The sequence below is a fragment of the Streptomyces sp. NPDC055013 genome, assembly GCF_053608645.1.
The window spans coordinates 1-40,765 of record NZ_JBSGVW010000034.1 but is presented as its reverse complement, the minus strand read 5'-3'; the positions used below and the strand labels follow the sequence as shown (position 1 = coordinate 40,765).

At 71.5% G+C, this 40,765-nt stretch carries 40 protein-coding genes; 17 read left to right on the top strand and 23 right to left on the bottom strand.

What is annotated here, in order from left to right:
- Window positions 1-267: 267 nt before the first annotated feature.
- Together ACWGDB_RS32600 and ACWGDB_RS32595 are read right to left on the bottom strand one after the other, a co-directional pair.
- Entirely contained in the window at window positions 268-990 is a 723-nt protein-coding gene (locus tag ACWGDB_RS32600; protein ID WP_453825742.1) for an ArsR/SmtB family transcription factor, read from the bottom strand.
- Window positions 991-1,035: 45 nt separating this feature from the next.
- On the bottom strand, window positions 1,036-1,677 hold the full coding sequence (locus ACWGDB_RS32595) for a TetR/AcrR family transcriptional regulator (RefSeq protein WP_453825741.1): 642 nt from the start codon (window positions 1,675-1,677) through the stop codon (window positions 1,036-1,038).
- Window positions 1,678-1,781: 104 nt separating this feature from the next.
- On the opposite strand from ACWGDB_RS32595, the gene ACWGDB_RS32590 reads away from it, so the two are divergent.
- From ACWGDB_RS32590 to ACWGDB_RS32580, 3 genes are all read left to right on the top strand, one after another.
- On the top strand, window positions 1,782-2,933 hold the full coding sequence (locus tag ACWGDB_RS32590) for an acyl-CoA dehydrogenase family protein (RefSeq protein ID WP_453825740.1): 1,152 nt from the start codon (window positions 1,782-1,784) through the stop codon (window positions 2,931-2,933).
- A gap of 59 nt (window positions 2,934-2,992) precedes the next feature.
- Complete coding sequence (locus ACWGDB_RS32585) at window positions 2,993-3,280, top strand: YiaA/YiaB family inner membrane protein (RefSeq protein ID WP_369270047.1); 288 nt, start codon at window positions 2,993-2,995, stop codon at window positions 3,278-3,280.
- 133 nt (window positions 3,281-3,413) lie between these two features.
- Window positions 3,414-4,037: a TetR/AcrR family transcriptional regulator gene (locus ACWGDB_RS32580; RefSeq protein ID WP_453825739.1), complete on the top strand. Its 624-nt coding sequence runs from the start codon at window positions 3,414-3,416 to the stop codon at window positions 4,035-4,037.
- Between the two features lie 29 nt (window positions 4,038-4,066).
- Here ACWGDB_RS32580 and ACWGDB_RS32575 read toward each other — a convergent pair whose 3' ends face one another.
- Complete coding sequence (locus tag ACWGDB_RS32575) at window positions 4,067-4,528, bottom strand: MaoC family dehydratase (RefSeq protein ID WP_453825738.1); 462 nt, start codon at window positions 4,526-4,528, stop codon at window positions 4,067-4,069.
- Between the two features lie 116 nt (window positions 4,529-4,644).
- Between ACWGDB_RS32575 and soxR the strand changes: the two genes are divergently transcribed.
- A complete protein-coding gene (gene soxR / locus ACWGDB_RS32570; RefSeq protein ID WP_453825737.1) occupies window positions 4,645-5,145 on the top strand; it encodes a redox-sensitive transcriptional activator SoxR in 501 nt (166 codons plus the stop codon).
- 98 nt (window positions 5,146-5,243) lie between these two features.
- On the opposite strand, the gene ACWGDB_RS32565 is transcribed toward soxR, so the two are convergent.
- A complete protein-coding gene (locus ACWGDB_RS32565; protein WP_453825736.1) occupies window positions 5,244-6,311 on the bottom strand; it encodes an RNA ligase (ATP) in 1,068 nt (355 codons plus the stop codon).
- Between the two features lie 283 nt (window positions 6,312-6,594).
- Here ACWGDB_RS32565 and ACWGDB_RS32560 point away from each other — a divergent pair, with 283 nt between their 5' ends.
- A complete protein-coding gene (locus ACWGDB_RS32560) occupies window positions 6,595-6,924 on the top strand; it encodes a hypothetical protein (RefSeq protein ID WP_453825735.1) in 330 nt (109 codons plus the stop codon).
- A 63-nt stretch (window positions 6,925-6,987) separates the two neighbouring features.
- The gene (locus ACWGDB_RS32555) at window positions 6,988-7,197 is read left to right on the top strand and encodes a hypothetical protein (RefSeq protein ID WP_453825734.1); all 210 of its coding nucleotides are present in this window, start codon (window positions 6,988-6,990) and stop codon (window positions 7,195-7,197) included.
- On the opposite strand, the gene ACWGDB_RS32550 is transcribed toward ACWGDB_RS32555, so the two are convergent.
- Entirely contained in the window at window positions 7,143-7,871 is a 729-nt protein-coding gene (locus ACWGDB_RS32550) for a 3-keto-5-aminohexanoate cleavage protein (protein ID WP_453825733.1), read from the bottom strand. The genes ACWGDB_RS32555 and ACWGDB_RS32550 overlap by 55 nt on opposite strands.
- 65 nt (window positions 7,872-7,936) lie before the next feature.
- Window positions 7,937-8,542, bottom strand: coding sequence for a hypothetical protein (locus tag ACWGDB_RS32545; RefSeq protein ID WP_453825732.1), 606 nt, complete (start codon window positions 8,540-8,542; stop codon window positions 7,937-7,939).
- A gap of 266 nt (window positions 8,543-8,808) precedes the next feature.
- Here ACWGDB_RS32545 and ACWGDB_RS32540 point away from each other — a divergent pair, with 266 nt between their 5' ends.
- Window positions 8,809-11,592 carry a penicillin acylase family protein gene (locus ACWGDB_RS32540; RefSeq protein ID WP_453825731.1) on the top strand — a complete coding sequence of 928 codons (2,784 nt, stop codon included), beginning with the start codon at window positions 8,809-8,811 and terminating at the stop codon, window positions 11,590-11,592.
- Window positions 11,593-11,610: 18 nt separating this feature from the next.
- Here the strand turns inward: ACWGDB_RS32540 and ACWGDB_RS32535 are convergent, their stop codons facing one another.
- Window positions 11,611-12,927 (bottom strand): serine-threonine protein kinase, encoded by a 1,317-nt coding sequence (locus ACWGDB_RS32535; protein ID WP_453825730.1) that lies wholly within the window; start codon window positions 12,925-12,927, stop codon window positions 11,611-11,613.
- 109 nt (window positions 12,928-13,036) lie between these two features.
- Window positions 13,037-14,269, bottom strand: a complete 1,233-nt coding sequence (locus ACWGDB_RS32530; RefSeq protein ID WP_453825729.1) for an exo-beta-N-acetylmuramidase NamZ family protein — start codon at window positions 14,267-14,269, stop codon at window positions 13,037-13,039.
- A 130-nt stretch (window positions 14,270-14,399) separates the two neighbouring features.
- Between ACWGDB_RS32530 and ACWGDB_RS32525 the strand changes: the two genes are divergently transcribed.
- From ACWGDB_RS32525 to ACWGDB_RS32515, 3 genes are read left to right on the top strand one after another with little or no spacing between them, the layout of a single operon-like run.
- The gene (locus ACWGDB_RS32525; protein WP_453825728.1) at window positions 14,400-15,173 is read left to right on the top strand and encodes an SDR family oxidoreductase; all 774 of its coding nucleotides are present in this window, start codon (window positions 14,400-14,402) and stop codon (window positions 15,171-15,173) included.
- Window positions 15,170-16,834, top strand: coding sequence for a class I adenylate-forming enzyme family protein (locus ACWGDB_RS32520; RefSeq protein ID WP_453825727.1), 1,665 nt, complete (start codon window positions 15,170-15,172; stop codon window positions 16,832-16,834). Before ACWGDB_RS32525 ends, ACWGDB_RS32520 begins: the two co-directional genes overlap by 4 nt.
- 40 nt (window positions 16,835-16,874) lie before the next feature.
- Window positions 16,875-17,468 (top strand): TetR/AcrR family transcriptional regulator, encoded by a 594-nt coding sequence (locus ACWGDB_RS32515; RefSeq protein WP_427841821.1) that lies wholly within the window; start codon window positions 16,875-16,877, stop codon window positions 17,466-17,468.
- A 69-nt stretch (window positions 17,469-17,537) separates the two neighbouring features.
- Here the strand turns inward: ACWGDB_RS32515 and ACWGDB_RS32510 are convergent, their stop codons facing one another.
- From ACWGDB_RS32510 to ACWGDB_RS32500, 3 genes are all read right to left on the bottom strand, one after another.
- Window positions 17,538-18,752, bottom strand: coding sequence for an acyl-CoA dehydrogenase family protein (locus ACWGDB_RS32510; RefSeq protein ID WP_453825726.1), 1,215 nt, complete (start codon window positions 18,750-18,752; stop codon window positions 17,538-17,540).
- Window positions 18,753-18,757: 5 nt separating this feature from the next.
- Window positions 18,758-19,792: a phosphotransferase family protein gene (locus tag ACWGDB_RS32505; protein WP_453825725.1), complete on the bottom strand. Its 1,035-nt coding sequence runs from the start codon at window positions 19,790-19,792 to the stop codon at window positions 18,758-18,760.
- Between the two features lie 200 nt (window positions 19,793-19,992).
- A complete protein-coding gene (locus ACWGDB_RS32500; RefSeq protein WP_427841824.1) occupies window positions 19,993-20,289 on the bottom strand; it encodes a hypothetical protein in 297 nt (98 codons plus the stop codon).
- A 113-nt stretch (window positions 20,290-20,402) separates the two neighbouring features.
- Here ACWGDB_RS32500 and ACWGDB_RS32495 point away from each other — a divergent pair, with 113 nt between their 5' ends.
- Window positions 20,403-21,383, top strand: coding sequence for an NADP-dependent oxidoreductase (locus ACWGDB_RS32495; RefSeq protein WP_453825724.1), 981 nt, complete (start codon window positions 20,403-20,405; stop codon window positions 21,381-21,383).
- Between the two features lie 30 nt (window positions 21,384-21,413).
- On the opposite strand, the gene ACWGDB_RS32490 is transcribed toward ACWGDB_RS32495, so the two are convergent.
- Window positions 21,414-21,743, bottom strand: a complete 330-nt coding sequence (locus tag ACWGDB_RS32490; protein WP_453825723.1) for a DUF202 domain-containing protein — start codon at window positions 21,741-21,743, stop codon at window positions 21,414-21,416.
- On the bottom strand, window positions 21,740-22,132 hold the full coding sequence (locus ACWGDB_RS32485; RefSeq protein ID WP_453825722.1) for a YidH family protein: 393 nt from the start codon (window positions 22,130-22,132) through the stop codon (window positions 21,740-21,742). The genes ACWGDB_RS32490 and ACWGDB_RS32485 overlap by 4 nt, the downstream gene beginning before the upstream one ends.
- A gap of 65 nt (window positions 22,133-22,197) precedes the next feature.
- Here ACWGDB_RS32485 and ACWGDB_RS32480 point away from each other — a divergent pair, with 65 nt between their 5' ends.
- Complete coding sequence (locus tag ACWGDB_RS32480) at window positions 22,198-22,989, top strand: hypothetical protein (RefSeq protein ID WP_453825721.1); 792 nt, start codon at window positions 22,198-22,200, stop codon at window positions 22,987-22,989.
- Here ACWGDB_RS32480 and ACWGDB_RS32475 read toward each other — a convergent pair.
- Window positions 22,968-23,486: an NUDIX domain-containing protein gene (locus tag ACWGDB_RS32475; RefSeq protein ID WP_453825720.1), complete on the bottom strand. Its 519-nt coding sequence runs from the start codon at window positions 23,484-23,486 to the stop codon at window positions 22,968-22,970. The two genes, ACWGDB_RS32480 and ACWGDB_RS32475, sit on opposite strands and share 22 nt — an antisense overlap.
- 34 nt (window positions 23,487-23,520) lie before the next feature.
- Entirely contained in the window at window positions 23,521-24,420 is a 900-nt protein-coding gene (locus ACWGDB_RS32470) for a DMT family transporter (protein ID WP_453825719.1), read from the bottom strand.
- A gap of 320 nt (window positions 24,421-24,740) precedes the next feature.
- On the opposite strand from ACWGDB_RS32470, the gene ACWGDB_RS32465 reads away from it, so the two are divergent.
- From ACWGDB_RS32465 to ACWGDB_RS32450, 4 genes are all read left to right on the top strand, one after another.
- Window positions 24,741-25,691: a hypothetical protein gene (locus ACWGDB_RS32465; RefSeq protein ID WP_453825718.1), complete on the top strand. Its 951-nt coding sequence runs from the start codon at window positions 24,741-24,743 to the stop codon at window positions 25,689-25,691.
- Window positions 25,692-25,727: 36 nt separating this feature from the next.
- On the top strand, window positions 25,728-27,275 hold the full coding sequence (locus ACWGDB_RS32460) for an APC family permease (protein ID WP_453825717.1): 1,548 nt from the start codon (window positions 25,728-25,730) through the stop codon (window positions 27,273-27,275).
- A 102-nt stretch (window positions 27,276-27,377) separates the two neighbouring features.
- Window positions 27,378-28,139 carry a molybdopterin-dependent oxidoreductase gene (locus ACWGDB_RS32455; protein ID WP_453825716.1) on the top strand — a complete coding sequence of 254 codons (762 nt, stop codon included), beginning with the start codon at window positions 27,378-27,380 and terminating at the stop codon, window positions 28,137-28,139.
- Complete coding sequence (locus ACWGDB_RS32450) at window positions 28,123-28,746, top strand: cytochrome b/b6 domain-containing protein (protein WP_453825715.1); 624 nt, start codon at window positions 28,123-28,125, stop codon at window positions 28,744-28,746. The genes ACWGDB_RS32455 and ACWGDB_RS32450 overlap by 17 nt, the downstream gene beginning before the upstream one ends.
- Here the strand turns inward: ACWGDB_RS32450 and ACWGDB_RS32445 are convergent.
- The 5 genes from ACWGDB_RS32445 to ACWGDB_RS32425 form a co-directional block, all read right to left on the bottom strand.
- A complete protein-coding gene (locus tag ACWGDB_RS32445) occupies window positions 28,729-29,940 on the bottom strand; it encodes a hypothetical protein (protein WP_453825714.1) in 1,212 nt (403 codons plus the stop codon). The two genes, ACWGDB_RS32450 and ACWGDB_RS32445, sit on opposite strands and share 18 nt — an antisense overlap.
- A gap of 188 nt (window positions 29,941-30,128) precedes the next feature.
- Window positions 30,129-31,157, bottom strand: a complete 1,029-nt coding sequence (locus ACWGDB_RS32440) for an L-idonate 5-dehydrogenase (RefSeq protein WP_453825713.1) — start codon at window positions 31,155-31,157, stop codon at window positions 30,129-30,131.
- Between the two features lie 14 nt (window positions 31,158-31,171).
- Complete coding sequence (locus tag ACWGDB_RS32435; RefSeq protein ID WP_453825712.1) at window positions 31,172-31,945, bottom strand: SDR family oxidoreductase; 774 nt, start codon at window positions 31,943-31,945, stop codon at window positions 31,172-31,174.
- A gap of 10 nt (window positions 31,946-31,955) precedes the next feature.
- Entirely contained in the window at window positions 31,956-33,353 is a 1,398-nt protein-coding gene (locus ACWGDB_RS32430; protein WP_453825711.1) for a GntP family permease, read from the bottom strand.
- Window positions 33,354-33,400: 47 nt separating this feature from the next.
- Entirely contained in the window at window positions 33,401-33,919 is a 519-nt protein-coding gene (locus tag ACWGDB_RS32425) for a gluconokinase (protein WP_453825710.1), read from the bottom strand.
- Between the two features lie 137 nt (window positions 33,920-34,056).
- Here ACWGDB_RS32425 and ACWGDB_RS32420 point away from each other — a divergent pair, with 137 nt between their 5' ends.
- Complete coding sequence (locus ACWGDB_RS32420; RefSeq protein WP_453825709.1) at window positions 34,057-34,758, top strand: FadR/GntR family transcriptional regulator; 702 nt, start codon at window positions 34,057-34,059, stop codon at window positions 34,756-34,758.
- A gap of 5 nt (window positions 34,759-34,763) precedes the next feature.
- On the opposite strand, the gene ACWGDB_RS32415 is transcribed toward ACWGDB_RS32420, so the two are convergent.
- From ACWGDB_RS32415 to ACWGDB_RS32405, 3 genes are all read right to left on the bottom strand, one after another.
- Window positions 34,764-35,138: a YchJ family protein gene (locus tag ACWGDB_RS32415; RefSeq protein WP_453825708.1), complete on the bottom strand. Its 375-nt coding sequence runs from the start codon at window positions 35,136-35,138 to the stop codon at window positions 34,764-34,766.
- Between the two features lie 13 nt (window positions 35,139-35,151).
- Window positions 35,152-36,495, bottom strand: coding sequence for a M1 family metallopeptidase (locus tag ACWGDB_RS32410; RefSeq protein WP_453825707.1), 1,344 nt, complete (start codon window positions 36,493-36,495; stop codon window positions 35,152-35,154).
- A gap of 77 nt (window positions 36,496-36,572) precedes the next feature.
- The gene (locus tag ACWGDB_RS32405) at window positions 36,573-40,439 is read right to left on the bottom strand and encodes a Pls/PosA family non-ribosomal peptide synthetase (RefSeq protein ID WP_453825706.1); all 3,867 of its coding nucleotides are present in this window, start codon (window positions 40,437-40,439) and stop codon (window positions 36,573-36,575) included.
- Window positions 40,440-40,765 lie beyond the last annotated feature (326 nt).

Sequence of the window (40,765 nt, the reverse complement as noted above, 5' to 3'; positions counted from 1 at the left end):
CTCGTCCAACCAAGGGGCGCGGGGAACTGCGCGACCAGCCCCCACGCACCCGCACCCGGCGTCTGCGCAGCCACCGAGGCACAAGGGCGGCCCCCGCCAAACCGGCGTCCACTCGTCCAACCAAGGGGCGCGGGGAACTGCGCGACCAGCCCCCACACACCCGCCCCCGGCACACGACGCAGCACACCCCTCCACGCACCCGCCCCGGCACAGCACCTCCACGCACCCGCCCCCGGCACACGACACAGCACCCCACCGCCACCCGCCTCACCGCAACACCCCCGCATCCATTCCGAGCAGCTCCCCCAACGCCCGCTCACCCGACGGAGTCACCTTCACGGCCCGCTCCGACCCGATCCGCACACACCACCCCACCTCCAGCGCGTGCCGGCACAGTGCCGCGCCCGCGACTCCGGCCAGATGAGGGCGGCGTTCGGTCCAGTCCAGACAGGCCCGGGCCAGCGGCCGGCGGCCGGCACGATCGAGCGGAATACCCACGGCGTCGAACCAGCCCAGCCCCGCATCCGTCAGCGCGAACCCGGTGTCCTGCCGCAGCAGCCCGCGCGCGGTCAGCGCGTCGGTGACGGCGATGCCGAGCCGTCCGGCGAGATGGTCGTAGCAGGTGCGGCCGCGGGCCATGGCCGAGCCGGCGCTGGACTCCCGCAGGTTCCGGGGCCGACGGTCCGTCCCCGGGCCGACCTGCGCGGCGAGGTCCTCCACCAGCTGGGCAACCCGCGCGTCGGCCAGCCGCACGTACCGATGCCGTCCCTGCCGCTCCTCGGCGAGCAGCCCGCCCGCGACGAGCTTGCCCAGATGCTCGCTCAGCGTCGACGCGGCGACCCCGGCGTGCCGGGCCAGCTCACCGGCGGTCCACGCCCGCCCGTCGAGCAGCGCCAGCAGACAGGCCGCCCGGGTCTCGTCGGCGAGGAGTCCGGCGAGGCGGGCCAGCTGCGACGCCTGGGGGTCCCTGGTGGTCATGGGTCCCAGCATGCGACACGGACACTTCGGCGTGCGCCGAAGTGTCGGCAGGCGTGCCTACGTGGCCCGCCCGACCTGCTCGTACTGCCGCGCGAGGCCGTCCAGCAGCGCCGTCAGGCCCGTCTCGAAGGCGCGCTCGTCGATCTTCTCCTGCAGTTCGGCGAGGAGATGGGCCTGCCCGAGGTGGGGGTAGTCGGCGGGGTCGTACGCGCTCGCGTCGTCCACGAAGCCCCCGGCGAACGAGCCGAGCGCCGAGCCCATGATGAAGTACCGCATCAGCGCACCGATGGACGTGGCCTGCGCCGGGGGCCAGCCCGCCTCGACCATCGCGCCGTAGACGGCGTCGGCGAGCCGCAGCGCGGCCGGGCGGCGGCCGGGGCCGCGGGCGAGGACCGGGACGATGTTCGGGTGGTCGCGCAGGGCGGCCCGGTAGGAGACGGCCCAGTCGTGCAGCGCGGTGCGCCACTCCCGGCCGTCCTCGAACATCGACAGATCGACCTGCGCGCTGACCGAGTCGGCGACCGCCTCCAGGATCTCGTCCTTCGTACGGAAGTGGTTGTAGAGGGAGGGCCCGCTCACGCCCAGCTCGGCGGCGAGCCGACGCGTGGAGACGGCCGCGAGGCCCTCCGCGTCCACGAGTTCGCGGGCCGTCGCGACGATCCGGTCGTAGCTGAGGAGGGGCTTGCGCGGTCGGGCCATGGCGCACATAGTAGGGCTGCCGGACAGAAACTAGCAGTGCTAATTTAAATGTACGGCTTTCAATGTACGGCCGTCGAAGTCCGTTCTCTGTGGGGTGACTCGGCATGAATCTGGAGCTCAGCGACGAGCAGACCGCCGTCCGGCAACTCGCCCGCGACTTCGTGGACCGCGAGGTCGCCCCGCACGTCGTCGCGTGGGACCGGGCCGAGGAGGTGGACCGCGGAGTCGTCAAGAAGCTCGGCGAGGTCGGCTTCCTGGGCCTGACCATCGACGAGGAGTACGGCGGCTCGGGTGGCGACCACCTGGCGTACTGCCTGGTCACGGAGGAGCTGGGCCGGGGCGACTCCTCGGTGCGCGGGATCGTGTCGGTCTCCCTCGGCCTGGTCGCCAAGACCATCGCCGCCTGGGGGAGCGAGGAGCACAAGCACCGCTGGCTGCCCGGGCTCACCTCCGGTGAGCAGGTCGGCTGCTTCGGCCTCACCGAGCCGGACACCGGCTCCGACGCCGGCAACCTCGCCACGCGTGCGGTGCGCGACGGCGACGACTACGTCCTCAACGGCACCAAGATGTTCATCACGAACGGCACTTGGGCCGATGTCGTCCTGCTCTTCGCCCGCTCCACCGACGCGCCCGGCCACAAGGGCGTCTCCGCCTTCCTGGTCCCCACCGACACGCCCGGCCTGACCCGCCGCACCATTCACGGCAAGCTCGGCCTGCGCGGTCAGGCCACTGCCGAGCTGGTCCTCGAGGACGTACGGGTGCCCGCGGCGGCCATGCTGGGGGAGGAGGGCAAGGGCTTCTCGGTCGCGATGTCGGCGCTGGCCAAGGGGCGGATGTCGGTCGCCGCCGGGTGCGTGGGCATAGCCCAGGCCGCCCTGGACGCGGCCGTCCGTTACGCCGGCGAACGTGAGCAGTTCGGCAAGTCCATCGCCCGGCACCAACTGGTCCAGGAGCTGATCAGCGACATCGCCGTCGACGTGGACGCGGCGCGGCTGCTGACCTGGCGGGTCGCCGACCTGATCGACCGCGGGCTGCCCTTCGCCGTCGAGTCCTCCAAGGCCAAGCTGTTCGCCTCGGAGGCCGCGGTCCGTGCCGCCAACAACGCGCTTCAGGTCTTCGGCGGCTACGGCTACATCGACGAGTACCCGGCGGGCAAACTGCTGCGCGACGCCCGCGTGATGACCCTGTACGAGGGCACGAGTCAGATCCAGAAGCTGGTCATCGGGCGGGCGCTGACCGGGGTTTCGGCGTTCTGAGTACGTGGCTGAGTAGTTCAGCGGATGTGGCGCGGGGCACGTTCGCCGACCCTTGGCCCATGAGTGACACACCGGTCAAGCAGCAGAGTACGGCCGCCTTCCACGGTCAGGCCGTCGCTTCCTTCGCGGTCGCCATGGCCGCCACCGGCATCGGCATCTACCAGCTGAGCGCCGACGCCTGGGTGCGCGGCTTCCTCGCGATCGCGGTTCTCTACCTGGTGACCTCGGCGTTCACGCTCGCCAAGGTCATCCGGGACCGCCAGGAGGCCGGGCAGATCGTCAGCCGGGTCGACCAGGCCCGGCTTGAGAAGCTGCTCGCCGATCACGACCCCTTCGAGAAGATCTGAGCCCCGGCGCGCGGGACCGGCCGGGGTCCGGCTCGGTCCGGCTCGTTCAGGCCCCTCCGGGCCGCCTCACTAAGCGCTCGCTCAGTATCGGCGGTATGGTGGTGGCTCTGTCAGCGAGAGGGGCGAGTGAGCGATGAGTACGGCGGAGGACACGGCCGACGGCGAGACGTCGGCGTGGGGTGAGGTCACGCCCGACGCGGCCCGGCGGCTGCTGATCGCCGCCGTGGAGGCCTTCGCCGAGCGCGGCTACCACGCCACCACGACCCGTGACATCGCGGGCCGCGCCGGTATGAGCCCGGCCGCGCTCTACATCCACTACAAGACCAAGGAAGAGCTGCTCCACCGCATCAGCAGGATCGGCCACGAGAAGGCCCTGGAGATCCTGCGGACGGCGGCCCGCCGGGACGGCACGCCGAACGAGCGGCTGGCCGACGCGGTGAGCTCCTTCGTCCGCTGGCACGCCGGGGGACGTACGACCGCGCGGGTCGTGCAGTACGAGCTCGACTCGCTCGGTCCGGACGCCCGCGACGAGATCCTCGCGCTGCGCCGGCAGTGCGACGCCGAGGTCCGCGCGATCATCGAGGACGGTGTGGCCGCCGGTGCCTTCGACGTGCTGGACGTGAAGGGCACGACCCTCGCCGTCCTCTCGCTGTGCATCGACGTGGCCCGCTGGTTCAACGTCGACGGCCCGTGGACGCCCGACGAGGTCGGCGCGCTGTACGCCGACCTCGTGCTGCGGATGGTGGGCGCGAAGTAGCCCGCGCCGCGCTCAGCGGTGGGCGCGGCTCAGAAGTAGTAGCGGGCGACGGACTCGGCGACACACACCGGCTTGTCCCCGCCCTCGCGCTCCACGGTGAAGGCGACGGTCACCTGGACGCCGCCGGTGACGTCGTCGACGCCGGTGATGGTGGCGGTGGCGCGCAGTCGGGAGCCGACCGGTACCGGGGCGGGGAAGCGGACCTTGTTCGTCCCGTAGTTGACGCCCATCTTCACGCCCTCGACCGCGATGAGCCGGGGTCCGAAGAGGGGGAGCAGGGACAGGGTGAGGTACCCGTGGGCGATGGTGGTCCCGAAGGGCCCCGCGGCGGCCTTCTCGGGATCCACATGGATCCACTGGTGATCGCCGGTCGCCTCCGCGAACAGGTCGATCCGCTTCTGGTCGACCTCGACCCAGTCGGTGTACCCCAGCTGCTCACCCACTGCCGCCTTCAGGTCGTCGGCGCCCGTGAAGATCCTCGGCTCTGCCATGTCCCGGCCTCTCGCGTCGCGTGTCTCAAGCCATCTCTAAGCGACTGCTTAGCATGCTAGGTCGCGCAGCCCCTGTCAACGGATCGGGGCCGTGCCGCGGTAGGTAGGTTTGAGGGGTGCCCCAGATCCCCGAGAAGATCCACGAGCTCACGGTCGGCCAGCTCGCCGCCCGTAGCGGCGCCGCCGTCTCCGCCCTGCACTTCTACGAGTCCAAGGGCCTGATCAGCAGCCGCCGCACCTCCGGCAACCAGCGCCGCTACACCCGTGACACCCTCCGCCGGGTCGCCTTCGTCCGCGCCGCCCAACGCGTCGGCATCCCCCTGGCGACGATTCGCCACGCCCTCGCCGAACTCCCCGAGGAGCGCACCCCCACTCACGAGGACTGGGCACGCCTGTCGGAGGCCTGGCGCTCGGAACTGGACGAACGCATCAAGCAACTGAACCGCCTCCGTGACCACTTGACCGACTGCATCGGCTGCGGCTGCCTTTCCCTGGACACCTGCATCCTCTCCAACCCGAACGACGCCTTCGGTGAACGCCGGGCGGGTTCGCGCCTGATGGTGGAACAGGGGGGAGGCCGGGGGAACGGGAGGAATGGCGGGGGGTCCGGAAGGTAGGGGCAGGCAGGGCCAGGGGTAGGCGCCCCGCAGACGCAGGTGAGCGACCCGGCCCGGGCTCAGCCCGGCGCCGGGCGCCCACGAACCGGCGGCCCGAGTCACTCGTACTCGGTCCCGCCCTTCCGCGTCAGATACGCCGGACTGACCGCTTTCGCGATGGCGCGCCCGCCGGTCACCGCGCTGTACCGCTCGGCAACCGGACGTATCACCACGCCCTCCCGCAGATGCAGCCCCCGCCCGGACACGGTCTCCCGGCCGCCGGCGACCTCCAGCACCCCTTCGATGTCGAACGGACCCTCGAACAGCCGTGGCACCAAGGGCAGTTCGCCCTTCAGCACCTCCGCCGCGTCCAGCCACTGCACCCGGCCGTCGATCTCCGCGGACACGTCGAACACGGCGTACCCCAAGGTCTCCCGGCGCCCGTCGGCCCCGTACGTCAGGTCCTGCACCCCCGCGCCGTACACCTCGCCGAAGACACCCACCCGCCGCGCGCCCAACCGCTCGGCCACGCGAGCCGCGACCTCGGCGACGCCGTGCGCCTGCACCGCCCGCCAGTACAGGTTCCGTGGGTCCTCCTTCAGCGCCAGCGACTTCGACCCGAAGCCCTTGGAGGACACGTACACCCGCTCCTCGTCGGCGACATACGTCAGCAGGCACGCCGTCCCGTGCAGCTTCTCGGTCAGCACGACCGGCTCACCCGGTTCGAAGATGTCCGGATACCGCTGGATGTTCTCGATGTCGACCCACGGCAGCAGATCCGGCGCCGACTCCACGTCGCCGGACATCGTGGGCGGGATGGGCGGCACCCACTTGGTGATCCCGAGCCGCTCGGCGAAGTCGGCACCCTCGGCGGCCGCCCGCGCCAGATCGACGTCGGCCAGCGCGTGGGGTCGGCACACGATCCCCTGCGACAGCTCACCGCGCAGGCGCACCGCCTTGACCCGGTCGGCCTTGCTCCCCGCCAGCCGCCCGGTCAGCCCCAGCTCCTCGATCAGCCCGGCCGGCAGCACGGACTGCTCGGGGATGTACACGGCGGCATCACCCGTGCGGTACGCGCCCTTGGCGACGACGGCACGGTACAGACCCACCTGGGCCAGCTCCAGCGCGTCGGCGTTGGGATGTTCGTGGACGGTCAGCACTTCGGCGGTGACGCGCAGCGTCGACATTAGGGCTCCTCAGTGTTCCTCAGCTGTGTTTCATCGCCCTCAACTGTCCGGACGGGAAAGGGATGGAGCGACCGGATTACCGCCTGCTATCGTCGCGATCTTCGGTCGGCGGCCCGCTGCCGCGCACGGAGTCCTGACGGGACCGACCCATCATGTCCTCAGCCGCCCTTGACGCAGCCCTCGCCGAGATCGACCCCATCTTCGGTGGATTCACGAGCCCGACGAGACCGGCTGCGGCCACTGCCACGCGCCCGGGGAACTCGCGTATCTGCGGACGCCCGACGTGCGCATCCCCGAGGACGTGTGGTCGTACTTCCTCTTCGAGGTGCCCGACCATTTCGACGACCACACGGCCGTGACGCGGCGCTTGCTCCCGCAGGCGGCACGGGCGATGGCCGACGGCAGCCCGCACGCGATCGGTCACGGGGGTCATGGCCTGTCCCGGGTGGACTGGCGCCTGTGGCCGGCCGAGCAGGCCACAGCGATCGAGACGTTCCTGAACGCCTGGTGGCAGGCAGCCCTCAAGTCGCCCGAGCCGACTTACGGCATCGACCGCATCTTCGACAACTGCGCCACGATCGCCAAGACAGTGACCCCTCTCCTCGCGGGGTAGGGTCCCGGCCGGGTCGCCGACGCGCACCTCGCTCACTGCGCCGAGGTCTGGCTCTACGACCTGATGTACGACGACTCACCCTTCACGTGGTGGTACGACGACACCGCGGACGCCGGGCTCGCGGACCTGCGCGCCTGGCTGGCGGGCCCCGGCGCCGCACGCCTCCACCAGGCGGGCGAGCCCGACCTCGCGACCCGCGCCGAACTCCTCGCCCTGCCCTACGACGAGCGCTGGGCCCACCCGTACTGGACCAGCCCCTCGGCCACCAACTGAGCGTTGGAAGCCGCCCGTTCCCCGTCCGGCAGGACCAGCGTGTCCTCGAGGCCGATGCGCGTCCCCAGCCCCAGCCGCCCCGCCAGCCGCAGCACGGGCCAGGCGCCCCCGTCCTCCCCGTGCAGCAGCACCGGACGCTCGAACGCCGGGCCCAGGTCGGTCAGCAGGGCACGCGCAGTCTCCTCGGCCGTCCCGGCGGACGTGTCCGTCACCTCCGCCAGCACCCGCAGCACCCTCGGCCCCAGCGGCGAATCCGCGAACCGGGCCGCCCCGTCCGTGCCGGACCAGATGCCGGCCTCGACGCCCACGCCTCGCTCGATCAGCGCCGCGGCGATCTCCTCGGCGCCCTCCTCATGCCAGTTGACCGAGGCGTGGTCCGGCAGCACCGTCCAGCCGCGTACGCGCGCCAGCCGGGCCTCGGGGTCCGGTTCCGCCCACGCCCCCGTGGTCACCCCGACCGGCACCGACACCCGGGCCCGTATCGCCTCCAGCGTCGGCGCGAGCACACGCGGCGACAGACTGTCCTGTCCGCAGGGGGTCTTGGGGTGCACATGGATGTCCGTGGCCCCGGCCGCGACGGCATGGGCCGCAGCATCGGCCAACGCCTCCGGCGAGAGCGGCACCAGCCCACCGTCGCCGGCCCGTCGGGACCCGTTCAGACACACCTGGATCATGTCTCGATGGTGCCAGGCACCAGCGGCCATAGGGGGTGCGGCATCCCCGGCGCACCCCCGTCGTACTAGGCGGACACCAGCAACCGCCGCTCGCGCCGCGACGCCGCCAGCGCTTCGGGCGTGAGAACCGGACGCGGCACCACGATTCCGCAGTCCGTGCAGACCGGGCCCGACGACGGTTCATGGGCCAGGTCGTACTGCCAGATCAGTCGCTCCCCGCCGCACACCGGGCACTCGCAATCCGGATCGCGCTCCAGCGCGGAGATCAGTCGGCGCAGCACCTCGGCCAGCGGTTCATCGGGGTGGACCCGGGGGTTGTCGCACCAGGCGACTCCGAAACCGCCCCAGGTCAGCCGGTGCCAGTCGTCCACACTGCCCGGCCTGCGCAGTCCGTCGTGCTTTTCCTTGCGGCGTCGCTCGGCGAACTCGACCTCGTAGGCCAGCCAGACCGAACGCGCTTCCTCCAGCTCGTCCAACGCGGCCACGAGCCGCGCCGGATCGGGGGACCGGTCCTCCGGACCGAACCCTGCCCGGGAGCACAAGTGGTCCCAGGTCGCCCTGTGCCCGTAAGGAGCGAAACGCTCAAGGCACTTACGCAGCGAGTAGCGCCGAAGCGCCAGATCGCACCGCGGGTCGCGCACCTGTCTCGCCAGACTCCGGAAACCGGCCATCGCCCTGCACCTCCGTCACACCTGCACCTGTACTTCGGTCACTTCGGCGTCGTCGCACGGACTTCGTGCGACGTTGACGAATAGACGTATCGACAAGCGATTCGGCTCCATCCCCACTCCATCCGATTTCGGATGATCTCCATGGCGCTCCCTCTTGTTGCCTCCATCGCGTTCCCTGGCGACTCCCAAACATGACGCATGTTCATCTTCAATCCCGGGGATACCGCCGGTAACATCCCGGCTCACCCTCGTCGGTAGGAGCGGCCATGCCACGGCGTACCCCACGCAACGCCCTCGTCGGACTGAGAACTCCCGGCAGATTCCACGGGTTCCTGAAGACCGCATCCATATGCGCTCTGATCGCCGGTCTTTTATCGCCACTTTCCCCGGCGGTCGCCGCGCCCGAGGCGACGGCGGCGGCCGACCACTGCGGGAACCAGTGCTCCGACATCCTGCCGCCGGGCCAGAACGGCAACGCGACCCTCGCCCAGATCCTGCTCAACCAGGCCTTCGGCACGATGCCCGAACACGCCTCCGACCAGCTGGGTCCCTATGCCGGCCTGGCCAAGGGCCACTCCGGCCTCACCAACGCGACGATCAACAACTTCTTCAACGACGCCTCGTTCGGCGTCCCGTCCGATCAAGTCGCCTCCACCGTGAATCCCGCCGGGCGCGGCGACGTGACGATCGTCCGTGACAAGAAGACGGGTGTGCCGCACATCACCGGTACCACCAGATACGGCACGGAGTTCGGCGCCGGCTATGCGGCCGCCCAGGACAGACTGTGGCTGATGGACGTCTTCCGGCACGTCGGACGCGGGCAGCTGACCTCCTTCGCGGGCGGCGCGCCCTCCAACCAGGGTCTGGAGCAGCAGTTCTGGCGCCACGCGCCGTACACCGAGGCCGATCTCCAGGCGCAGATCGACAACGCCGTCGCGTCGAACGGCGAACGCGGGCAGCTGGCCCTCGCCGACGCCAAGGCCTATCTCGACGGCATCAACGCCTACATCGACGCCTCCGACAGCGGCCGCTACTTCCCCGGCGAGTACGTCCTGACCGGTCACAAGGACTCCGTCACCAACGCCGGCACGATCGAGCACTTCAAGCTCACCGACATGGTCGCGCTGGGCTCGGTCATCGGTGCCCTGTTCGGCTCCGGGGGCGGCGGCGAGGTCACCAACGCGATCTCTCTGCTGGCCGCCCAGGAGAAGCACGGCGTGGCCGACGGCACCAAGCTCTGGGAGTCGTTCCGCGAGCGCAACGACCCCGAGGCCGTCGTCACCGTCCACGACAAGAGCTTCCCGTACGCCACCAAGCCCGAGAACCCACAGGGCGAGGCCCTGCCCGACCCCGGCTCGGTCGCCGAGGAACAGCTCGTGTACGACCGCACCGGCAGCGCGGCCGGCTCCGCCGCGACCGGCGCCTCCACCAAGGCCGCCGAGACCGCCGTGACCTCGGCGAAGCGGGGCATGTCCAACGCCCTGGTGGTGAGCGGCGAGCACACCGCGAGCGGCCACCCGGTCGCCGTCTTCGGCCCGCAGACCGGCTACTTCGCCCCCCAGCTCCTCCTGCTCCAGGAGATCCAGGGCCCCGGCATCAGCGCCCGCGGCGCCTCCTTCGCGGGCCTGAGCATGTACGTCGAGCTCGGCCGCGGCCAGGACTACGCGTGGAGCGCGACCACCTCCGGCCAGGACATCATCGACACCTACGCCGTCGAGCTCTGCCAGGACGACCACCACTACCTGTACCGCGGCACCTGCACGGCGATGGAGAAGATCGAGCAGAAGAACGCCTGGAAGCCGACGACCGCCGACAACACCCCCGCGGGCTCGTACACGATGCGGGTCTGGCGGACGAAGTACGGCCCCGTCACGCACCGGGCCACCGTCGGCGGCAAGAAGGTCGCCTACACCACACTGCGCTCGTCCTACCTGCACGAGGCCGACTCGATCATCGGCTTCCAGATGTTGAACGACCCCGACTACGTCAAGGGCCCGGAGGACTTCCAGAAGGCGGTGCAGCACATCAACTACACCTTCAACTGGTTCTACGCCGACTCCGAGCACACCGCCTACTACAACAGCGGCGACAACCCGGTGCGGGCGACCGGCGTCGACGCGGAGTTCCCGGTGTGGGCGCAGCCGGCGTACGAGTGGCGGAACTGGGACCCGGCGAAGAACACGGCGCAGTACACCCCGCCCTCGGCCCACCCCAATTCCATCGACCAGGACTACTACATCTCCTGGAACAACAAGCAGGCCAAGGACTACACGACCGCGTCCTGGGGCGACGGCTCGGTGCACCGCGGCAACCTGCTGGAGGACCGGGTGCGAGGGCTCGTCGACGCGGGGGGTGTGACCCGGGCCTCGCTGGTGAAGGCGATGGCCGACGCGGGCCTTGCCGACCTGCGGGCCGAGGACGTACTCCCGGACCTGCTCAAGGTCGTCACCAGTTCCCCGGTGACCGACTCGACGGCCGCGGCCGCGGTGAGCAAGCTGCGGACGTGGCTGGCGGCGGGCGGCAAGCGCACCGAGACGTCGGCCGGCTCGAAGAAGTACGCCGACGGGGACGCCATCCGCACCCTGGACGCGTGGTGGCCGCTGCTGGTGAAGGCCCAGTTCGAACCGGGCCTCGGCAGCGAGCTGTATGCCGCGATGACGGACAACCTGCCCATCGACGAGTCCCCGTCGGCCGCCCACGGCCCGACCGGCGCGCACGCCGGAAGCGCCTTCCAGTACGGCTGGTGGTCCTACGTCGACAAGGACATCCGTGCCGTGCTCGGTGAGTCGGTGCAGGGCCCGCTCGACCGCACCTACTGCGGGGCCGGCAGCCTCAGTGCCTGCCGGGACCTCCTGATCGGCACCCTGAAGGAGGCGGCCGGCAGGACCGCGGCCCAGGTCTACCCCGGCGACGACCAGTGCTCGGCGGGCGACCAGTGGTGTGCCGACTCGATTGTCCAGCGCACCCTGGGCGGCATCAAGCACGGCAGGATCAGCTGGCAGAACCGGCCGACGTACCAGCAGGTGGTGGAGTTCACGTCACACCGGTGACGGGAAGGCGGCGGCGGGTCACTTGATGCGGCCCGCCGCCAGCACCACCTGCGCCAGCTCCCGGTGCGCGATGTCGCTGTGCGCCCCCGCCGGCGGCCCCCCGCGCCTGACGACCGCGGCCGCGTCGATGTTCACGCACCCCGATGCGGGCAGCTTCGTCCTCAGCGCGGCGGCCAGCTCGAACGACCGTGTCCCCGGCACCGCCTGCACCCCGCCGTGTCCCATCGCCCCCCACTTGGCGCCCAGCACCCGGCCGACGTCGAGAGCCGCGACCCCGCGCTCGTCCCCCGCCATGCGGGAGGCCAGCGGATACATCGTCGACAGGGCCGAGTCGTGCCGCGAGTGGCAGCACACCAGCGGTCCGTCGATACGGTTGTGCTGGCCCTCCAACACCCCACCCGAGCGCGCGTCGTGCGGCAGCCGGGACGCGAACGCGTAGTGCGAGAAGGCGCCTTGGAGCAGCGTCACCGACTTCACCGTGCGTACGCCCTTCGGAAGCCCACGCAGCGCGAACGACACCAGCCGCGCTCCGAAGCTGTGCCCGACCAGATGCACCCGCACCTGCGGTGCCCGCGCGGCCAGCTGCCCCACCACCCGGCCGAGCCCACGCTCACCGACCGTCCCGGCGCGCCGCTTCATGGCGTAGTACGTGCCCTGCCGCAGCAGCTCGTGCGCGCCCTCCCAGGGGTTCGGCAGCGAGAACGAGGCCGCACCGTCCGACGCTTCGAGATGCGTCAGCGCCTGCGCGAACTCCTCGCACACCGCCGCCACCGACCCCGTGAGCATGTCCGGCGAGTCCTGCGGCACGCCCTCCGCCAGCGTGTCCGCCGCGAACAGCACCTGCGGCCCCGGCGGAACGACGTCCACCAGCATCCGCACCAGCCGCCCGAACTCCTCCAATTCGGCCTCCTCACGCGGCTGCTGGTCCAACAGCCGCGCGATCTGGTCGATCACCGTCGCCCGGCCGGGAAAGGTCTCCAGCAGCGCGTGCCGCGTGTCCTTGTCCAGCACCGGCCGCCGCGGAAGCTCGGCCGCCACCGCCCGCGGGAAGTCCGGGATCGGCTCGTCCGAGAACCTCATCGACGGCCAGACCACGCCCACGTAGCCGATCCTCGCCGCCGGGGCGAGCTGCGGGATCGGCGCGAAGAAGCGGTCGTAGAGCCGGGTCGCCACCGAGCGGTCGTTGTTCCAGCCGTGCGCGAAGACGATCAGTTCACGGACGTGGTGCCGTGCCGCCCCGGCCAGTAGCCGGTCCCGCTTCCGGGAGTCCGGATCGCCGTCCGCGTCGAAGGTCAGCTCCCAGTACGGAGTCACGCTCACTGCCGGTTCCGCCATGACGGGCCCCCTCGTCCCCCGAAGTGGTGCGATACGGGCGCATCGTCCTGCTACCGGGCGGGATTGGCCATACGTCGTCACCCATCCGTGTAACCCCGTTGCGGGGCGCTCACTTGTACAGGAGGTACTCCCGCCGCACCCGCCGGAACGCCGCCAGCTCCCCCTGCCAGCCCGCCACCACCTCGTCGGCGCTCGCGCCCGCGTCGATCATCGTGCGGACCTGTGTGGAGCCGGTGAGCTTGTCGATCCAGTTGTCCGCACGCCAACTGAAGCCGCTCCAGGTCCTCTTGGCGGTCACCAGAAGGGCGATGCCGGTGCGGACGGGGTCGTATGCGGCGCGGTCGTGGACGTGGATCTGTACGCCGCCGATCGTCTTGCCCTGGAACTTGGAGAACGTCGGCGCGAAGTAGGCCTCTCGGAAGCGCACCCCGGGGAGGCGGAGTTCGTTCGCGGCCGCCGCCCAGCGTCCGTCGATGCCTTCGGCGCCCAGCAGTTCGAAGGGGCGGGTGGTGCCGCGTCCCTCCGAGAGGTTCGTGCCCTCGAAGAGACATGTTCCCGAGTAGACGAGGGCGGTGTCCGGCGTCGGCATGTTCGGGCTCGGCGGCACCCACGGCAGGTCCCAGGCATCGTAGAACGCGGACCGCTTCCAGCCCGTCATCCGTACGGTCTCCAGCGGCACCGGTGTCGTGAGGAACTCCCCGTTGAACAGCCGCGCCAGCTCGGCGACCGTCATGCCGTGCGCCTGGGAGATGGGCCGGCGGCCGACGAAGGTGGCGAACTCCATGTGCAGGACGGGGCCTTGGGCCGCCCGCCCGGTCACCGGGTTCGGCCGGTCCAGCACGACGAAGCGCTTGCCGGCCAGCTGAGCCGACTCCATGCAGTCGTAGAGCGTCCAGATGTAGGTGTAGAAGCGGGCTCCGGCGTCCTGGATGTCGAAGACCACCGTGTCCACGCCGGACGCGGTGAAGATGTCGGCGAGGGGGCGGCCGCTCTTCAGGTACGTGTCGTACACCGGGAGGCCGGTCGCCGGGTCGTCGTAGCGGCCTTCGGAGCCGCCTGCCTGGGCGGTGCCGCGAAAGCCGTGCTCGGGGCCGAAGACGGCCGTCAGGTTCACCCTTTCGTCGGCGTGCATGACGTCTACGATGTGGCGGACGTCGCGGGTCACGCCGGTGGGGTTGGTGACGATTCCGACCTTCTGGCCTTCGAGGGCCGAGTAACCGTCGGCTGCGAGCCGCTCGAATCCGGTTCGCAAGGGTCTGTGGCGATCGGCCGCGGCCGCTGCCGAAGGTAGGGATGCTGCTGCCGTTGTCGCTGCGAGGAGAGCTCGTCTGGATAGGCGCATGAGGGGCACGGTATTGCTCCCGCAGGTTGCGGGGAAGGTGCCGGGGCCCGGGGCGTGGCAGTCGTCCTTCCCAGCGACATACCGACCGGTTAGTCTGGTCGTACAGCAGAGCCGCAGTCGAAGGAGACCGATGGTGGAAGCCGTTCAGGGTGCCGGAGTCGTCGTGACCGGGGCTGGGGGTGGCATCGGGGCCGCGCTGGCCCGGCGCTTTGCCGCCGAGGGGGCTCGTGTCGTCGTCAATGATCTGGACGCCGGGAAGGCCGAGGCGGTCGCCGACGAGATCGGCGGCATCGCGGTCGCCGGTGACGCGTCCGCCGTCGTCGCCGACGCCCGGGACGCGCTCGGCGGTGCGGTCGACGTCTACTGCGCCAATGCCGGTGTCGCGTTCGGGGGCGACGACCCTGGACAGCCGCTCGACGAAAAGGCCTGGTCGACGTCCTGGGACGTCAATGTCATGGCACACGTGCGGGCCGCCAATGAACTCCTCCCGGCCTGGCTGGAGCGCGGCAGCGGACGCTTCGTCTCCACCGTCTCCGCCGCCGGACTGCTCACCATGATCGGCGCCGCGCCCTACGCCGTCACCAAGCACGGCGCCTACGCCTTCGCCGAGTACCTGTCGCTGACGTACCGCCACCGCGGCGTCAAGGTGCATGCCATCTGCCCGCAGGGCGTGCGCACCGACATGCTGGACGCCACCGGCAGTGCGGGGGACCTGGTCCTCAAGCCCACCGCCATCGAGCCTCAGGACGTGGCGGACGCCCTGTTCAAGGGCATGGCGGAGGACCGCTTCCTGATCCTGCCGCACCCCGAGGTCGCCGGGTACCACCAGGCGCGGGCCGCCGAGCCGGACCGCTGGCTGACCAACATGAACCACCTCCAACAGAAGTGGGAGGAGACCCGGTGACCGACTCCCTTTACGCGGCCAAGCCCTGGGTGGCCCTGCTCTCCGACGCCCAGCGCGCCCCGATAGCACCGGCCGACTCGCTCGTGCACGCCCTGCGCCGGGCCGTCGCCGAGACCCCGGAGCGTGTCTTCCTCGCCTATTTCGACGGCTGCCTGACCTACCGCGAGGTCGACGAGCTCAGCGACTCCGTCGCCGGGCACCTCGCCGCCCGTGGCCTGGAGCGCGGCGACCGGGTGGCGATCCTGCTGCAGAACTCCCCGCACTTCGTGCTCGCCCTGCTCGGCGCCTGGAAGGCGGGGGCGGTCGTCGTGCCGGTCAACCCCATGTACAAGTCGGGGGAGGTCGGCCACGTCCTGCGGGACGGCGAGGTGGCCGCGCTGATCTGCTCCGACCGGGCCTGGGAGTCGTATCTGCGTGAGACGGCGGGCGACTCGCCGGTGCGGATCGTGCTCACCGGCTGTGAGCTGGACTTCCAGACGCGGGGCGACGCGCGCGTGCTGACCTTCGAACGACTGCCGGGGGCCGAGGACGCCGACGACCTGACGGCCGTAGCCCGCGCCGGCCACAAGGCGCCGCCCGGGCGTGACCTCGGGCCGTCCGACATCGCGCTGATCAGCTACACCTCGGGTACGAGCGGCACCCCCAAGGGCGCCACCAACACGCACGGCAACGTCATGTACAACGCCGAGCGGCAGCGGACGGGGCTCGGCCTGCCGGACGCGCCCGTGTACTACGCGCTGGCACCGCTGTTCCACATCACCGGGATGGTCTGCCAACTCGGCGCGAGCCTGAACAGCGCGGGCACGCTGGTGCTGACGTACCGCTTCGACGCGGGCGTCGTGCTGGACGCGTTCGCCGAGCACCGGCCGCACTACACGGTCGGCCCGTCGACGGCCTTCATGGCGCTGGCCGCCCACCCGGCCGTCACCCCGGAGCACTTCTCCTCCTTCGTGAACATCTCTTCGGGCGGCGCCCCCGTGCCGCCCGCCCTGGTGGAGAAGTTCCGGGCCGGCTTCGGGCCGTACATCCGCAACGGCTACGGCCTCACCGAGTGCACCGCCCCCTGTGCCTCCGTCCCGCCCGGCCTGGAGGCCCCCGTCGACCCGGCCTCGGGGACGCTGGCCGTGGGGCTGCCGGGCCCGGAGACGGTCGTACGGATCGTCGACGAGCAGGGCGGGGAGGTGCCGTTCGGCGAGCAGGGCGAGATCGTGGTGCGCGGGCCGCAGGTCGTCCCCGGCTACTGGCGGCGCCCCGACGCCACCGCCGAGACCTTCCCCGACGGCGAACTGCGCACCGGGGACATCGGCTTCATGGACGCCGAGGGCTGGCTGTACGTCGTCGACCGCAAGAAGGACATGATCAACGCGTCGGGCTTCAAGGTGTGGCCGCGCGAGGTCGAGGACGTGCTCTACACGCACCCGGCGGTGCGCGAGGCGGCCGTCGTGGGGGTGCCCGACGGGTACCGCGGGGAGACCGTCAAGGCGTACATCAGCCTCCGTCCGGGTGCGGAAACGGACCCCGACACACTCGCCGCTTACTGCAAGGAGAGACTGGCCGCCTACAAATATCCGCGGCAGGTGGAGATCCTGCCCGACTTGCCCAAGACGGCAAGTGGGAAGATCCTCCGTCGGGAACTTCGTTCCCGCGCGAACGACGGCTAGACGCAAGCAGGAAAATCTCGGAAGGGCAGGTGGCGGCACAGTGGCCAGGACGACGGACGGTGACGGTACGCCCGTCCCGCAGCGGCTGCTCGCCGCCGCCACCCGGCTCTTCGCGGAGCGGGGTTACGACCGCACCTCGGTGCAGGAGATCGTCGAGGCGGCCGGCGTCACCAAGGGGGCGCTGTACCACTACTTCGGCTCCAAGGACGACCTCCTGCACGAGGTGTACGCGCGCGTGCTGCGTGTGCAGCAGGAGCGGCTGGACGCCTTCGCGGGGGCCGACGAGCCCATCGAGAAGCGGCTGCGCGGGGCGGCGGCGGACGTCGTGGTGACGACCATCGAGAACCTCGACGACGCGATGATCTTCTTCCGGTCGATGCACCATCTCAGCCCGGAGAAGAACAAGCAGGTGCGCGCCGAGCGGCGGCGCTACCACGAGCGCTTCCGTGCGCTCGTCGAGGAGGGCCAGGAGGCGGGCGTCTTCTCCACGACGACCCCGGCGGACCTCGTCGTGGACTACCACTTCGGCTCCGTGCACCACCTGTCGACGTGGTACCGCCCCGACGGCCCGATGAGCCCCCAGGAGGTCGCGGACCACCTGGCGGACCTGCTGCTGCGGGCACTTCGGCCCTGAAGGAGCCTCGAACTACAACGCCGGAGGGGCTGGATTCCAGCCCCTCCGGCGTTTGCGGCCCCTACGGAGTCACAGGTACTTCTTCAACTCCCGCCGCGCCAGCGACCGCTGATGCACCTCGTCCGGCCCGTCGGCGATCATCAGGGTCCGCGCGGCGGCGTACAGCTCCGCGAGCGGGAAGTCCTGGCTGACGCCCCCCGCACCGTGCAACTGGATCGCCCGGTCGAGGATGTCGACGACCGCACGCGGCGTGGCGATCTTGATGGACTGGATCTCCGTGTGAGCACCCTTGTTGCCGACGGTGTCCATCAGCCAGGCAGTCTTGAGCACGAGAAGCCGCAGCTGCTCGACCGTCACCCGCGCGTCGGCGATCCAGTTGTGGACCACGCCCTGCTGGGCCAGCGCCTTGCCGAAGGCGTTCCGGGACACCGCCCGGCGGCACATCAGCTCGATCGCCCGCTCGGCCATGCCGATCAGCCGCATGCAGTGGTGGATACGGCCCGGACCGAGCCGCGCCTGGGCGATGGCGAAGCCGCCGCCCTCCTCGCCGATGAGGTTGGACACCGGCACGCGCGCGTGGTCGAAGATCACCTCGGCGTGGCCGCCGTGGGAGTGGTCCTCGTAGCCGAAGACCCGCATGGCGCGCTTGATCGTGACGCCCGGGGTGTCGCGGGGGACCAGGATCATGGACTGCTGACGCCGGATGTCCTCGCCCTCCGGGTCCGTCTTGCCCATCACGATGAGGATCTTGCAGTCCGGGTTCATCGCCCCGGAGATGTACCACTTGCGGCCGGTGATGACGTACTCGTCGCCGTCCCGCTCCATGTGCGTGGTGATGTTCGTGGCGTCCGAGGAGGCCACATCCGGCTCGGTCATCGCGAACGCCGAGCGGATCTCACCGGCCAGCAGCGGCTCCAGCCACTGCTTCTTCTGCTGCTCGTCGCCGAACTGGGACAGCACCTCCATGTTGCCGGTGTCGGGCGCCGCGCAGTTCGTGGCCGTCGGTGCCAGGTGCGGGGAGCGGCCGGTGATCTCGGCGAGCGGGGCGTACTGGAGGTTGGTCAGCCCGGCCCCGTACTCCTGGTCCGGCAGGAAGAGGTTCCACAGGCCCTGCCTGCGCGCCTCGGCCTTGAGCTCCTCCACCACGGCCGGCGTGTCCCACGGGGACGCCAGCGCGGCCCGCTGCTCCTCGGCCACCGCCTCGGCGGGATGGACGTACTCGTCCATGAAGGCGAGCAGCTTGGCGCGCAGTTCCTCGGTGCGCGCGTCGAACGCGAAGTCCATGTCCGTCAGCCCTCCTGGATTCCGTCTTGAAGAGTGCTCAGGCCGTGCTCGATGAAGACCGGGACCAGGTCGCCGATGCGGTCGAAGCCGCGGCCGACCGTCTGGCCCAGCGTGTAGCGGTAGTGGATGCCCTCCAGGATCACGGCGAGCTTGAACCAGGCGAACGCCGTGTACCAGGAGACCGCGGAGACGTCGCGCCCCGAGCGCGCGGCGTACCGCTCGATCAGTTCGGCCGGATCCGGGTGCCCCGGGGCCTGGGCGGTCGTGGAGACGGGGGAGTCGGGCATCTCCAGCGGCATGCTGTACATCACCAGCAGGCCCAGGTCGGTGAGCGGGTCGCCGAGCGTCGACATCTCCCAGTCGAGGATCGCCTTGATCTTGTCGTCGTCCCCGATGAGGACGTTGTCCAGCCGGTAGTCGCCGTGGACCACCGTCGCCGCGGGAGAGGTCGGCAGCCGGCGGCCGAGCGTCGCGTGCAGCTCGTCGATGCCGGCCAGCTCGCGGTTGCGGGAGGCGTCCAACTGCTTGCCCCAGCGGCGCAGTTGCCGGTCCAGGAAGCCCTCGGGCCGGCCGAAGTCCTCAAGACCCACCGACGCCGGCTCCACCGCGTGCAGCTCGACGAGGGTGTCCACCAGCGACAGCACCGCGCCCCGGGTGCGCTCCGCGCCGAGCGGGGCGAGCTGGTCGGCGGTGCGGTACGGGGTGCCCGCGACGAACTCCATGACGTAGAACGGCGATCCGAGCACCTCCTCGTCCTCGCACAGCAGCACCGGCCGCGGCACCGGCACGTCCGTCGGGTGCAGCGCGCTGATGACCCGGTGCTCGCGCTTCATGTCGTGCGCGGTGGCGAGGACGTGGCCGAGCGGGGGCCGCCGTACGACCCACTGCGAGGTGCCGTCGGAGACCATGTACGTGAGGTTGGACCGTCCGCCCTCGATCAGCCGGCCGGTCAGCGGGCCGCTCGCCAGACCGGGCCGCTCGCGCTCGAGCAGGCCGCGCAGCCGTTCGAGATCGAGTCCGGGCGGATGGTCGGGGCTCATACGGGGCTCCTAAAGGCAGGTTAACGAGACCTGACTCATGATGCCGACCAGTCGGTATGTCGTCCAGTGGGGGAGCCGAACGTGATCGGGGCCACGATAGGCCGACAGCTCCCCGCGCGGTGCGTCGGGGAGCTGTCGGGCGTGCGTTCTCGGCCAGTACGGGGCGGGTCGGACAAAGCCGCCCGGGGGCTCCCGTGGGCTCAGTGGTCGTCCCAGTGGCCTGCGTGGGCGGCGTGCCGGTGGCCGTCGTGCAGGTAGTCGACGTGGTCGCCGTGCAGGACGCTCTCGTGCCCGCAGTCGCCGCCGTGCTGATGGGTGTGGCCCTCGTGCGCGACGTGCCCGTCCGTCTCGCACTCGTCCCAGTGGCCGCCGTGCTCGCGGTGCAGGTGACCGTCGTGCGCGTAGTCGGTGTGGTCGCCGTGCGGCACCGCGGTGTGCCCGCAGTCCGGACCGTGGGTGTGCGTGTGGGAGGGGTGTTCCACGTGCATGGTGGTCATGGTGCTCACCTTCGAAGGTGCGGGTGGTGACGTCGGACAGGCTGCCACGCGAACGGCGCATATCGGGTTATTCGGGCTTGCGTGGCGCCCTCCCACCCCGGAGGGTCGAACCCATGAAGGGCATCAGCTACACACGCTACGGCGGGGCCGACGAGCTCGCATACGGTGATGTGCGCGATCCGCGCGTCGGCCCCGACTCCGTGCTGGTGAAGGTGCGGGCGGCAGCGGTCAACCCGGTCGACTGGAAGTGCCGCGAGGGCTACCTGGACCGGATGCTCGAGCCGGTCTTCCCGGTTGTCCCCGGGTGGGACGTCTCCGGTGTCGTCGTCCAGCCCGGTGTGTCCGTCACGGAGTTCGGCGTCGGTGACGAGGTCATCGGCTACGTACGCGAGGACGTCCTCGCGCGCGGCACCTTCGCCGAGTACGTCGCCGCGCCCGTCCGCACCCTCGCGCGCAAGCCCCGCAACCTCACCTGGGAGGAGGCGGCCGGTCTGCCGCTGGTGGGGCTGACGGCGTTCCAGGTGCTGACCAAGATCCTCCAGGTCAGGCGCGGTGAAACGGTCCTCGTGCACGCCGCGGCCGGCGGTGTGGGCTCGATCGCCGTCCAGCTCGCCCGCCACCTGGGTGCCCGGGTGATCGGCACGGCGAGCGCGCACAACCACGACTTCGTACGCGGCCTCGGCGGTGAGCCGGTCGAGTACGGCGACGGCCTGACCGAGCGGGTGCGGGGGCTGGCGCCCGAGGGGGTGGACGCGGCGTTCGACACGGTCGGCGGTGACGCGCTGAAGGCCTCGGCCAACCTGCTGGCCCCCGAGGGCCGCCTGGTGTCCATCGCCGACCCGGACGTCTTCGACTACGGGGGCCGTTACTACTTCGTCCGCCCCGACGCGGCGGATCTGCTGCGGCTGTCCGAGCTGGCGGAGGAGGGGGTGGTGTCCGTGCACGTCTCGGAGACGTTCCCGCTGGAGCGGGCGGCGGACGCGCACCGGCTCAACCAGGAGGGCCGTACCCGGGGCAAGATCGTGGTCACGGTGGACTGGGAGACGGAGGAGGAGCCGGTGGCGCCGGAGGGGTTGTGGCAGGGGGCGGAGTGATCGGCTCGTAGCCGCGAGCGGAATCAGATCTCAGAGGACCAGGGCGGCGCCGCAGACGGCCAGGGCCACGGTGAACAGGACCGTGGCCGTGGCATGCCGGGGCGCGAGGGCCGCCGGTTCGGCGGACGAGGCGAGGACGCCGATACGGCGGTGGGCGAGCGCCAGAAAGCCCAGCCACAGCGCGAAGCACAGGGCGCAGACGACGAGCCCGACCACGGAAACTCCGCCGTGCAGTGCGGTCTTCACGGCGAGTACGGCGGCCACGGTGCCGGACAGGGTCGTACGGCGCCACGCGAGGCGCGTCCGCTCGGGCTGCAGCCCAGGATCCCTGAGGGGCTCCGCGATCGCCCCGGGGCTCACCCTTCCCACCCCACGAGCACGACGACGACCATCGCGATGGCCACGACCGCGACCACCAGGCTCAGCACCGCCGGGAACCGCGACACCGGCAGGTCCTCGCCCCGCCGCATCGCCTGCTCGCAGCGCACCCAGTGATTGACGGCGCGCAAGGAGCACAGCACGCCGGCCGCGAGCAGCGCGAGCGCCAGCCCGACGCGCCAGCCCCAGCGCAGATCCGGCAGAAACTGGTCCACCGCGAAGCCGCCGCCGACGAGCGCGAGCGCGGTACGCAGCCAGGCCAGAAAGGTGCGCTCGTTGGCCAGCGAGAACCGGTAGTCGGGTGTCCCGCCCTCCCGCCGAACCTCCTGCGGCGCAAACCACAGCCGGACGTTACGTACGAACTCGATCACATGCACGACCCTAACCGGGCGGCGGTCAGGGGGCGCTGTCGGTGCCACCCGCTACGGTTCGGCGCATGGATGTTCCCACGTCACTGGCCGGGTACGCGATGCCCGGGCACGGCATGGCGCCCGCCGAGCAGCTGCTCGGGATGCCCGGGTTCTGGCCGGCGTTCTATCTCCCCGTCCGGGACGACTTCGCACAGGACCCCGAAGTCTTCGGTGCCGACTCGGCGGACGTCGACGAGGCGATCTCGGCGCTGCACGGGGCGGAGGAGATCTGGCCGGCGATCCGCATCCCCATGACGGGCGGGCACATGCTGTGGATCGTCCACCGGAACTTTCCGGACGACGCGGGCACCGACTATCTGATCACCCACCCCGACTGGGACCGGCACGCCTGCCTGGCCTCGCTCGACGGGCACTACAGCGGGCCGGGACTGTCCTGGCCCGAGCTGGTCGCCGTGGCCGGGTCCGCCCCGGCCGGTGCGGCGGGTGTCGTGGATCCCGGACTGCGGCTGCTCCTGCTGCTGCCGGCCTTCGGCGACGCGGACATGCCCGAGGCGGAGGCGGTGGCTCGGACATCCGGTGCGCTCAGGGCGGTGGGCGTGGCCGAGGACGCGGCGCCCGACGTGGCGGAGCAGCTCCTGGACCACCCGTTCTGGGACGGGCCCGGCTGGGCGGTGCGGGGTCGCAGCCCGCTCAGCGGAGCCACGGCCGAGCCGAGCAGCCCACTGGCGCTCTGTGACGGGCGGTACAGCCCGCGCACCCTCCCGGCCGGCCTGGGCATCACCGCCGATCAGGAGCGGGCTCTCGCCGACGCGCTCGCGGGCCGTCCCGAGGCGGGTCAGCCGGCCGCAGCCCGGTAAGCCCTGAGCCGCTCGTACGCCGCCAGCCCGTCCGGCACCCACGCCCACTCCGCCAGCCGCCGCTCGACCTCGGCCTCCGGCAGGAAGTCGTGCCAGGCGACCTCCTCCACCTGCGGGTTCACCGGCATCTCGCAGCGCACCTCGTACACCGCTGACCACCAGGTCTGCCCGGCGCCGTCGTCGTAGAGGAACTTGAAGAGGTAGGCGGGGCGGGGGAGGCCGCTCACGCCGAGTTCCTCCTCGGCCTCGCGCAGGGCGGCCTCGTCGTAGGACTCGCCCGCGCCGACGACGCCGCCGACGAACATGTCGTACCGCGAGGGAAAGACCAGCTTCGTGGGCGTGCGGCGATGTACGAAGAGGTGGCCCTCGGAGTCGCGGGTCTCGATGAAGACGCAGCGGTGGCGCAGCCCCTTGGCGTAGGCCTCGCCGCGCCGGGACCGTCCGACGACCCGGTCGTGCTCGTCGACGATGTCGAGGATCTCGTCAGCAGCGCTCATGGGGGCCATCCAACCAGGACGGCCGCTCGCACGGTCAGCGTGCCGGAACCGCCGCCACAGCAACCTGCCGCGGCTGCTTCACGCCGCTCGGCATCGCCGAATGCGTGCCGAGCATGATGATGCCGACCACGATCGCGGCGAGCCCCGCCGCCTCCCACGCCAGCGCGCCCGAGTCGGCGCGCAGCCGGTCGCCGAGGAAGCCGACGCCGCAGAGGATGCCGGCCAGCGGCTGGGCCGCGGTCAGGGCCGGCAGGGACATGCGCAGGGACGCCGTCTCGAAGGCGCTCTGCACGAGGATCAGCCCGGTGAGGCCGAGCGCCACGACGGCGTACGGCTGCCAGCTGGTCAGGATCTCCGCCATGCCGCCCTCGGCGAACCGCTGCCCGGTCACGCGGGTGAGGGCGTCCTGCACGCCGTACAGCAGACCGGCCGCCGTGGCCAGCAGCGCAGGGCCCGCGCTGAGCCGCGAGCGCTTGGCGTACGCGGTGAGCAGCAGGGCCGCGCCCACCATGACGCCGATGATCAGCCACTGCCTGAAGTCACCACTGGGCGCCGACCCGCCGTGTGGCTGTCCGGCGACGATGAAGGTTGTCACACCGCCCGCGAGCAGTGCGAGTCCCGTCCAGCCCTGGCGGCCCAGCGGCTGCTTGGTCTGGCGGCGGGAGAGCGCGAGCGCGAAGAGCAGGTTGGTCGCCAGCAGCGGTTCCACGAGGGAGATCTCGCCCTGGCCCAGCGCCATCGCGCCGAGCGCCATGCCGACCACCATCAGCCCGATGCCGCCCAGCCAGCGGGGCACCTTCATCAGGTCGAGGAGGATCCGGGGGGAGAGGAAGTCCTTCAGCGGCGCCTTCTGGGCCGCGTTCTGCTGCAGTACGAAGCCGAAGCCCAGGCAGCATGCGGCGCTCACGGCGAGTATCAGGATCTGAAGCGACACGCTGCGTACCTCGATCATCCTGCCGGGTGGGGGACGGGGTGCGTAGGGGCCGACTGTAGCGGCACCAGGCCCGGCATGCGCGTCCTGTCATCGTGCGATGCCTGCCCGGGCTACGCCATGACGTACGCCACACACTCTGAACAATTCCGACATTTAACGCAAGGTGCATGAGTGGTGAACGCATCAACTGTCCCACCAGTCACAGCAGTTGACGCGTGTAACGCCTCGGTGGCCCTTGACGCGAACCATTGGCTGCGGGTTTGCTGTGCGTGATCGCTCGATGACAGGCCACATTCTTCCCCCGGACAGAACCCAGAACGGTGTCCCCACCCCCGCCACCTCTCGGCCGCGGCCGCAAGCGCGCATCCCACACTTTCGACGCGGCCCTGGACGACGCCGAGCTCGCCGCCGCCCGCACCGCGCTGGCCCAGGGCCGATGGCAGACGGCCCGCTCGCTGCTCGCCCGGACCGGCGACGACTGGGACCGCAGAGGGCACCGCGTCACGGTCCTCGCCCAGGAGCCGTACTGCGCCCCCTGGACCCGCGACTGGCTGCTCGCCGAGCCCGACTCCGCCGACGCCGCCGTCCTGCTCGCCCTCGCCCAGGTCCAGCGCGCCCTGCGCGGCAAGGAGAAGCCGGTCCGCGCCCGCGAGTCCTGCCACGCCGCCGCCACGCTCGCGCCCGCCGACCCCACCCCCTGGCTCGGCCTGCTCATGCTGGAGAGCGCGCTGGGCGCCGAGGAGGCGGTGCGGCGCCTGTTCGCCGAGGTCGGCGCCCGGTACGCCGACCACCACCACGCCCACCACCTGATGGTCGCCCGGCTCGCCGAACGCCACACCGGCGCCGGTCCCGACCCGCTGCACGAGGTCTACGACTTCGCCAACGCGGCCGCCGAGCGGGCCCCCGCCGACTCCCCGCTCGCCGTCCTCCCGGTCATCGCCCACGCCGAGCGCTACCGCGTCCTCGCGGGAGCCGGGCGTGAGCAGCCCGACGCCGCCACCTCCGGGCACTGGGCCGGCCGCCGGGCCCGGCAGGTGATGCGGGCCGCCTTCGACTGGTGGCTGGAGTGGGAGCAGGAGGGCCACCCGCGCCGTCTGGTCGACCTGAACTACCTCGCCCACGCCAAGGTCTGCGAGGGCCGCGGCGCCGAGGCCGCCGCCCTGTTCCACCGCATCGGCGAGCACGCCACCCCGTCGCCGTGGTCGTACCCGGACCGCGAGCCCTATCCCGCCTTCCGCGCCGCACGCGACACCGCGCTCGGCACGGCGTAACGCCCCCAACCGCAGTCGACCCAAGGACGGTCCCCGATGACCACGGGCAGTTCCAGCACGAGCAGAGCCACCGCCGGCAGCGGCGGGATCAGTACGTTCAAGGGACAGGACCGGGCCCTGCGCGCGGACCGGCTGGGCACGACGGGCCTGCTGCTGTCCGTGCTCGCCGCGACGGCACCCCTCATGGTGGTCGCGGGTGTCATGCCCACGACCTTCGGGGTGATGGGTGTCGTCGGGCAGCCGCTGCTCTTCGTGATCCTCGGCCTCGTCCTCGCGCTCTTCAGCATCGGATACGCCGAGATGAGCCGGCACGTCCACAACGCCGGCGCCTTCTACGCCTACATCTCCCGCGGCCTCGGCGGCACCGCGGGCGCCGGCGCCGCGATGGTCGCGCTCGTCGCCTACAACGCCCTCCAGGTCGGCATCTACGGCATCTTCGGCTTCGAGGTCTCCGGGCTCTTCGCCACCTACCTCGACACGGAGGTCGCCTGGTGGATACCGGCGCTGGCGGCGGTCCTCCTGGTGGGCGGGCTCGGCTGGCTGAAGATCGACCTCAACGCGCGCGTGCTCGGCGTGCTGCTGATCATCGAGGTCGTCCTCGTGGTCATCTTCGACGTCGCCGCGATCGCCGACCCCGCCAAGGAGGGCCTGTCGCTGCACGCCTTCAACCCGGACACCCTCACCGGCGCCGGCATCGGCACCGCACTGTGCTTCTGCGTCGCCGCCTTCCTCGGCTTCGAGCAGGCGCCCGTCTACGCCGAGGAGACCAGCCGCCCGCACGTCCTCGTGCCCCGCGTGATGTTCCTGGCCATCGGCGGCATCGCCGTCTTCTACACGATCAGCTGCTGGGCGTACACCGTCGCCGCGGGGCCCTCCGCCATCGTCGGCACCGCACAGGAGCAGAGCGCCGGACTGCTGTTCTTCCTCACCGAGGACCTCCTCGGCGCCGGCTTCACCGACGTCCTGCACGTGCTGTTCGTGACCGGCATGTTCGCGGCGATGCTCAGCTTCCACAACGTCGTCGCCCGCTACGCCTTCGCCATGGGCCGCGAGGGCCTGCTGCCGTCCGCCTTCGGCCGCACCAGCGGCGCGAGCGGCGCCCCCGGCACGGGTTCGCTGCTGCAGACCGCGATCTCCCTCGTGGTCGTCGCCGTCTTCGCGCTCACCGACGACAAGCCGACCGGCGACCCGACCGCCCCGGTGCTGCACCTGTTCACCTGGATGGGCAACCTCGGCGCGCTGGGCGTGGCCGCGCTGATGGCCGCCGCGTCGGTCTCCGTCATCGCCTTCTTCGTCCGCCGCGGGGCCGTCGCCGCCCAGTTCTGGCGGCTGGCCGCGTCCGGGCTCTCGGTCGTGGGGCTGCTGTTCATCGTCGTCTACACCGTCAAGGACTTCGACGTCCTGATCGGCGCGGGCCCGGACTCGGCCCTGAACTGGGCGTTGCCCGCCGTCATCGTCCTCGCGCTGGCCGTGGGCGTGCTCCAGGGCCTGCTCCTGCGCTCCCGCGCGCCCGAGCGGCACGCCCGCATCGGGCTCGGCAACGAGGCGTTCCAGCTGGACAAGGCGGCGGCGGAGAAGCCGTAGCGGCAGGCGGTGCGCCGGTGCCGCGTAAGAAGTGATTACGGAACCCTGACGAGCACCCGCGATCCCTGGTCCGGCCGGGGCCGCGGGTGTTCGAATGAGTAGGTGAACCCCGAACAGCCCGAGCGCGAGGGCGGAGAACAGGACGAGGAACAGGGCGGGCACACGGGCAAGCCGATCGGCCGCCGCGTCCTGCTCGGCACCCTCGGTCTGGGCGCCCTCGGCGTGGTCACCGCGCCCGTCCTGCAGCGCGGGATGGAGTCCTTCCTCGCGAGCGCCTCCGACAAGGACCCCACCGGCCTGACCGACCTGTTGCCCAACGGTGGGGGCTTCCGCTACTACTCGGTGACCTCGTCCGTCCCCCGCAAGAACGCCACCACCTACCGCCTCACCGTCGACGGCCTGGTCGACCGCCCCAGGACCTACACGCTGGCCGACCTGCGCGCCCTGCCGCAGACCCGGCTGGTGCGCGACGTCCAGTGCGTCACCGGCTGGCGGGTTCCCGACACTCCCTTCGAGGGCGTGCGCCTGTCCCGGCTCCTCGACGCCGCGGGAGTGCGCAAGGGGGCCGGTGCGGTGCGCTTCACCTGCTTCGACGGCGCCTACAGCGAGAGCCTCACCCTCGACCAGGCCCGCCGCGCCGACGTCATGGTGGCCCTGCGCATGCAGGACAAGGACCTGAACCACGCCCACGGCGGACCGGTCCGCCTCTATGTGGCGCCCATGTACTTCTACAAGTCCGCCAAGTGGCTCTCCGGCATCACCGTCACCGAGGACGTGAAACCGGGCTACTGGGAGGAACGGGGCTACGACGTCGACGCCTGGGTCGGCCGCTCGAACGGACGCGACGATGAGCCTACGACTTGACGCCCCCGGCCGGTCCACGGGCGTGCGGCGCTTCGGCCCGGCGACCCGCTGGGTGCACCGCACGACGGCCGCGCTGATGGGCGTGTGCGTGGTGACGGCGGCCTGCCTGTACATCCCGCAGCTCGCCGAACTCGTCGGCCGCCGCGAGCTGGTGGTCCGTATCCACGAGTGGTCCGGCCTCGCCCTGCCCGTGCCGGTCCTGGCCGGCCTCGCCTCCCGCTTTTTCCGTGCCGACCTCGGCTTCCTCAACCGCTTCGGCCCGCACGACCGCGTCTGGCTGCGCGCCACCCTGCACCGCGACAAACGGCCCGAGTCCCGTCCGGCGGGCAAGTTCAACGCCGGGCAGAAGATCTACGCCGCGTGGATCGCCGGCGCGACGCTGGTGATGCTCGGCACCGGCCTCATCATGTGGTTCACCCACCTCACCCCCCTGCAGTGGCGCACCGGCGCGACCTTCGTCCACGACTGGCTGGCCCTCACCATCGGCATCGTCCTCGCCGGCCACATCGGCATGGCCCTGGGCGACCCGGAGGCCCGCCGCGGCATGCGGACGGGCTCGGTCAGCCGGGAGTGGGCGGAGCGGGAGCATTCACGGTGGCGGCCATGACGGGCTGTACGGCGACAGGCCGAAGGGCTCCGTGAGGGTTCCGAGGGCCGAGGTCGCCGGGCCGGGGCGCGCCGCCGATCCGCCGAGGTCCGGCACCTCCACGCCGAGCGAGGACAGCAGTCTGCCGGGATCCGGCACCGACGCCCCCGGTTCATCGGTGGGCCCCGTGCCCGGCTCCTCCACCGTGTCCGGGCCGGTGACCGTGAAGGCGGCCGGCAGCCGGACCTCGGTGCCCGCGTGCCGCACGGCGATCTCGGCCGGGCCCGGCTCCAGGGCCGGTACGGCAACGGACAGCACCAGACGGTCACCCGACTCGGACTTCAGGACGGGCACACCCGGAACCGCCGACCCGCCGATGCTCACGCTCGCGTCCCGCAGCAGCTCGGCATGGTCGAAGTAGGTGCCGGTCAGCTCGATGCCGATCGTGTCACCGGGCCGTGCCTCGCCGTCGCCGCCCGTGTCGACGCCCTCGATCCGGTAGCCGCACGCCGGCGTGCCGCCCGGTGCGGCCGCGAGCCGGACGGTGCCGCCCGGGTGCCGCCGGTGGAAGTCGAGCAGCCCGCCCAGCACGGCGTACGCGGCGCGCCCCTTGCAGGTGTCGACGCGTCCGGCGAGTTCGGCATGGGCCCCGGCCGCCGCGTCCCAGTCACCGCCGCCCCGGCCCTGTACGGCCAGACAGGCCGCGGACAGCCCGCGCAGCAGCTGCCACTCCGCCTGCGCCGCCCCCTGCGGGATCTTCCCGAGGGCGGACTCGCAGCGCTCCGGCGCGCGGAGCAGGTCGTACACGCTCGCCGGATCGGGTGTGCCGTCGGAGTCGGGCGAATTCGGGCCGGGCGGCAGCCAAGGCGGGGCCTGGAGGATCACGGTGCCCCTGCCGCTCGGGGACGGGGCGGTCGGCGAAGGGCTGGGACTCGTGCTCACCGACCCGCCCGGCAACCCGCCGGGGACAGCGGTCGGCCCGGACGCGTTCGCGCCCGCCCGGCCGTTGGGCGACTGCTGCGCCACCGGAGCCGAGCGATCCGCCGGTCCCGTCGGCCCCCCGCCGCCCTCGGACGGCCCGGCGGTCACGATGGTGCCCCCGCCGCCCCTGCCGTCCGCAGTGCCGCCCCCGTCACTCGTGAAAGCGGCGGCGGCCACCGCCACCGCCCCGACCACGAGCAGCCCCGAGATACGCATCCCGAGGGAAACCGCCATGACACCCCCCGATGTTCACGCCCCCGACGGCAGCGGCAGCCTCCGGAGGTCACCTCATCATCGGGCCCAGAACGCTCTCGGGGAAGTCGCTTCATGCGATCGTCAGGGCGAGTTCAGGTATCCGCGTGCCGTGATCCCGGAAAACGGAAGCAGGGTGGACCGTCGGCCGCCCAGTCCGCCCAGTCCGCTCAGGCCCCGAAGTCCAACAGCACCTTGCACGATCTGCTCCGGTCCGCCGCGAGCGTGAACCCCGCCTCGGCCTCCCGCACCGGCACCACCGTGCTGACCAGCCCGTCGAACGACGCCTCGGTAGCGAGCAGTTCCAGCGCCCCGTCGAACTCCGCATCGAAGCGGAACGCTCCCCGCAGCTCGATCTCCCGGCTCACGACGAGGTTCCCCGCGAACGCACTGCGCCCCGCCGGCAGCATCCCCAGCTGCACCACGACGCCACCGCGCCGCACCAGCCGCAGACACGTGTCCAGCCCCGCGGCGACCCCCGAGGCCTCGATCGCCACGTCCACCTCGGAGGGCCACCCGGCAGCGTCCGGATCATCCGCCCGTACGAGGGTGTCGGCGCCGGCGATCCGCGCGTACTCAAGTGCCGTCGGCAGCAGGTCCGTCACCGTGACCCGCCCCGCCCCGGCCGCCCTCGCCGCCGCGACCACCAGACAGCCGATGGGCCCGGCACCGGTCACGAGGACATGCCTCCCGGCCAGGTCACCGGCCCGCCGCACCGCGTGCAGCGCGACGGACAGCGGCTCGGCGAGCGCTGCCCGCCGCAGGCCGAGGCCGGCCGGGAGCGGCCTCAACTGGCCGGCCGGTACGACAACCTGTGCGGCGAACCCGCCCTGGACGTGCGGAAAGCGCGCCGCGCTGCCCAGGTAGCGGGTGTCCCGGCAGACGTTGCGCCGCCCGTCCACGCACTCGGGGCAGACTTCGCAGGGCGTGGCCGGATGCACGGCGACGGCCGTACCGACAGCGGGACCCGGGGTGCCCGGGGAGCCGTACGACACGACCGTCCCGACCACCTCGTGCCCGAGCACCATGGGCTCCCTCAGCCGGAAGTCCCCGACCCCGCCGTGGAGCCAGTAGTGCAGGTCGGAGCCGCAGACCTCGCCGTAGCGCACGGCCACCAGCGCCTGCCCGGGACCGGGGACCGGCACCGGCAGCTCCTCGACCCGCAGATCGCCCTGACCGTGGATCACACAACCGAGCATCTCCGAGGCCTCCTTCACAGCACACTCGTCATGCCGCCGTCGACGTACAGCACCTGCCCGCCGACGAAGTCCGCGGCCGGTGAGGCGAGGAACAGCACCCCGCCCACCAGGTCCTCGGTACGGCCCCAGCGTCCCGCCGGGGTCCGGCGCCGTACCCATGAGCTGAACTCCTCGTCCGCGACGAGGGGCTGGGTCAGCTCGGTCTCGATGTAGCCGGGACCGAGGCCGTTGACCTGCACGCCGTAGGGGCCCCAGTCGGCGCACATGCCCTTGGTGAGCATCTTCAGGGCGCCCTTGGTGGCGGCGTAGGGCGCGATGCCGGGGCGGACCACCTCGCTCTGCAGCGAGCAGATGTTGATGATCTTCCCGTGGCCGCGTTCCGTCATCCGCCGGGCGGCCTCCCGGCCCACCAGGAACGCGCTGGTGAGGTTGGTGTCCAGGATGCGGTGCCAGTCCGTGTCCGTGAACTCCAGCAGGGGTGCGCGCAGTTGCATGCCCGCGTTGTTGACCAGGATGTCGAGCGGGCCGACCCGCTCCTCGACGTCCGCGATCCCGGCGGCCACCGACGTACCGTCGGTCACGTCGAACGCGGCCGTGTGGATCCGGTCGCCGGGAAGTCCGGCGGCCAGTCCGGCGGCGGCCTCGCCGAGGCGTTCGCCGTTGCGTCCGTTGAGGACCACCGTGCAGCCGGCCTCCGCCAGGCCGCGGGCGAGCGCCAGGCCGATGCCCCGGCTGGAGCCCGTGACCAGGGCGGTGCGGCCGCTGATGTCGAAGAGCGGGTGGCTCATGCCCGTACCCCTAGATGATCAGTGAGAGCAGCAGGACGAGACCGCCGGCGACCACCGAGATGATCGTCTCCATGACGGACCAGGTCTTGATGGTCTGGCCGACGCTCAGGCCGAAGTACTCCTTCACCATCCAGAACCCGGCGTCGTTGACGTGGCTGAAGAACAGCGAGCCGGCGCCGATGGCGAGGACGAGCAGGGCGGTGTGGGTCGTCGACATGTCGGCCGCCAGCGGGGCGACCAGACCGGCCGCCGAGACCGTGGCCACCGTCGCCGAGCCCGTCGCCAGCCGTATCGCCACCGCGATCAGCCAGGCCAGCAACAGCGCGGGGATCGACCAGTCCTTGGAGATGTCGAGGACCATCTGGCCCACGCCGGTGTCGATCAGCGTCTGCTTGAAGCCGCCGCCGGCGCCCACGATCAGCAGGATGCCCGCGATGGGCGCGAGGCCCTTCTCGACGAGCGGCGACAGTCGCTCCTTGCCGAACCCGGCGGGCCTGAGCAGCGTGAAGATGCCCACGAGTACGGAGGCGAGGAGCGCGATCATCGGGGAGCCGATGACGTCGAACACGCGCTGGACGGTGTTCTCGGGGTCGTCGATCACGATGTCGACCAGCGCCTTGGAGAGCATCAGGACGACGGGCAGGAGGATGGTGGCCAGCGTGGCACCGAAGCCGGGCCGCTTCTCCAGGTCCTCGGAGACCCGCTGGGGGATCATCCGCTCGGGCGCCGGGACGTCCACCCAACGGGCCGCGTACCGCGAGAACACCGGGCCGGCGATGATCACCGTCGGGATGGCGACGAGGACGCCGAGCGCCAGCGTCACACCCAGGTTGGCGCCGACCGCGTCGATCGCGACCAGCGGGCCGGGGTGCGGCGGGACCAGGCCGTGCATCACGGAGAGACCGGCGAGGGCCGGGATGCCGATGCGCATCAGCGAGTAGTTGCCGCGCTTGGCGACCATCAGCACGACCGGGATCAGCAGCACGACGCCGACCTCGAAGAACAGCGGCAGACCGATCACCGAGGCGATCAGCACCATCGCCCACGGCATCGAACGGCCCTTTGCCCGGGCGAGGATGGTGTCGACGATCTGGTCGGCGCCGCCGGAGTCGGCGAGCATCTTGCCGAGGATCGCGCCGAGGGCGATCAGCACGCCCACGCCGGCCACGGTGGTGCCGAGCCCGGCGGAGAAGCTGGTGATGACCTTGTCGAGCGGCGCCCCGGCGATCGCGCCGAGCGCCAGTGACCCGAGGGTCAGCGACAGGAAGGCGTGGAGCTTGAACTGGGTGATGAGCAGGACGATGACGGCGATGCCCGCCAGGACGGCGATGCCCAGCTGAGCGTGGCCGGCCGAGGTGATGGGCTCGACGGTGTCCGCTGCCAGCATCTCGACGCTGAGTCTGGTCACGGGGTTCCCTTACAGGTACGGGGGATTGGGGAAGGGGGCGAGCGGGGTCAGGCGGTCGGCTCGGGAAGCGCCGTCAGGGCCGACACGGCCCGTCCGGTGATCTCCTCGGGGCTGCCCGACACATCCACGACGACTCCCGCCTCGTCCTCCTGAAGCGGCTGGAGCGTGGCGAACTGGGAGTCGAGCAGTGCCGTGGGCATGAAGTGCCCCTGCCGGTGCGACATCCGGTCTTCGATGAGGGCGCGGTCGCCCGCCAGGTGCACGAACACCAGGTCCGGTGCGGCGGCCCGCAGCCGGTCCCGGTACGACCGCTTCAGCGCCGAGCAGCTGACCACCCCGCCGAGCCCCGCCCGTTCGTGCGCCCAGGTGCCGATGGCGTCGAGCCACGGCCACCTGTCGTCGTCGCCGAGCGGGGTGCCGGCCGACATCTTGGCGATGTTGGCCGACGGGTGGAAGTCGTCGCCCTCGGCATAGGGGACGCCGAGCCGGGCCGCGAGCAGGGGACCGATGGTGGTCTTCCCGGTGCCCGCAACGCCCATGACCACGACGACATGGGGGGTACTCATCGCTGCCTCACTGTCTGCTGTCCTCGTCGACACGTGATGTCGACGCAACTGAAACTCATTAGGTACGACGAATTCAAGAGTGTGTGACATATAAGTCTGACTTTTTGATCGCGTGACTTGCCCCGTACGCTGAGTGCATGAGCACAACGGGCCGGGGGCTGCACGGCCGAGTACTGGAAACCCTCGGCCCCGCGATCACCGCGGGCGAGTACCCGCCGGGCAGCGTTCTGCGCACGGACGAACTGGCTCAGCGCTTCGACGTGTCCCGCTCGGTGATGCGCGAGGCGGTCCGCGTCCTGGAGTCCATGTACCTGGTGGAGTCCCGCCGCCGCGTGGGCGTGACGATCCGTCCGAAGTCCGAGTGGAACGTCTATGACCCCCAGGTCATCCGCTGGCGCCTGGCCGGCGCCGACCGCCCCCAGCAGCTGCGCTCCCTCACGGTCCTGCGCTCGGCCATCGAGCCGGTGGCGGCAGGACTGGCCGCCAAGTACGCCACGGCCGACCAGTGCGCCGAACTCACCGAGTGCGCCCTCGGCATGGTCGCCCACTCACGCGGCCACCAGCTGGAGGGCTACCTCATCCACGACGTCGCCTTCCACCGAGTCATCCTCAACGCCTCCGGCAACGAGATGTTCGCCCGCCTCGGTGACGTGGTGACCGAGGTCCTGGCCGGCCGCACCCACCACGAGGTCATGTTCGAGGACCCCGACCCCGCCGCGGTCACCCTGCACGTCCAGGTCGCCGAGGCGGTCCGCGGCGGCGACGCGGTCCGGGCGGAACACCTGACCCGCGAGATCACCATGGGCGCCCTCCAGGAACTCGACATCCTGGCCCCGTAGGTGCCCTAGCTCAGGAACTCCCCGTCCACGTACACCCACGCCCCCTCGACCCGCTCGAACCGGCTCCGCTCATGCAGCGACCCACCCCGGTACGAGGCCCGGAAGGTCACCGTCCCCGTGGCGTGGAACGCCGACCCGTCCGCCGTCTCCAGGATCTCCAGCCCGGTCCACCGCATCCCCGGCTCGAGATCCAGCCGCGCGGGCCGCGTCCGCGGATGCCAGGTGCGCAGCAGATACGCCGCATCACCCTGGACGAACGCGCTGTACCGCGACCGCATCAGCGCCTCGGCTGTCGGTGCGGCCGCCGCACCGGAGTGGAAGCGGCCGCAGCAGTCGTCGTACGCCTTGGGCAGCCCGCAGGGGCAGGAACGCGAGGTCATGCCCGCCATTGTGCTAGCCCGCCGCCCGCGTCTCGGTCCCGGGCAACGGCGGCAGCGCGGTCCCGTACACCCACGCCTCGAACAGCTCCTCCACCGGCTCGGTCGCGAACCGGGCCACGTACGAGGTGAAGGCCTGGGTCGTCACCGTGCCGTTGCGGTGCAGCCGGCCCCAGCCGCGCAGCATGCGGAAGAAGGCGATGTCCCCGAGCGCGCAGCGCACGGCGTGCAGGGTCAGCCCGCCGCGTTCGTACAGCCGGTCGTCGAACATCGACTTGCGCCCCGGATCCGCCAGCCGCAGATCCTGCGGCATCGACGACAGCAACCGGTGTGCGGCGGCGGCGAGTTGCTGCGCCGTACGCCCGCCCGACCGCTCCGACCAGAGCCACTCCGCGTACTTCGCGAACCCCTCGTTCAGCCAGATGTGCCGCCAGTCGGCGATGGACACGCTGTTGCCGAACCACTGGTGCGCCAGCTCGTGCGCCACCAGCCGCTCCGAACCCCGCGCACCGTCCACGTGGTTGGCGCCGAACAGCGACAACCCCTGCGCCTCGACGGGCACATCGAGTTCCTCCTCGGTCACCACGACCGCGTACTCGTCGAAGGGGTACGGCCCGAACAGATCCTGGAACAGCTCCATCATCTGCGGCTGGCGTGCGAAGTCCCGCGAGAACTCCGGCAGCAGATGCGCCGGGATGTGCCCGTGCTGCGGAACGCCGCCCAGGCCCGGGTCGCCCAGCAGCACCGTCTGGTACTTGCCGATCGACAGCCCGACCAGATAGCTGGACGTCGGCGCCGACTGCTCGTACACCCAGGTGGTCGTGCTCGCCTTCGTCGTACGGGTCAGCAGCCGCCCGCCCGCGACCACCGCGTACGCCGACGGCGTGGTGATCGAGATCTGGTACGACGCCTTGTCGGCGGGCCGGTCGTTGCACGGGTACCAGGACGGCGCCCCGATCGGCTGGCTCGCCACCAGCGCCCCGTCCTCCAGCTCCTCCCAACCGAGCCCGCCCCAGGGGCTGTTCACCGGCTTGGGGTTGCCCGACCAGTGCACCTCGACCGTGAAGGCCGCCCCGGCACGGATCGGCTTGGCGGGGCGGATCCGCAGCCGCCCCCCGCGGTGGGTGTAGTGCGGCTGCCGTCCGTCGACCCGGACCCGGCCGATCTTGAAGTCGGCAAGGTTCAGCATGAACTCGGTCAGCGGCGCCCGTCCCGCTATGGCGTTGATCCGCGCCGCCCCGGAGAGCCGGTTCGGGCCCGGGCGGTAGTCCAGCGCGAACTCGTACCGGTGCACCCGGTACCGGGGATCGCCGTGCTCCGGGAAGTACGGGTCCGCGCCTGCCGTCTGCTGAACTGCCACTGCTGTCTGTGCTCCCTGCGCCGTACTGCTGCCACTCCGTGCCGGCCCGCCGCCCACCGACCCCGAGTGGGCCGCGCTCAAGGACGCCATGCTTCGATCGGATTACCGAGCCAACGGGTGTCGTCGGGGACCGACTCCGCCGCCATGACGAGCGACGCGGGACCCAGTGTCGTACGGGCCCCGATCACGCTGCCCGGAAGGACGATCCCGCCAGGACCCAGCGTCGCGCCCTCACGGAGGACCACAGTATCCGTCCGCAAGATCCGGTCGTGGAAGAGGTGTGTCTGGAGCACACAGCCCCGGTTCACGGTGGCGGCGTCCTCAAGGGTCACCAGATCGGTCTCCGGCAGCCAGTAGCTGTCCACCCACACGCCCTTGCCGATGCGCGCCCCGAGCCCGCGCAGCCACGCCGTCATCACCGGCGTCCCCGGCACCGAACCCGCCAGCCACGGCACGGCGAGCACCTCGACGAACGTGTCCGCCAGCTCGTTGCGCCACACGAACCCGGACCACAGCGGATGCTCCCCGCTGCGGTGCCGGCCCACCAGCACCCACTTCGCGACGACGGACACGAGCCCCGCCAAGGCACCGGCCCCGAGCAGCACCAGCCCCGACAGCAGCGGCGCCCAGACCCCCAGCACGCACAGCGCCGCGATGGTCAGCACCGCCAGACCGGCCGAGCAGAACACCGGCACGATCCGGCACAGCTCCACCAGCGCGCGCGCCCACAGCAGCCGGGCCGGGGGATCGTACGTACGGCTCTGGTCGCCATCGGCCGTGCTGCGCGGCAGCTTCACCGGCGGCAGCCCCAGATACGACGTGCCCTTCTTCGCCTTCTTCGGCGTCGCCGACAGCACGCCGACCAGGCCGCCCTCCGGCACGGTCCGCCCGGGCGCCGTCATCCCCGAGTTCCCGAGGAAGGCCCGCCGCCCGATCTCCGCCCGCCCGATCCGCATCCAGCCGCCACCGAGCTCGTACGGCGCGGTCAGGGTGTCGTCGGCCAGGAACGCGCCCTCACCGACCGTGGTCAGACTGGGCAGCGCCAGCACGGTCGACACCTCCGCGCCCCGCCCGATCCGCATGCCCAGCAGCCGCAGCCACACCGGCGTGACCAGCCCGGCGTACAGCGGGAACAGGGTCTCGCGCGAGCGGTCCATCAGCTGCGTGACGGTCCAGGCCTGCCAGCCGATCCGGCTGTGCGTGGGATGCGTTCCCTCACGCAGACCGAGGCTCAGCAGCCGCACGCCGATCAGGATCAGCACGGCGTACGCCAGCCCGAAGGCGAGCGTCGCCGGAACGAGGGCCAGCGCGGCGCCCGTCAGGGGTGCGTCCGGCGTGAAGATCTCCCGGCCCACGAGGAACGCCGCCACGCCCGCCAGCACGGGCAGCGCGCTCAGCGCGACGCCGGTGATGCCGTACATGACACGCCAGTACGTCCCGCGCCGCGGCCGTTCCTTCGGCCAGTTGCGCTTGGCCTTGCCCAGCTTGACCGCCGGCGCGCCCGCCCACCGCTGGCCGGTGGGAATCTGCCCGGTGACCGCCGAACCGGGCGCCACCTCGGCCCGCTTGCCGACCCGGGCGCCGGGGAAGAGCATGCTGCGCGTGCCGACGACGGCATGCGCGCCCACCTTGACCGTGCCGATCTCCAGCCGGTCCCCGTCCAGCCAGTAGCCGGACAGATCCACCTCGGACTCGACGGCCGCGCCGCGTCCCAGCTTGAGCAGCCCGGTGACCGGCGGCAGCGAGTGCAGGTCGACGTCCGGCCCGACCTTGGCGCCCAGCGCTCGCGCATACCGTTCCAGCCAGGCCCCGGTCAGCGAGGTCGCCCCGCTGAACTCGGCCAGCCGCTCGGCCGCCCACAACCGCAGATGCAGGCTGCCCCCGCGCGCGTACCGTCCGGGCTTCACACCCTTGAGCAGCAGCCGCGCACCCCCGGCGGCCAGCACGAGCCGCCCCGGCGGGCTGTACAGCACGACCGCTCCGACGGCGACGAGCCACCAGGAGGCGGTGGGCAGCCACCCGTGGGCGGGCAGCAGATTCCCCAGCGCGGCCAGCGCGACCGTCCAGCGCAGGCCGAGCAGCGTGAACAGCGGAACGAGAAGAAGGAGCTGGATCACCTGCGCGCGCCGGGGCACCGGCGCCACGAATCGTTCCGCCCCGTCGTCGTGCGCGGACTTCTCCAGGTGCCGGGCCAGCTTCCGCAGGACCGGCTGCTGGTAGATGTCCAGCACGGCCGCGCTCGGATACCGGGTCCGCAGCCGAGTCGTCAGCTGCGCGGCGGCCAGACTGCCGCCGCCGATCGCGAAGAAGTCGTCGGAGGCGCGGGACACGGGGATGCCGAGCACCTCGGCCCACTGCTCGGCGAGCCAGGCCTCGGTGCCGTAGAGCTGCTCCGCCGGACCGCCGGTCTCCAGGCCCTCCAGCGGCCAGGGCAGCGCGCCTCGGTCCACCTTGCCCGAGGTACGGGTCGGCAGCTCCTCGACGGGCGCCAGCAGCGGCACGAGCGCGGCGGGCAGCGCGGCGCGCAGCTTCTCGACGGCGACGGCGTGATCCCAGCCGTCCTGCGTGACGACGTACCCGACGAGCAGCTGATTGCCGCTGCGAGCGGTCCGCACGGCGGCGGCCGCCCCGGCGACGCCCGGCAGCGCCTGCAACGCGGCATCCACCTCTCCGAGCTCGATCCGCCGCCCGCCGAGCTTGATCTGCTCGTCGGCACGCCCGAGGAAGACCAGCCCCTCCGGCTCCGCCTTGACGAGGTCACCACTGCGATACGCCCGCTCCCAGCCGAGCGACTCCAGCGGCGCGTACTTCTCGGCGTCCTTCTCGGCATCGAGATACCGGGCCAGCCCGACCCCGCCGATCACCAGCTGCCCGCTCGCGCCCATCGGCACGGGCTCCCCGGCCTCGTCGACGACGGCCAGCTCCCAGCCGTTCAGCGGCAGCCCGATCCGGATCGGCTCCGCACCGCTCATGAGCGACGCACAGGCGACGACGGTCGCCTCGGTCGGGCCGTACGTGTTCCAGACCTCGCGCCCCTCGGTCACCAGCCGCTGCGTCAGCTCGGGCGGGCAGGCCTCGCCGCCGAAGATCAGCAGGCGTACGTCGTTGAGGGTCTCGGGCTCCCAGAGCGCGGCGAGCGTGGGCACGGTCGACACGACCGTGATCTCCTGCTCGACCAGCCAGGGCCCGAGGTCGGCACCACTTCTGACCTGCGCACGCGGCACCGGCACCAGACAGGCGCCGTACCGCCATGCCAGCCACATCTCCTCGCAGGACGCGTCGAACGCGACCGACAGCCCCGCCATGACCCGGTCCCCGGGCCCGATCGGCTCCTCGGTGAGGAACAGCGCGGCCTCGGCGTCCACGAACGCGGCGGCACTGCGGTGCGAGACGGCGACGCCCTTGGGCTTCCCGGTGGAACCGGACGTGAAGATGATCCACGCGTCGTGCCCGACGCCGGGACGGGCGGCGGGGGACTCGGACGTGCCGTGCACGGTGATCTCGTGCCCGGCGCCGACGACGGCCCGTACGTCCGCCTCCCCGAACACCAGCTCGGCCCGCTCGTCCGGGTCCTCGGCGTCGACGGGGACGTATGCGGCACCGGCCGCGAGCACGGCGAGGATCGCCACGTAGAGGTCATTGGTGCCGGACGGCACCCGCACGCCCACCCGGTCGCCGAGCCCGACCCCGGCCGCGCCGAGCCCGCGCCGCAGCCGCTCCACCTCGACGGCCAGCGCACGGTAGGTCAGGCTGGTCGTGCCGTCGTCCAGCGCCGGCTCGTCGGGGTAGGACCGCACGGATGCCTCGAAGATGTCGACGAGCGTGCGCGGGGAGGCCGCCGGGCCTCCGGAGAAACGTGCCGTGTCACCGAACCGCTGGTGGATCTCTGCGCCGAGCTCTTCGTCGAGCAGGCCGAGAGCATTGCTCTCCTGTATGGCTGCCATCCGGTCCTCGCGTCTCGATCCCGGAAGCCTCCGGGGCGCTGGCGGGCCCGCAGGTCTGCCTGGGGTTGTCCGGCGCCAGCTCCGTAACAAGCCGGAAATTTTAGTACGAAGCTAGGTTCGGGCACTTCGATACGCCACTTGGAGCAGCCGTTCGGGGCGGCGCGGGCGCGGGAAAGGGGCGCTGACCTGGTGATCTTCGACGGAACGAGACTTCCCCCACACACAACGAGCGCGGGCCGTGACCTCATGGTCACGGCCCGCGCTTTTTCGCGTGTCCGAGGGGGGACTTGAACCCCCACGCCCGATAAAGGGCACTAGCACCTCAA

What these genes read in the sequence shown, in the direction of transcription:
- ACWGDB_RS32600 (WP_453825742.1), bottom strand. Translation starts at nt 990, where the DNA reads ATGCTGGGACCCATGACCACCAGGGACCCCCAGGCGTCGCAGCTGGCC.
- ACWGDB_RS32595 (WP_453825741.1), bottom strand. Translation starts at nt 1,677, where the DNA reads ATGGCCCGACCGCGCAAGCCCCTCCTCAGCTACGACCGGATCGTCGCG.
- ACWGDB_RS32590 (WP_453825740.1), top strand. Translation starts at nt 1,782, where the DNA reads ATGAATCTGGAGCTCAGCGACGAGCAGACCGCCGTCCGGCAACTCGCC.
- ACWGDB_RS32585 (WP_369270047.1), top strand. Translation starts at nt 2,993, where the DNA reads ATGAGTGACACACCGGTCAAGCAGCAGAGTACGGCCGCCTTCCACGGT.
- ACWGDB_RS32580 (WP_453825739.1), top strand. Translation starts at nt 3,414, where the DNA reads ATGAGTACGGCGGAGGACACGGCCGACGGCGAGACGTCGGCGTGGGGT.
- ACWGDB_RS32575 (WP_453825738.1), bottom strand. Translation starts at nt 4,528, where the DNA reads ATGGCAGAGCCGAGGATCTTCACGGGCGCCGACGACCTGAAGGCGGCA.
- ACWGDB_RS32565 (WP_453825736.1), bottom strand. Translation starts at nt 6,311, where the DNA reads ATGTCGACGCTGCGCGTCACCGCCGAAGTGCTGACCGTCCACGAACAT.
- ACWGDB_RS32555 (WP_453825734.1), top strand. Translation starts at nt 6,988, where the DNA reads ATGTACGACGACTCACCCTTCACGTGGTGGTACGACGACACCGCGGAC.
- ACWGDB_RS32550 (WP_453825733.1), bottom strand. Translation starts at nt 7,871, where the DNA reads ATGATCCAGGTGTGTCTGAACGGGTCCCGACGGGCCGGCGACGGTGGG.
- ACWGDB_RS32545 (WP_453825732.1), bottom strand. Translation starts at nt 8,542, where the DNA reads ATGGCCGGTTTCCGGAGTCTGGCGAGACAGGTGCGCGACCCGCGGTGC.
- ACWGDB_RS32540 (WP_453825731.1), top strand. Translation starts at nt 8,809, where the DNA reads ATGCCACGGCGTACCCCACGCAACGCCCTCGTCGGACTGAGAACTCCC.
- ACWGDB_RS32535 (WP_453825730.1), bottom strand. Translation starts at nt 12,927, where the DNA reads ATGGCGGAACCGGCAGTGAGCGTGACTCCGTACTGGGAGCTGACCTTC.
- ACWGDB_RS32530 (WP_453825729.1), bottom strand. Translation starts at nt 14,269, where the DNA reads ATGCGCCTATCCAGACGAGCTCTCCTCGCAGCGACAACGGCAGCAGCA.
- ACWGDB_RS32525 (WP_453825728.1), top strand. Translation starts at nt 14,400, where the DNA reads ATGGTGGAAGCCGTTCAGGGTGCCGGAGTCGTCGTGACCGGGGCTGGG.
- ACWGDB_RS32510 (WP_453825726.1), bottom strand. Translation starts at nt 18,752, where the DNA reads ATGGACTTCGCGTTCGACGCGCGCACCGAGGAACTGCGCGCCAAGCTG.
- ACWGDB_RS32505 (WP_453825725.1), bottom strand. Translation starts at nt 19,792, where the DNA reads ATGAGCCCCGACCATCCGCCCGGACTCGATCTCGAACGGCTGCGCGGC.
- ACWGDB_RS32500 (WP_427841824.1), bottom strand. Translation starts at nt 20,289, where the DNA reads ATGACCACCATGCACGTGGAACACCCCTCCCACACGCACACCCACGGT.
- ACWGDB_RS32495 (WP_453825724.1), top strand. Translation starts at nt 20,403, where the DNA reads ATGAAGGGCATCAGCTACACACGCTACGGCGGGGCCGACGAGCTCGCA.
- ACWGDB_RS32480 (WP_453825721.1), top strand. Translation starts at nt 22,198, where the DNA reads ATGGATGTTCCCACGTCACTGGCCGGGTACGCGATGCCCGGGCACGGC.
- ACWGDB_RS32475 (WP_453825720.1), bottom strand. Translation starts at nt 23,486, where the DNA reads ATGAGCGCTGCTGACGAGATCCTCGACATCGTCGACGAGCACGACCGG.
- ACWGDB_RS32460 (WP_453825717.1), top strand. Translation starts at nt 25,728, where the DNA reads ATGACCACGGGCAGTTCCAGCACGAGCAGAGCCACCGCCGGCAGCGGC.
- ACWGDB_RS32450 (WP_453825715.1), top strand. Translation starts at nt 28,123, where the DNA reads ATGAGCCTACGACTTGACGCCCCCGGCCGGTCCACGGGCGTGCGGCGC.
- ACWGDB_RS32445 (WP_453825714.1), bottom strand. Translation starts at nt 29,940, where the DNA reads ATGGCGGTTTCCCTCGGGATGCGTATCTCGGGGCTGCTCGTGGTCGGG.
- ACWGDB_RS32440 (WP_453825713.1), bottom strand. Translation starts at nt 31,157, where the DNA reads ATGCTCGGTTGTGTGATCCACGGTCAGGGCGATCTGCGGGTCGAGGAG.
- ACWGDB_RS32435 (WP_453825712.1), bottom strand. Translation starts at nt 31,945, where the DNA reads ATGAGCCACCCGCTCTTCGACATCAGCGGCCGCACCGCCCTGGTCACG.
- ACWGDB_RS32425 (WP_453825710.1), bottom strand. Translation starts at nt 33,919, where the DNA reads ATGAGTACCCCCCATGTCGTCGTGGTCATGGGCGTTGCGGGCACCGGG.
- ACWGDB_RS32420 (WP_453825709.1), top strand. Translation starts at nt 34,057, where the DNA reads ATGAGCACAACGGGCCGGGGGCTGCACGGCCGAGTACTGGAAACCCTC.
- ACWGDB_RS32415 (WP_453825708.1), bottom strand. Translation starts at nt 35,138, where the DNA reads ATGACCTCGCGTTCCTGCCCCTGCGGGCTGCCCAAGGCGTACGACGAC.
- ACWGDB_RS32405 (WP_453825706.1), bottom strand. Translation starts at nt 40,439, where the DNA reads ATGGCAGCCATACAGGAGAGCAATGCTCTCGGCCTGCTCGACGAAGAG.